Raw genomic sequence first — 56794 nt, 5'->3', positions numbered from 1 at the left:
CGCGATAGGTGTAGGACCACAGCGTGCCACCCGGCAGCAGAACGATGGGCGGCCCCTGACCCGCCTCCAGGAAATGAAAGCGGGCCACCGCGGTCTCGACGAACCGGCCGCCGTCGAGAGCCGGCAAATCCGCCTGGCTGTCCGCACTCGATACCGCCGATGGCGTCGCCACGCCGAGGTGCAACAGTGCGATCATCGCTGACAGCGTGCGCAACCACCGGCGTCGACGGTGCGAGTTCGAGTCGATGTCCACCCGATTCTCTTTCAGCTCAGGGCTTCCGGATTACGGCAACATCGAACTGCAGCGTCACCTTCGGGCCGACCATGCCTCCGGCTGCCTTCCAGTGCACTCCCCAGTCCTTGCGGTTGATCGTGACACTGCCGGTGAAATCGATCCGGAGGGCGCCGCGCGGGTCGGTCTCCGCGCCGATCAGCTCGAATCCCATGGTGATCGGCCGGGTGATGCCACGCATGGTCAAGTCACCGGTGACCTCGAGATTCGCCTCGCCGGACCGTTCCACCTCGGTCAGGACGAAAGTGATCGTCGGGTGGTCGTCGACACCGAGGAATTTCTTGCCCAGCAGATCGTCGCGCTGTCGATTGCCGGTGTCGATGCTTTTCGCCTGGATCGTGAGCCGACCGCTCGACCTCGGTGGTGCGTCGAAGTCGAGGTGCGCGTTGCCGTCGAAGGTTCGGAAGTTCCCACGCACCCTGGTGGCCATCGCGTGCCGGGCGATGAAGCCGATCCGGGTGTGGGCTGGATCGAGGACGTAGTCACCGGTCAGCTCGCTGAATTTGTTGGTTGACATGGTCTTTCACTCCTGAGGACAAATGGTTTGCTGCGACGGCTCGTCTACAGCGGGCGGCGGGCGATCGTGCGCGCGATCGAGAGGGCGGCGAGCTTGTCCGGGTTGCGGATACCGTAACCGTTGACGATCCGGTCGCCGGCCAACGCGAGGAAGAGGACCGCTTCGAGGCGGTCGCCGGTGTAGATGGCCACCGCCGGCTCGCTGTTGCAGGTCACCGGCTCGATCCGGATATCCGGCCTGCGCAGCATCGAGCCGAACAGAGCCATGAGAGTCGTGGCCACCTGCGGTGCACCCGTCATCACCTGACTCACCGCGGTGGCCTTGCCGCCGCTGTCGGTGGTCCAGGTGACATCCGGTGCGAGCATCGACAGCAGGCCCTCCATGTCACCGGTCGTCGCCGCCCTCATGAACAGTTCGGTGAGCTCGGCGGTGCGCGCGGCGTCGACGGGCCCGAACCGGTTGCGCCGCGCCTGCACATACCGGCGGGCCCGGTAGGACATCTGCCGCACCGCGGCGATGGATTTGCCCACCGCCGCGGCGATGTCGTCGTAGTCGAAGCCGAACACCTCGTGCAGGACGAACACCGCACGTTCGTCAGGGCTCAGCGTTTCCAGCAACACCAGCATCCCCATCGACACCGATTCGGCCAGCACGACATCGGTCGCGGCGTCCTGTTCGGTCACCAGCAACGGCTCGGGCAGCCATGGGCCGATGTAGTCCTCGCGACGCCGGATGCCGGCCCGCCGTGTGTTCAGCGCCTGCCGGGTCACCAATTGCGCCAGAAACGATTTGGTGTCCCGCACCGTCGCGAGGTCCACCCGCGCCCACCGTAGATAGCTCTCCTGCAGAACATCATCGGATTCGGTTACCGAGCCGAGGATTTCGTAGGCGATCGTGAACAGCAGCGGCCGCAACAGGGTGAATCGCTCGGCATGCTCGTCGGTGGTACTCACGGGTTCGCCACCACTTCGCCACCGCTCACCGGATGTTCGAGCCGCCTGCCGCCCTTGGCCCAGAACAACACGCCGGGTTTGCGTGCTTCCCATCGGATTCCCGACACCGTCCATTTGGTGGCCGTCTCCTTGATCGGCGCGCCGATACGGCCGCCGAGGTATGCGTTCACAGCGGTGTCGTCCTTGCGGGCGAACTGCACGATGCCGGCCCGGCGGCCGAGGCTGACATTGGAACCCAGGAACGCCAGATCCAGCACTGCCGGCCGAACACCGCTGATGCCGGCGAGTACGGTGTCCGCGGCCGTAGCGCCGAGCGGCCCGGCGGCCTGGCAGCTCATGCGCAGTGGCACGCCGGACGGCGCGGCGGCGTCGCCGGCCGCAACGATCCGGTCGTCGTCGACGCTGGTCAGTGTCTCGTCGGTGAGGAGCCGACCGAGTGCGTCGGTGTGCAGGCCGCTGCGTGTAGCCAGGTCCGGAACACCGAATCCGGCGGTCCAAATGGTGGCCGTACCGGGTACCACCCTGCCGTCGGCCAACACGACCCCATCCGGCAGGACCTGGGCCACCCGCGTCCGCTCAAGCACCTCGACCCCATTCCTGGCCATCCATTTGGCCACCATCCGCCGCCCTGGCTCGGAGAATGTCGGGGCCAATCTATCGCCGCAGACCAGCGTGATCTGATGGCCCTGTTCGGCGAGCTCGGCCGCCGTCTCGACCCCGGTCAGCCCCGCACCGACGACGGTGATCGCCGCCGCCGACAACCCCGCGATGACGGCGCGCAGCCGCTCCGCGTGCTCCAATTCCGCTATGGGGTAGGCGAATTCGACTGCTCCGGGTACGGAGGCGGGCACCGCCGCAGTGCTGCCGACCGCGTAGACGACGTAGTCGTAGTCCAACGCGCGGCCGGATGCCAGCTCCACGGTCCGTGCGGTCGTATCGATTCGAATGGCGTCGTCGACCACCAACCGCACGCCCGCACCGAGCAGCGTGTCGTAGTCGATCGCGACCTCACCGGTTCCGGCCACGAACTGATGCAACCGCAGGCGCTCGACAAACCGCGGACGAGAGTTGACCACGGTGATCTCGATGTCGTCGCGCTGCCGCAGGCGGTTGGCCGCCACGGTTCCGGCGTAGCCGCCACCGATCACCACGACCTTCGTACAGCTGCTGTTGTGCTCACTCATGTCCTCGGGACACCGCCCGCCACCTCGACATAACAACAGGTGACGCAGGTCACCGGGCCAGGTAGGGCCGTGATTCACGATCACGAATGGCGAAACCCCTCCCGACTCGGAGAAGCGCTCTCGATTCGGGTGGGGGCGTCGCCTTTCCGCGGTCAGGTCGACGAATCAGGCTGCGGGGGTGTGACCTTGCGCCTCGATCGCGATCTTGTGCCAGTCGGCCCAGGTCGCGAGCCGGTCGGCGTAGACCTGCGGAACGATCTCGTTGCCCTGCGCCCCGAAGAACACCCGCAGCGGTGGGTTGTCGCTGTCGACGATCTCGAGCAGCGCCCGCCCCGCAGCGGCCGGGTCCCCCTGGTCGAGCGTCTGCGCGTAGGCGGCGAAAGCCGCTCGGAGATCGGCATACTGTGGGTCGATCTCGGCGTGGACGGCGCCGGCGGCCCCCTCGGTCGCGTACGAGCTCGGTTCGACCACGGTCACCTTGATGCCGAAGCCCGCAACCTCCTGCGCGAGAGACTCGCTCAGACCTTCCAGCGCCCATTTCGACGCATGGTAGGCGCCACCGAGCGGCCACGCGGCCACGCCGCCGACCGAGGAGATCTGAACAATGTGCCCGCCACCCTGCTCGCGCAGCTGCGGCAGCACCGCCTGAACAACCCAGACCGCACCGAACAGGTTGGTCTCCAACTGATCTCGCAACTGTTGCTCGCTCAGCTCCTCCACAGCACCCAGGACGCCGTAACCCGCATTGTTCACGATGACGTCCAGACGACCGAAGTGTTCTCCGGCGCGCTCTACAGTCGCGAACACCGCCGACCTATCGGTCACGTCCAGCTGTAGCGGAAGCACCGCGTCGCCGTAGGTGGCGGCCAGTCCGGCAAGGTGTTCGGCGTTCCGGGCGGTCGCGGCGACCTTGTCACCGCGGGACAGGGCGGCCTCGACGAAGTTGCGGCCCAGGCCACGGGAGGAGCCGGTGACAAACCAGACCTTGCTCATGATGATTTCCGTTCTTCTGCAGGAGCGATCACAGCGGTGCGGGCGTTCGCACCGCTGATGTTCCGTGCTGCGCACCGAACGAACACAAGACACCGACGGCCCCGTTCCTGTAACAGAACAGCGATGTGACCCGGGACACCGCGGCGCCTACATTTCACCGAATCCGCACCTGCCAGCGGCGATAGTCGATCTCCCGCCTAGGCCCGCGTTGCGGCCGCCGACACTCGGCGGCGGCGGTCGGCGATGATGAGGTACAGGACGAATCCGAAAGCGGCGCTGGTGAACAGGCTGTTGACGAAGAAGAGCCAGTGTTTGGGCTGCCGGCTACGCCGAGTGGTGCTTCGGCTCAGCCGGCCAGAAAGGACAACCGCACGTGCCGCACCGGGTTGTCGACATTGAGATCCACCATCGCGACCGATTGCCAAGTCCCCAGCGCCATTTCGCCGCGCAACACCGGAATACTGGCATAGGGCGCGATCAGCGCGGGCATGACATGCGAGCGTCCGTGTCCGCGCGAGCCGTGTGCATGCCGCCAGCGATCGTCGGCGGGCAGCAGGTCCCGCAGAGCGTCGAGCAAGTCGTCGTCGCTGCCTGCGCCGAGTTCGATCAGTGCGATGCCCGCGGTCGCGTGCGGCACGAATACGTGAAGTAACCCGTCGGATTCCGTCGCCGTCTCACGCAGAAAACCTGCACACTGCGATGTGAGGTCGTGGACAACCTCGCGACGGCCCGTCTCCACCTCGATCAGTCTGCTCTCCATGGGCATCATCGTCCTCCAGCTGTGCCGTCTCAGGAGATCGGCGTCCCCGACTCCGGGCGAAGACATAGCCCTCTCCACCCGAATCGACTGCACGTCGTCGTCACAGCCGGGCTTTTTCCACTCACCAGCGGATTCTCAGGATTCTTCTATGAGCGCCCGCGATTCATCGCGAACGATGTCATCGATATCAGAATGCGTTGGCTGCCAGCCGATTTCGGTCATCGCCTTGGTTGGGTCGTTGATCAACATCGCAGGTTCCGCCGCCGCCGGACGATGCTCGAGCGCAACAGGTCGGCCGGTTACCCGTTCCACCGCGGCAACCACGTCGAGCAGACTCGTACCCCGTCCACTGCCGATGTTGTAGCGCGTAGCGGTGCCAACAGGCGGGAGGTGCTCGATACATGCCACGAATGCCCGGGCCGCATCCGTGACGTGCAGGTAGTCACGAACGGCAGTGCCATCACCGTTGACGATCAACGCCGAACGCTCGGATGCAGCAGTCAACGCACGCGGTATCAGCCGACTCGAATCCCCGTACGCACCGCCCGCGATATTCGACAGTCGAACAATTACTGCCGCCAGTTCCCCGCCACCAGCGACGGCCTCGATGGCCAGCTCAGCCGCAAGCTTGCTGCTGGCGTATGGATGAGGCGGCGCATCACCGAGGTCCTCGGTCATCGGCTGCACATCCGGCGTGCCATAGATCGCCCCCGTCGAAGCAAAAACGATCCCGCGGACTTCCGCGTCGACCATGGCTTCGAGCACCGACAGCGTTCCGCTGGTATTCACGCGGAAATAGCGCAATGGTTCGCCGACCGATTCGCGGGCTCGCGTCAACCCGGCGAGGTGACAGATCGCGTCTACGCCGTCTACCGCAAGGCGAACCGCCTTGTCGTCGAGCAAATCAGCCACCCGGACATCGACTGCGCCCGGAATCACCCACCCATGAGCGCGAACCATCGCGACGGGCTCGTGCCCGGCAGCGTGAAGGGCTTCGACGACAGCACGACCGAGGTAACCGTTCGCTCCGGTGACAAGTACGCGCACACCGCCATCATGTCATCACGAAAGCAACAGGCCGCGATGTCGCACGGCCACAGCATGACCGGGCGGACTGTTATTCCCGCGGATCACCGATCGGATCGACGACCCGCCCACCAACGATGCCGCCCCGGACTTCGACGCAGGTCACCCGGTCCAGGATGCCCGTTGCGTTCAGAACAGCAGGAACCGCCGGTGACAGTGTGGGCCGATCGTGGTGCAGGTACAGCTGTTGGCAACGGCTACCGACATTGGCAGCCTCGTAGCGGGCTGCGGGAACGCAATGAGCCGCCTTCCCCGGCCCACCCGCTGCGGCCGGTCGCCACCGAACCACCCACCTGCAGGGGACCCAGCGGCCGGCCGTAGCGGGACTATCAGTGAACGTAATCTCCGATCATGGCGCGCGGTCATTGTCGACCTGGTATTCGGCGACGATGAAAGCTGTTCTGTGGCAGTGACTCCGGCTCACCGTGCCGCCCACCGGCGGGCCCCTGCCATTCCGATACCAGCGGCCACCGTCCGGTGCGGCGGGCGTGGCAGTCAGAGCCGATGGTCCGGCGTGGACAGCCGCCGACCGGCGTTCCCGGGTTCGCCCGTGCGCCGGGTGGGCAGCTCTAGCCTGGATACTCGTGCCCGTCGACGCCGGGAATTCCCATCGCAGTATGGGTTTCGGCTGTGGTGCCATGGTTCGCGCCGGGCGTCGGTGGGGTCGCGCGGCACGCCCCGGCCGCCACCGCACCGTTGCGCCGGTCGGGATACATCCCGCCGACGGGCGGCCGGGTCATAGGTGGCGGAAGATCCAGCGGGCGCGTGGCTCGTCGCCGATGGTCCCGAGCAGTGCGACGGGTGTGGTGGAGGTGGTGTCGCCGTACAGGGTTCGGCTGGGGTCGGAGGCGAGGCTGACGCGTCGGTTGCCGTTGGTCTCGGTCACGTACCACAGGCCGGTGTCGGCGACGCCGCACACGTTCTGGCCGACAGAGTAGGTCAGCGAGTCGAGCCGAACGGGTTGCAGGCACAGCCTGGTCGAGGAGTTGAGGAGCTGGAACACCGGCCCGGCGGGCCGGTACCCGATCAGGACCGGCTCCCACCGGTTGGTGTCCGCGTTCTCGTCCGCACTCGTTCGCACATCGGCGATGTCGGCCGCGGTGACGACGGGCCGCAGTGTGTAGGCGGGCCGGGCCTCGAGGAAGATCCGGTACCCGCCCGACCGGAGCGGTGCGGCGCCGGCGGGTGCGGCCGCGGCGGCGAACAGGACGTGGGCCACGATCACGAGGACTGCGCGGGCGGACATGACGCTGGGGTCCTTTCACGGAAGGAAGGGCGGAAGGTCGAATCATGCTGTGCACAGGGCGAATTCACAGAAGGCGGCGTGCCCGGTCGGAAGACACGAGCACGCCACCCCACGTATTCGAGACCGGACCCGCTTCGGAGCGCCCGATATGCGCCGAGCAGGCGGAGCGTCCGGAATTGGCAGCGAGAGCCGGTGGGACGGCACCGTGAGCCGACGATGCCCCGTTTGCCTGCCGGTTATCGGCGTGATGGGAGGAATATCCGGGATTCAGGAGGTGCCGGCGATTAGCCACCCACGTGTTTAAGCTTCCGGCTCACGGGTGCCCGACGGCGCGCACCTCGATGGTGGTGGGGCGCGGAATCGCGCACGGAGCGGGGTGGGAGCTGACTGATGAGCGTGGTGTTCGACACGGCTAGCCTGCCGCCGCGAGATCGCCTCCCCGCCCTTGTGGCGACGCTGGAGCAAACAACACTTCGGGCGGATCGGAAACTCGAACTCACGCCCGGGCAGGATGCGGTGTCAGCGCGGCTGGAGACGTGGCAGGTCGGGCCCGTGACCCTGCTGCGGGCGAATATGCCGGGCATGTCGACCACCCGCAGCGCCGCGCACGTGCGAGCCTCCCCGACTTCGATGCTCACGGTGTCACTGCTGCCGTCGCGCACCGGTCGCCGCGAACACGAGCACCGCCGATACGTGGCGCGGCCGGGGGCGTGCGAGGTGTTCGACTACTCGCGGCCACTCCGATTCGATTGGTCCGGGCAGGATTCCCCGATCGGGATGTGCCTCGACGCCGACGACCTCGACCTACCCGGCGACAGCATCGCCGCCGCGACCGGACACCTGCACACCAGTCCCCTGCACTCACTCCTCACCACGCAACTGGCGTCCATGATCGACCGCGCCGATGGCCTCACCGGCGATCCCGCCGCGGAGCAACTCGGCCATGCGTGCATCGAACTGATTCGCGCAGTATTGATCTCGGCCGCCGAGCACGGCCCCTGCGACGGCACCGCAGTCCCCGCCCACCTGCTGATGCGTCAGATCCTGGACTTCACCCGCCGCCGCGCCACCGACCCCGACTTGCACATGCCGACCATCGCAGCCGCGCACCACATTTCGGTGCGGCGCCTTTACCGCTTGTGCGCCGAAGCCGGGATCAGCCTCGAACAACGCCTCATCGCCGCCCGCCTGGACCACGCCCGCCGCCTGCTCTCCGCCCCCGCCGCACATCAACGCTCCATTGCCGCCATCGCCCACGCCAGCGGATTCCGCGACCCCACCCACTTCACCCGCCGCTTCCGCCAACGCTACGGCCTGACCCCCAACCAATGGCGCGCCGAACACAGAGTCCCCCGGGCTAGCGGGTTGCCGGGACCATCGCGCGGGCCTGAACCTCCCGGCAGACCATCGAGCTCAGGGAGTTCCCGCCCTGGAAGTATGTCCGGTTTCCCTCACTGAGAGCCCCCTGATCTTGATTGCCGGAGTTGGCGGGGGCGACCGCTCTGTCCACCACCGAATACCGCCCGGGCCGGTCAGTGACCGGAATACCCTCTGATCCAAGGTGACTCCGCCGGACACGGGCGATGTGATCGTCGATTCCTGAAGTCGGGTGTCGCCGGCGGGTCTGGCCGGCGGGGCCGCGGTCTCGGTCGGACGACCAGTTATTTCCGGTGAATGTCCCAAAAGTTCCTCACGGTTGGTTTGCTATCCGCTATCCTCACTCCCGAGGCACCGCTGGAATCCGAAAAATAGTGCAGGCCAACGGTATTGAAATCGGCATGCGGGCCGGCGGAACGGCTGGTTGCCGCGTCGTCGGTGCTTCGTGTGGTAGCCGTCCGGACAGCAAGGAAACACTGTGCACGCACGCTCCCTCGTCGCCGCACTCGGCGCGCTCGCCGTCACCACCGCGCTGGCCACCGGCACCGCGGACGCGACCCCCACGCTCACCGTAGATACCGCCCGAGAAACCAATGGCAATGCCGTGATCGGCGTTACCTACCAGTGCACCTCCGGTTTCGGCGCGGAACTGTCGGTGACGGTCCGAGCCACGCCCTACCTCGGCTCGGGAGTCAACGGCAGCTCCCTCGCCCCGGTCAACTGCATCGGCCAGCCCCAGCAGACGATCGTCACGATAAATCCCGTTCAACTGTTCGGCGAGTCGCCCAAATTCCAATCCGGATCCATCACCGACGTGACGGTCACCGTCCTCGACCTGACCCTGAATTCCCCTGTCACCACAACGAAGCGCCGCTTCGACCACCTCGGCTGACGAACCTCGGGCGGGACTTCATCGTTGTCTGAGGTCGTGCCCGTGTTCGGTGGTGGAGGCGGGCACGACCGGTGCCAGGTGGGCGGGTTCTCAGGCGCGGCGGCGGGTTGCGAAGGCGGTGCCGCCGAGTGCTCCTGCGGCCAGGGCGATTCCGATGCCGCCGAGCCAGCGGGCGGTGGTGTCGTGGTCGGCGGTCGCCGGGGTGGTCGGCTTGTGGTCGGAGCCCTTCGGCGCGAGATCCAGTGTGGGGACCGGGCGTTCAGGTTCGGTGCCGTCCGGCCACAGCGTTCGCGGCCAGCATTGTCCATCCGGCGACGCCGGACCCTTCGACGGTGGCGTGGGAATGATCCGCGACGGTCGCCATCATCAGCGCATTGTGCGCGAGGAACTGCCCTGCTCCGAGCGCCGCGACGAGCCGGACCCGCCCGCGCCCGGCGGGAGATCCGACTGCGGCGCCGTCGGCACCGCTGACCATCAGAAGCAGTGTCAGTGCCGCCGAATGCGGCAGGGCGCCCTCGAAGCCATGGGCCGCTAGGCCAATAGGCCACACAGAATTCCGGCCAGGCTGCCACGTATTCGGTCACGCGACGGAGCGCCGGCACACGCGCGCACAACCATCGTCGACAACCTTCACAGACAAGCCAGAGCGGAATGGATTCGCGAAGACTATAACCGCTCCCTCCCCCGGAATTCTCGAAATCCCTTCCGCGCCTTGAAATCAACTCGACCACAAGGCCAATTCCCTTCTGAACGGAAGAGATTCGGCGGCCAGCCCAACTGGTTCGATACCGGGCGGCGGGTTATAGATATCCGCTCTGAAATCAGTGACATAGTCTACGGAGAGCACAAGGTTGTCTCCGATCCCGTTCAGACGAAGGAGTGACCGTTTCGATGAAGAATTCATTGATATATCGAGCCGGGTTCACCGGCGTCGCCGCGGCCGCGGCGGTCGTGATCGCGGCCGCACCCGCGGGTGCCCACGTCAGCGTCTCCGGGCCCGATGCCGCTCGCGGCGGTTCGGCCGTATTGACGTTCCGGGTGCCGAACGAGTCGGCCACCGGCAGTCCGACCACCGCACTGACCGTGCAATTCCCGGCGCTGACGGAGGTGAACACCCAGGCGATGCCGGGCTGGCGTGCCGAGGTCGCGCGCGACGCCGATCACAAGGTCACCGGCGTCACCTGGACCGCGGACGCAGGCGGCGGCATCGGCCCGGGACAGTTCGGGTCCTTCGCCGTGCTGGCCGACGGCCTGCCCGATACCGATTCGATCACCATGCCCGCCACCCAGACCTATGCGGATGGGCAGGTCGTGAAGTGGGACCAGACCTCGTCGGGTGGCTCCGAGCCCGAGAATCCGGCTCCGGTACTGCAATTGGCTCCGAAGCAGTCCGGGACGGCCGGTCACGGAGATATCAAGACCGCGATGCCGCAGTCCCCGTCGGAGAAGGACACGACGGCCCGCTGGCTCGGCAGCATCGGCATCGTGCTGGGTGCACTGGGCCTGCTCGGCGTCCTCGGCCTCGGATTCGCCCGCCGCAAGTCCTGACGCATTACCCGACCCCGCACCGCGGCCGACCGGTACGCCCTACCTGGGCACATACCAGTCGGCCGCGCGTCTCGGTCAGCTGATCATCCGCCGAGACCGCGGAGCTGTTCGAGACCGGATTCGCCCGGACGAGGCCGCGCGCAGACGCCGGCGCGGAAGGGATTAGGTGCACCAGCACCGAGAACGACACCCGTGCCCCACCACGCGACCATGCCCAGCGGCCGACACCGCGACGGCGATCACGGCGAAAATCGCCGCCCGCACGGCACGCGACACCGGGGTCACGAGTGGGTCGGTCATGGCACGATCCATCGTCGCATCACCACGCGAACGCCTGTGCCAGAGGGCTTCTCGACCTCATGTCATCCCATGAATGCGGTGGCGAGATCGGGCACACGTCGATACGACGACGCATGCCCCACCCGGGTTCAGCACCGCGGCGCGCTCATACCGGCCGGCAGGCAGGATTCATTCCGACGGGGCCGAGGTCCAGCGCTGCTCGACCTTGGCCCAGCGCCAGTAGGCGACGGCGATGATCCAGGCCAGCACGAACAGTCCGACAATGCCGAATCCGACATTGTTCAGGTTGATTCCAGCGATCCAGTCGGTGATCGGGTTGACGAAGTCCGCGTCGTCGTGGAGGACGGTGATCAGTTCGATGGAGCCGACGACCAGCGCCACCGCGATCGACAGCGCGGTGATGGTCAGGTTGTAGTAGATCTTGCGGATCGGTTCGGAGAAGGCCCAGTCGTAGGCCACATTCATGAACAAACCGTCGAGGGTGTCCATCAGGCTCATGCCCGCGGCGAACAGCAGCGGCAGCACCACGATCGCGTACCAGGGCAGCCCGGCCGCGGCCCCGGAACCGGCGAGGGCCAGCAGGGCGACCTCGGTGGCGGTGTCGAAGCCCAGCCCGAACAGCACGCCCACCGGATACACCTGGGCCGGCCGGCGCACCGCCCGCATGATCGGGCCCAGCAGCCGGGCCAGCGCACCACGGGCCTGCAGGGCGGCCTCCAGCTCCTCGGCATCGAACTCGCCGTGCCGGCTGCGCTGGAACACCCGCCAGATCCCGATCAGCGCAACCACATTGAGCAGCCCGATCAGATAGAGGAACGATCCGGACGCCACCGTCGAGACGACGCCCAGGGTCTTGCGGGTCGGCGAGTCGTCGTCGACCAGCTCGCCGACCACCCGGGCCCCGGCCACCACCAGCGCGGCCAGCACGAACACGATCGTCGCGTGCCCCATGGCGAACCAGAACCCCACCGACTTGGGCCGCTGCCCATCGGCCATCAGCTTCCGGGTCGTATTGTCGATCGCCGCGATGTGGTCCGCGTCGAACGCGTGCCGGAGGCCGAATGCGTACGCGGTGAAACCCAATCCGACCCCGAACACCTGCGACCCGAGCTGATAGCTGTGCGGCGCCACCGCCCCGAACAGCAGCCCGAACGCCACCACGTGGATCGCCGCGACCACCCCGAGCAGCACCCCCGCCTCGATCCAGTCCCGCCTCGACCAGTCGTGCAGGACATGCCGCAACCGGCGGCGCACGGGGACAGCGGAATTCGAACCGGGATCGACAGACATGCGCGCAGAGACCTTCTCGGGGAACCCGCGTCCCCGCACGTAGGGCTGTGGCGATGTGAGGTCTGACTCCCGTACCACCGCAGCGGCCCGGACACAGTGGCGCGACCGTCCCGGATTCCCACCGGGTTCCCACCATCGTCACAAAATGTTCGCCCGACTATACAGAGCAGCGCCAACGACCCCGCCGGGCAGCAGGCCCGGACGATCCCGCGCCCGAATGACATCGGATTCGTGATGGACCGTCTCCGGACGAGCGGGGACCGTGATGCGGGGAGACCGGTCATGAGTACTTAAGTACGACAGATTCCCAAGTCCGGCATTCTTCATAACGTTGTGCTCATCAAGTTCACACCAGCAAGGAGAACCGACATGAGCGACATCAACGAACTCGTCCAGCGCTACCTCACCGCCTGGAACACCACCGACGCCTCGGCCCGGGCGGCCCTGGTCGCCGAGTTGTTCACCGACGACGCCGAATACACCGACCCGCTGTGCTCGGTCCGCGGGCACGCCGGGTTGGATGCCACCATCGCCGCCGTCCAGGCCCAGTTCGCCGGACTGGAGTTCAGCCTCGGTGCTCCGGTCGACGCGAACCACCACATCGCCCGCTTCACCTGGCACCTCGGCACTCCGGGCGCGGAGCCCCTGGTCGTCGGTTTCGATGTCGCCGCCCTCGCCGAGGACGGGCGCATCGAACGCGTCTACGGCTTCCTCGACAAGGTTCCCGCCGGGGCTTGATCGCTGCGCCGCAAGCAGTTCGGAGGCGCGACGGTCGGCGATTGCCGGAACTCCAGCGAAGCCGGGTGGCCGCTCGATGCGGGGCGGCCATCCGGCCGACGTTGATCAGCGGTAGGAACCGGCGCTCAGGTCGGCTGTTGCGCTGGGGCCCTGGGGGTTCCAGCCGAGATCGGCGCGGGCCGCGTGACCGGTGACGGATTGGCTGAGGGCCAAGGCTTCGGCGAAGGGAACGCCGAGGGCGGCTTCGGCTTCGGCGAGAGGCCAGATCACCGGATCGCCGGAGACACCGGCGGCCTGGGCCGCAGCGGTGGCGAGGTCGAGCACCGAGACGGCGGGCTCGGTGATCGCGTGCCAGATGGTGCCCGCCGGAGCCGATTCGACGACCTTCACGAAGAGCTCGGCCAGGTCGTCCACATGAACCGTGGGCCATACGACAGTGGAGTCGGCGACGACGACCGGAGCATTGTGCTTGCGGGCGAGATCGACCAGGAGAGCGGGGATTCCGCCATTGCGGCCGTGCACGATGCCGGGGCGGATGACCGCGGCGCGGACGCCCGCATCGGCGAGGGCGAGGACCTGGCGTTCGATGACCGGGCGGTAGCCGACGATGGGAATGGCGTTGGTGGCCGCGGATTCGTCGGCGCCATCGGTCGCGCCGAGGACCCAGACGCCGCTGGTGTAGACGAAGGGCTTGCCGGTGCCGCGCAGCGGGTCGGTGAGGGCGGCGATGGCGGCGGCGTCCACGTCCGCGTCTCCACTGGGGGTGGCGAGGTTGACCACGGCGTCGATATCGGGAGTGACGGCGGCGGTAAGGGATGCCGGATCGGCGAGATCGCCGGTGCGCGTCTCGAATCCGGCCTCGCCGTCCTTACCCGGCCGTACCAGCGCCACCACCTCGTGGCCCAGTCCGGTAAAGCGTTCGGCGACCGCGGAACCCAGGTAGCCGCCGGCCCCGATGATCAGTACTCGCATGAATCTTCTCCTCCATCTCGGCCACCCGGCCGTCTTCACGACAGCCTCGTCGGCCGCACTGGTATTCCGCTGTCAGTGGGTACGTTCTCGATTACCAGCGAACAGCACATCAATTACCGGCGAACAGCACGCGATTCGCGTACGCGGTGTCGAAATATTCACGGGCTTCCACGATTCGACCGTCGGCGACGCGGAAGGCGATGACGACATCGTTGACATACTGCGCGCCCGCCACGGTGGTCGCGCGGGTGGTCCACTCTGCCACGGCGCGGTCCCGATCGGCGATCACGCCACGCACCTCCTGGCTCATGGGTTTGGTGGTGTCGAAGCGCGCCAGCATGGCGGGCAGGAAGCCGTGGAAGATCTGATCCGGTCCGACCCAGGTGCCCGAGGTCGGCAGGTCCCCGGCCAGCGTCCAGGTGGCATCGGGCGCGAAGAACTCGCCGTGCCGCTCGACCGCCTCGCCGCCCTGCAGCGCGCGAATGTAGTTCTCGATCACCGTCCGGGTCTCGTCTGTGCTGCTCATGCCATTCAGTTCACTGGAAGTCCCCAGCTCGACCAAGAGGCAGCTCACACACTCAGCGATAAAGAACGCTTATCGATGCAGGGTGCCGGACCACCGACACGGGAAAGCGCCCGTGGCGTCGGGCCACGGGCGCTTTCACGCTCGGAGAGTCAGTCCTTGACCAGTGCGACGCCGGACGCGTCCAGGGCCTCGGGCGAATCCTCGACCGGCTCCGGCGATTCGGCGCGGTTGGGCAGCAGCACCGCCATCACGATGACGACCAGCGCCAGCGCCGCGGAGACCGCGAACGCCAGCCGCATGCCGGACAGGTGGGCGTCGAGCGGGTTGGCGCCGCCATCGGTCAGATGAGTCGCCCGCGACGTCATGACCGTCACCACCAGCGCGGTGCCGAAGGCGGCGGCCACCTGCTGCAGCGTGCCCAGCATCGAGCTGCCGTGCGAGTACAGGTGCATCGGCAGCGCGCCCAGACCCAGCGTGAACACCGGCGTGAAGGCGGCGGCCAGCGACACCATCAGCAGGACGTGCAGCGCCACCAGCGCCGGATACGGCGTGGTCAGCGAGAGCTGCGTGAAGCCGACGAGGGCGGCGGTGATGCCGATCGCGCCCGGAATCACCAGGACGCGACCGCCGAACCGGTCGAACAGCCGACCCACGGTCGGACCGAGCAGACCCATGGCCAGACCGCCGGGCATGACCAGCAGACCGGTCTGCAGCGGGCTCAGGCCGCGCAGGTTCTGCAGGTACAGCGGCAGCAGGATCATCGAGCCCATCATGGCCAGGAAGGCCACGGCCATCAGGACCAGCGCCTTGGCATACGTGCCGGACAACAGGATTCGCAGATCCATCAGCGGGCTGCCGGTGCGCTGCAGGTACACCTGACGGAACACGAAGATGGCGACCAGGGCCACACCGCCGGCGACGATCAGCGCCGGAGTGAGCGCGCTGCCCGCGCCGAACTTGCTCAGGCCGTACACCAGCCCGCCGAAGCCGAGGGCCGCGAACGCCACGCTGAACCAGTCGATCGAACCCGCTTGCGGCTCACCGACGTTCTCCAGTTTGCGCAGCCCGAACCAGGTCACCCCCGCGGCGATGGGCAGCACCAGCGCGAACAGCCAGCGCCACGAACCGATCTGGAGCACCAGGCCGGAGATGACCGGGCCCATGGCCGGGGCGACCGAGATGGCGAGGGTGACATTGCCCATCACGCGGCCGCGGTCGTGCTCGGGGACGACAGTCATCAGGGTGGTCATGAGCAGCGGCATCATGACCGCGGTGCCGCCGGCCTGGACGACCCGGCCGATCAGCAGCACCGCGAACGACGGCGCGATCGCGGCCACCGCGGTGCCGAGGAGGAAGACACCCATCGCGAGGGAGTACGCGCGCCGGGTACTGACGCGCTGCAGGAACCAGCCGGTCACCGGAATGACCGCCGCCATGGTGAGCATGAACGCCGTGGACACCCACTGCGCGGACCGCTCGGTCACGTGAAGATCCGTCATGAGCCGCGGAATCGCATTGATCATGATGGTCTCGTTCAAGATCACCGTGAAGGTCGCGAGCACCAGCAACCGGATGACCGTTGGCGTCCGCTGCTTGGTCGAGCTAGCGGATAGATCGGGCATCGGAAAACCTCCGGGGGTGTTCGTATTCGAGGGGTGACGCGGAATCGGCGACAGTGCCGTCCGGGGGGCCATATCCATGCAGACGGGGACAGATCGCTCAACTCATCGGTCTCCGGTCAGTATTCCGGCGGGGTCCGACAGAATTCATCCGATTATCGGGTGAACCGCGGCCCCATAGCATGCTGAAAGTGTGCTGTTACCAGCACTTATCGAACTCGGCAAAATTGCCGAGTGAGGCAGGTCACGTTTGGCGGGACGGGAGCTCGGATCGGTCCCCAGGTCCGGAACCCGCCATGATGGAGGGGGATGCCCCGCCGCGATGGTGCGGTGCGGGGCGGGAGGGTGTGAGAACGACCGTGGCCGAACACATTCCGCAGCTGCGTGGACGCGAGCGCGAACAGCAGGCGCTCGACACCCTGATCGAGGGTGCGCGCGACGGGCGCAGCGCGGCGCTGGTGCTGCGCGGTGAACCCGGGATCGGCAAGACGGCGCTGCTCGGATACGCCGCCGCGCGGGCGGACGCCGTGCGGGTGCTGCGGGGCACCGGCGTCGAGGTCGAGGCCGAATTGCCCTTCGCCGGACTGCAATTGCTGCTGCGCCCCGCCCTGGACCGGCTGCCCGGCCTGCCCGAACCGCAGCGGGCGGCGCTGGCGGGCGCACTCGGCCTCGGTCCCGGCGGGCGTGAGCCCATGCTCACCGGTCTGGCGGTGTTGTCGCTGCTCACGGATTATGCCGACGGCGCCGGGCTGCTGGTCGTGGTCGACGACGCGCAGTGGCTGGACCGGGCCTCGCAGGACGCGCTGCTGTTCGCGGCCCGGCGGCTGCAGGCCGAGGGTGTGGCCATGCTGTTCGGCGTCCGCGAGGGCGAGGGATCGTTCGAGGCCGCCGGGCTGCCGGAGCAGCGATTGACCGGCCTGTCCCACGAGGCGGCGGCGACCCTGCTGGATGAGCATGCGCTCACCCCGGCCGTGCGCTACCGGCTGCTGGCCGAGGCGCGCGGCAATCCACTGGCCCTGCGCGAGCTGCCGCTGGCGATGGCCGCCGAATCGACGCCGGATCTCGCCGCGGGCGCGCTGCCCCTGACCGATCGGCTGCGGCTGGCCTTCCACGGCCGGATCAGTCGGCTGCCGGAGCCGACCCAGACCCTGCTGACCGTGCTGGCCACCGATGAATCCACTGAGCCCGCCGTCGTGCTGCGTGCGGCGGCGAGCCTGGGAGCGGGCATCGATGATCTCGCGCCCGCCGAGGCTGCCGGACTGTTGCAGCGCGGGACCGGCGCCGACCTGTCGATCACGTTCCGCCATCCGCTGATTCGCGCGGCGGTGTACCAACGTGCCCCGCTGGGACAGCGATTGGCGGTGCACCGCGCCCTGGCCGACGCGCTGGACGCGCCGGAGCAGGCGGATCGGCGGGCCTGGCATCGCGCGGCGGCGGCCCTCGGTACCGATGCGGAGGTGGCGGATGCCTTGGAGCGCAGCGCTGTTCGCGCGCGCGAACGCGGCGGGCACAAGGCGGCGGCCGCCGCCTACGATCGAGCGGCCCGGCTCAGCGATCGGCCGGAGGATCGGACGCGACGTCAGGCGCTGGCCGCCCAGGCGGCGCTGGAGTCGGGTGATCTGGAGCGGGCGGCCGAGCTGGCCCGGCGCACGGCTCGCGAGGTGAGCTCGGAATCGTTGCGCGCCAGTCTTTCCCAGGTGCGGGCGCTGGCCCTCTTCTGGCAGGGCAGGTTTCCGGATGCGCACCGGCTGCTGATCGACGCGGCGACGAGCATCGCGGCCACCGAACCCGCACAGGCGGCGGACATGCTGGTGCAAGCCATGCACACCGGGTGGTATCTGGGCGAGGCCGATTTGCGGGAGGTCCTCGAACACCTTGCGGATCTGCGGTTGCCGGATGCGCTGCCGGTGGTCCCGGTAGTGCGGTTCATCGGCCGGCTGTTCGAACGTGGCCCGGGCCAACCCTTGGCACTGACGGACATTCTCGGCGAAATCCGTTCCCGGGGAGAGGTTTCCGACCAGGTGCTGTCGATCCTCTGCGGCTTCGCGCTCGCGCGCGGCCAGGACGGGCCCGCCTTCGATCTGGCCATGTCCCTGGAAGGCAAGCATCGCGCCGCCGGTGCCGCCGGGCGACTGCCGACCGTCCTCTTCTTCGCCGGCGAGGCCGATATCTTCACCGGCCGCCTGCGCGATGCCCGCACCGCGACGGTCGAGGCCCGCGACCTCGCCCGCGACACCGGACAGCAGCAGTGGGTGCGCCAGCTCAGCAGTGTGCTGGCGCATCTGGACGCACTGCGCGGCGACGAGGACGAGTGCCGGGCGCAGGCCGAGCTCGGCCTCGCCGGGGATACGCCGGGAGCGATCGCGCCGGGCGCACCGTGGGCGCACTGGTCGCTGGGACTGCTCGACCTCGGGGCCGGGCGAGCGGAATCGGCGCTGTCGCGCTTCGAGCGTTTGACGAAATCGCCGTTCGATCATCATATTTGCGCCACCCGGGCGGTGCCGGATCTGGTCGAGGCCGCCGTGCGCATCGGGGCCCCGGAGCGCGCCGCGGCGCCTCTCACGAACTTCGCCGGCTGGGCGGAGTCGGTGGGACAGGGCTGGGCCGATGCCCTGGTGCTGCGCTGCCGCGCGCTGCTGGACGACGAGAATGCCGAAGACCTGTACGCGAAGGCGCTCGAGCTGCACGACCGCGAGGCCCGTCCCATCGAATTCGCCCGTACCGCTCTGCTTTACGGCGAATGGCTGCGCCGCGCCCGCCGCAAGGCCGAGGCGCGCACCCGATTACACGAGGCCCTCGAGGTCTTCGAACGGCTGGAACTGGACCCGTGGGCCAGGCGCGCCCGCCACGAGCTCACCGCGGCCGGCGCACCGGATTCCGATCCGGGTCCGTCGCGCAGTACCGCGACCGGCCTGACCCCGCAGGAATTGCAGATCGTCCGCCTCGCCGCGCAGGGCCTGTCCAACCGCGACATCGCCGCCCAGCTGTTCCTGAGCCACCGCACCGTCGGCTACCACCTCTACAAGGCGTACCCGAAGCTCGGCGTCACCTCGCGGGGCGAGCTGAAGGATATTGCCGCACAACTTCATTGATCATCGTGCCTGCCGGGTCATGCCTTGATGAACTCGAGCAGGTCCTTGTTGAGCTGCTCGGCGTGGGTGACATAGAGCCCGTGCCCGGCGGCCTGGTACTCGCGGTAGGTCGCACCGGGCAGCAGCTCGGCGGTGCGGCGGCCGGTCATGTCGATCGGCGCCGAGAAGTCGGCGTCGCCGTGCACGATCAGCGCCGGAACGGTGATGCCGCGCACCGCTTCCCGGCTGTCGGCGTGGAAGACCGCCTCCTGGATCTTCAGCGTCGCCCACGGCGCGGTCGACAGGCACTGCCGGTAGGTGAGGTCCGACTGCTCGGGCGACACCTCGGTGCCGAACTGCTCGGCGAAGTACAGCTGCGACTGCCGGGCCAGCCACTTGGGCCGGTCGGTGCGGATGCGGTGCAGCGTGTCCTCGAGCACCGCCACCGGAGCACCGCCCGGGTTGTCGTCGGTGAGCTTCAGGAACGGCAGCATCGAGCTGACGAAAGCCACTCGCGCCACCCGGGATTCGCCGTGCCGGGCCAGGTAGCGGGCGATCTCCACGCCGCCGGTGGAATGCCCGACCAGGGTGGCCTCGGTCAGGTCCAGGTGGTCGAGCAACGCCGCCAGGTCGTCGACGGTGGTGTAGAGGTCGTAGCCGCCACGCGGCCGGTCGGAGCGACCGTGGCCACGGCGGTCCAGCGAGATGCAGCGGTAGCCGAGGTCGGCGAAGAAGGGGATCTGGTACTCCCACATATCGGAAGCGAGCATGGCTCCGGCGACGAACACGATGGCCGGTCCGGTGCCGTAGTCCTCGTAGGCGAGCGTGGTGCCGTCGGTGGGGGTGGTGAAGAACATGGGAATCCCTTTGGCTCGGATCGCTGGGTCGAACTTGATGGACACCACGTTATGAAGATCCGCGTGACCGGGAATCTGTCGTACTTAAGTACTCGCAACCGGTCTCCCGGCACCCGTCGACGGGTGCGTTCGAACGCCCAGTCCCACCATCGGCCGGAGCATCGGCATACGATTGGCAAACCAGTCGGAAAAGGCCCGGTCAGCCGGATTCGACCGGGATACAGTCAGGAGTCACCGATGACCAAATTCCTGGTGATCTACAAGTCGGATCAGTCCGCTCGCGAGCGGATGGCCCAGACCACCCCCGAAGCCCAGGCGGCGGGCATGAAGGCCTGGATGGACTGGGCCGGGCGGGCGGGGTCGGCGATCGTCGATCTCGGGTCGCCGCTGGGACCCGGATCCCTGAATGCCGACGGCGGGATCGGCGGCTTCTCCATCCTGCAGGCCGACTCCAGCGAAGCCCTTCAGGAGGTGCTGAAGGGCCATCCGCACACCGAATGGGGTGGCACCATCGACATCTATGAATTCCTGGCCATGCCGGGCATGTGACGACGGGAGTTAGTGCACGCCCTCCATGTGGCGGCTGATCCAGGGCGCGACGGCCCAGACGATCGCGCCGACGGCCATGGCCACCAGGCCGGTGATGCCGAAGTACACCAGTTCGTGGGACGGGTCGTAGAACTTGGACAGCACGCCCGACATCGAGGTGCCGATGCCGACCGAGAAGAAGTACAGGGCCATCATCTGAGCGCGAAAAGCGTTGGGGGCCAGCTTCGTCGTGACCGACAGACCGATCGGTGAGAGCATGAGCTCCGAGACCGCGAATGCGCCCAGGATGAAGAACACGATCACGAACGACACCGACTTGCCGTGGCTGCCCGCGAACAGGGTGAACAGCAGGAAGGCCGCGCCCATCCCGATCACGCCCAGCGAGAACTTGCGCGGGGTGCTCGGGGAGCGCATGCCCAGTCGGGTCCACATGATCGCGAACAGCGGCGACAGCGCGATGATCCACACCGGCTCCATGGAACCGATCCAGTTCGACGGGGCGGTCCAGCCGAAGATGGACCAGTTGATGCGCTCGTCGGAGTACACCGCCAGCACGGTGAAGATCTGCTGGAACAGCGACCAGAACACCGCGTTCGCGACGAACAGCGGCATGTAGGCGCGCACCCGGGTGCGCTCGATCGGGGTCACCTTTTCGCTGGTGAGCATGATGGCGAAGTAGGCGATCGAGGCCACGACGATCACGAAGGTGGTGGCGTCGGGCAGGTTGGACAGGGTCACCAGCTTGGCGGTCCAGGCGAAGGCGACCACCACGAGGATCGCGGCGAAGGCCGTTACAACCTTGGGGATCGCGGTGCGCGGCAACGGGTTCGGCACATCGCGGCCGTGCTCGCCCAGGTTCTTGCGGAAGATGACGTACTGGGTGAGGCCGATCGCCATACCGATGGCGGCCGCGCCGAAGCCGTAGTGGAAGCCGACGTGATCCTGCAGCAGGCCGGTGATCAGCGGACCAGCGAAGGCGCCCAGGTTGATACCCAGATAGAACAGCGTGAAGCCGCCGTCCGCGCGCGGATCGTCCTTCTCGTAGAGGGTGCCCAGCAACGAGGAGGCATTCGCTTTCAAGCCACCCGATCCCAGCGCGACCAGCACCAGACCGACGCCGACACCGGTCAGGCCGGGCAGGATGGCCAGCGCGATGTGCCCGGCCATGACGACGACGCCGCCGTAGAAGACGGTGCGCTCCGAGCCGAGCAGCCGGTCCGCGATCCACGCGCCGAGCACGGTCGACAGATAGACCAGACCGCCGTAGGCGCCGACGATGCCGGTGGCGGTGGACTTGGCCATATCGAGGCCGCCGTCGGTGGCCGTGTAGTACAGGTAGTAGCCGAGAATCGTGAGCATTCCGTAGAACGAGAACCGTTCCCACAATTCGACGCCGAACAGATTCGCGATACCGATGGGGTGGCCGAACAGGGTCCGTTCAGTGGCCGGTTTCGCGTCGTGAGCTACTCCTGACATACCGGCGACCCTCCCATAAAAGGCAATCCGACAGCAACCTCAGATGTTAACCTGCGTCACAATTGCCAAGGGAATGTTCAGTACGCGCGGGGCCGAGGGGCAAATGTCCCGCAGCCGCTTGATAAGTGACCTGATCAGGCAATGGACAGTGCGATACCATCCAGGATGTCGTGTTCGCTGACAATCAGCTCGCGGATCCCGGCACGCCGCGCCAGCTCATCGGCAAGCACTTCGGCTATTACCGCGCCACCACCGATCACATCCACCCGGCCCGGATGCATGGGCCCGAGCGCGGCCCGCTCGTCGTGGTTCATGCCGATCAGCCGATCGCACACCTTACGCAGGTCGGCCAGCGGCAGGCGGGTGAGATGCACGCGCTCCGAATCGTATTCGGGCAGATCCAGCGACACCGCGGCGATCGTGGTCATGGTCCCGGCCACGCCCACCCAGGTGTGCGCCCGCTCCACCGGCACCACGCCGAACGCCTGCGCCAGCCGCTCCGAGGCGAAGAAGCGCGCCGAGGCGACCTCCTCGCGGGTGGGCGGATTGCCGTGCAGGCAGCGCTCGGTGATGCGCACGCAACCGATATCGGCCGAGTACGCAGCGTGCACGCCGGACGCGTCACCCAGCACCACCTCGGTCGACCCGCCGCCGAGATCCACCACCACGAAAGGTCCTGCGGCGCTGGACAGTTCGCCGACGGCACCGGCGAAGGACAGTCGCGCCTCCTCGTCGCCGCTGATGACCTCGGCCTGTGCCCCCGGCACCACCCGCCCCAGCTCGACGCCGGTCATGGTGAAGAAGTCCTCGCGGTTGGCGGCATCGCGCGTCGCGGAGGTGGCCACCATCCGCACCCGCGTGACACCGTGCTTCAGCATGAGGTCGACATAGTCGCCCAGCGCCACCCGGGTGCGTTCGATCGCTTCGGGATTCAGCGCACCCGTGGCGTCCACGCCCTGGCCCAGTCGCACGATCCGCATCTCCCGATGCACATCGGTCAGATGCGGCTTACCGTCGGCGTCGCGCGCGACATCGGCGATCAAGAGCCGGATCGAGTTGGTGCCACAGTCGACGCCCGCGATCCGCTCATGTGCTTCCGCACCGGGGGCCGCACTCCGCGCGAACTCTGCGTTGCTCATCCCTGACCTCTGAATTCGACTGGTTCTGAACACATCTCGCCGAGCGGACCACCCGGCCCGCGCGGCGGCGCGGCCGACTCCGGCCCGGCGCCCGGCGGCCGACTCCACGCCCTCGGCAGCCTACCCATCCTGCTGCCCGATGCGGTCGATCGAACCTCACGAGAGCGGCTGAGTCCACGCCCGGCTGCGCATCGGCGCGCGCCCGCCGGACCGGTGCAAGCCAGTGGCTCACCCGGGCGCGGCCGGCTCATTCGCCGGCGGACTCCGAATCGGTGCGGTACTCCTCGTATTTCGGCCAGTCCGCCGGAATGGCGGTGCCGCGCAGGCCGTGGTCGGCGGCCAGGGCGACGGCCTCGTCGCCGAGCGGGTTGAGGCCCGGGCCCTTGGCCAAGGAGTGGGCGATGAGGACGTGCAGGCACTTGACCCGGTCGGGCATGCCCCCGCCGGCGAAGTCGGTGCCGAGGTCCTCGATGGCATTGCGCTCAGACAGGTAGCTGTCGTACGCGGCGCGGTAGGCGGCGGCGAGTTCCGGGTCGCGGGTGAGGCGTTCGGACATGTCGCGCATCAGCCCGGTGGTCTCCAGACGGCTCGCCTCGGCGGTCAGGCGCGGGTCCGTCAGGTAGTACAGGGTCGGGAAGGGGGTGCCGTCCGGAAGCTTGGGCGCGGTCTTGACCACCGCGGGCAGGCCGTCCGGAGTGCGGTAGGCGATGGCGAGCACGCCGCGCGGAGCCCGGCCCAGTTGCTCGGCGACGATCGCGAGATCGCGCTCGCCGGGTACGTTCTCGGCTGCGGTCACCTGGGTTGTCCTTCCTCGGTGGGGGCGGGCGGCGGGGGCGCCGGTGCGGGTGGCGGGGTGGGAGCCGGGGCGGCGACGGGCTGCGGCGAGGAAACGCTGTGCCACAGCTGCGTGTACCAGGGATCGGGCTCCCGGGGTTTGGCGGGCCGGGTCGGGATGGCCGGCTGCTCGATCTCGGGGATCTGCACGATATAGGGGGTGTCCCCCGGCATCACCAGCCGCAGGCGGTCCCGGGCCTCGGCCTTGATGTAGTTCGGATCCTGTTGCTGCGCACGGCGATCGCGCAGGCTCACGACCTCCTCCTCCAGCTGGCGATGCTGAGCGGCCAGCTCGGCGGCGTCCGAGCGCTGCGTGAAATAAGTGCGCAGCGGCACCGCCAGGGTAAGCGCGAGCCCCGCCAGCACGGCGGCCAGCAGCACCGCACGACCGGTGGACAGGCCGAGGATCTTGCGTTCGTGCCGTTCGGATTTCGCGGCCGCCCTGGGGGCGGTGCGACGCTTGGGAGTCGGCTTCCCGGAGGTCGTGCGGCTGCTGCCCGAGCGCGAAGATTTCGCGGCGGCACCGGATTTCGGGACGGCGGCGGATTCGTTCCGCTTCCCGGCCGAGCCGCTCTTGGCGCGAGCGGAGCGCGACGGGCGCCGGTCACTTCGTCCTGCCGGACTAGTTCCGCGCGCCCGTCGCTCCGTCATCTCACACCTCGAAATTCAGTAGTAGTCCCAACTCTCGGGGTCCGGGTCGGGGCTCGAGCTACCGATTATTCAGCCTTCGAACGCGAATCGCGGGAAGGCGGCGTCACCGGCGTAGCGCGCCGAGTCGCCCAGGGCGTCCTCGATACGCAGCAGCTGGTTGTACTTGGCGACGCGCTCCGAGCGGGCCGGGGCGCCGGTCTTGATCTGGCCGGAGCCGACCGCCACCGCCAAATCGGCGATGGTGGTGTCCTCGGTCTCGCCGGACCGGTGGCTCATCATGGTCTTGTAGCCGTTGCGGTGGGCCAGCTCGACCGCGTCCAGGGTCTCGGTCAGGGTGCCGATCTGGTTGACCTTCACCAGGAGTGCGTTGGCCGCGCCCTTGGCGATGCCCTCCTCCAGGCGGTCCGGGTTGGTGACGAACAGGTCGTCGCCGACGAGCTGCACCTTGTCGCCGATCTGGTCGGTCAGGGAGACCCAGCCGTCCCAGTCGTCCTCGGACAGCGGGTCCTCGATCGAGACGATCGGGTAGTTGCCCAGCAGGCCGGCGTAGAACTGGGCCATTTCGGCAGCGGTGTGCAGCTTGCCCTCGAACTTGTAACCCTCACCGGTGGTGTAGAACTCGGTGGCGGCCACGTCGAGCGCGAGCGCGATCTCGCTACCCAGCTTGAAACCGGCCTTCTCGATCGCCGAGGCGATCAGGTCCAGGGCGGCACGGGTATTCGCGACCGACGGCGCGAAACCGCCCTCGTCGCCCAGACCGGTGGACAGGCCCTGGGACTTGAGCACCGACTTCAGCGTGTGGTAGACCTCCGCGCCCCAGCGCAGCGATTCCTTGAAGGTGGCCGCGCCGATCGGGGCGATCATGAACTCCTGGACGTCGACGCCGGAGTCGGCGTGCGCGCCACCGTTGAGGATGTTCATCATCGGCACCGGCAGGACGTGGGCGTTCGGGCCGCCGACGTAGCGGAACAGCTCCAGGCCCGAGGACTCGGCGGCCGCGCGGGCCACCGCGAGCGAAACACCCAGCAGGGCGTTGGCGCCCAGACGCGACTTGTCCGGGGTGCCGTCCAGATCCAGCAGGGTCTGGTCGACGGTGCGCTGCTCGACGGCGTCGAGACCGATCACGGCCGGGGCGATCTCGTCGAGGACGCCCTCGACGGCCTTCTGCACGCCCTTGCCCTGGTAGCGGTCGCCACCGTCACGCAGCTCGACGGCCTCGTGCTCACCGGTGGACGCGCCGGAGGGCACGGCCGCGCGGGTGAGGGTGCCGTCGTCGAGAGCGATCTCGACCTCGACAGTGGGGTTGCCACGCGAATCCAGGATCTCGCGAGCTCCGACCTGTTCGATGATGGCCACGAAACGACACTCCTTCGGCTGCTGACTCGGCAGGTCGCACGGCGAACCCGTGCGCTGACGAGCCTACTGTGCCGGGATCGCGCCGCCGCATCCCCCCATCGGCGCGCCCGCAAGATATACCGGCCCGGCAATGCGACACGCTCTTTCGATCCTGGCATGTCGGGCCGGAAGCGGGTTCAGACCCGGCGGCCCACGCTGTAGGCGGCGGCGCGGTAGCGGACGGTGTTCATATAACTGGTGGATTGGTTGTAGGTGAGCAGCGCCTGCTGCCAGCCGGGTGCGCCGGTGAGGTCGCCGCCCATGGCGCAGAGGTAGCGCGCGGCGGTGAGGGCCGCATCGTCGATATTGTCCGGATCGATCTTGCCGTCGCCATTGGCGTCCACACCCCAGCGCTGCCAGGTCTCCGGAATGAACTGGAACGGGCCCATCGCCCGGACGTACACGGGATTCGCCTCGGTGGAGCTCACGTCCAGAATCCGCGCGCGCCCGGGCGAACCATCCAGTGGCAGCCCGCGAATGGGTGGCGACACCGTCCCGTCATCGGCGATGTGCGATCCGCCGTGCGTGCCGTGCTGGCTCTCCACGCTCGCGATGCCCGCCAGCGTGGTCCAGCCGATCCCGCACTCCGGCTTGGACCGCGCCATCACCGCCGCCGCGTATCCGTAGGCCTCCAGGGCCAGCACCGGAATGCCGGTCGGCCCGTGCTGTTCCTCCGCCCAGTCCTGCAGCTGAATCGCGGTGCGCCCCGGCGCATCCAGGTCGATCGGCGGCAGTGGTGCGCCCGCGCCCGGTGGCATGTCGTCCGGGACGGGCGTGAGATTGCTTGTCCCGCAACCGGTCAGCAATACCAGCGCGGCGGCCGTGCCCAGCAGGCCGGCGCGGGTCAGCGGGGCCCGGAGGCCGGCCATTCGGATACGCACCCCATTCATCATCCAGATGGATCGGCGTGGAGGCGAACACCGTGAACACGGTTCGCCCGGGTCGCCGGGAACGATCGTGTTCGACCGGCCGCCGCACGGGAATCCCATACCCATTCGCTATTTCTGCGACACACCCTTAGGTAAGGCTTGCCAAAATTCCGCGGGGGTAATACCGTCTTTCGCCGAGCCAAGATCACCATGCCACCGCCCAGCCAGGAAGGCCCTCCCGTTGGTGAAAAGCGTTCTCTCCGAACGTAGTCAGCTCCACCCAGCCCAGCTCGAACGACGCGACCTGTCCGAATCCGCAGCCCGGGCAGTGCGCCACGTCGCCGCTGAGATCGCCGTCACAGTCGGGCGCTGCCCGGAGATCGCAACCACCCTCTCGCACCCGGTCCTGCTGCGACACATCGACGCCAAGTACGGACGGCTGCCCGACGCCGTGCACGAGGCCATGCGTCCGCCCGCCACCGCGGCGGGCGTGGCGATAATCAGCCGGCTTCCCGTCGACGACGAGGAATTCGGCCCGACGCCGTACAACTGGCGGGAGGCGACCGACCTGGCCGGAACCCGGACACCGCGGTCCGGCTCCTTCCAGCTCGATATCGCCATGTTGCTGCTCGCGCGGTGCGCCGGTGAACCCTTCGGCTGGGAGGGCCAGCAGGCGGGGCGGCTGGTGAACAACATCGTGCCCACGCCCGGCCACGAACACGAGCAGTCGGGCGCCAGCAGCACCGCGCTGCTCAGCCCGCACACCGAGGACGCCTTCCACCCGGACCGGGCCAACCTGCTCATGCTCGGCTGCCTGCGCAATCCCGATCGGATCGCGACCACCGTGTCCTCGATCCGGAACGCGGAACTCGATGCGGCGCAGCGGAAGATCCTGAGCACGGCGCGACTGCCGATCCTGCCGGACATCTCCTACGGCAGCGCCTTCGGCGACGCCCCGGCGCCGCCGATCGCCACCCTCGGCGACGACGCGGGCGGGACCACACTGCGTTTCGACCCGGCGTACACCCCGCTCGACCGTGCCGACGACGAATTCCGCAGCGCCTACCGGCATTTGAGCAGCGAACTCGAAAGAGTGTGCCTCGCCGCGGCTTTGGCGCCCGGAGAACTGCTCCTGGTGGACAATGACGTGGTGGTGCACGGGCGGGTGCCGTTCACCCCCCGTTACGACGGCACCGACCGCTGGCTCAAACGGGTCAATATTCGCCTGCCCCGACGCCGCCGCGACGCCGAGGCCGGGGAGGACGGCTACGGTCAGCGCGTGGTGGCACCGTTCCGCACGACCCGAGGACAGAACACGTGAACTGCCGCCCCACCCCGCTCCGCGTACTCAGCCGCAGCGACCTGGCCGACGTCCCGATCTCCCCGGCCGAGGTGGTGCGGGCCGTCGAAGACGCGTATCTCGCACTGGCGGGCGGCGATTCGGACAACCCCCGCAAACTCAGCGTCGCCCATCCCGACGGATGGTCGGTGGCCTACGCCATGCTGGGACGCGACGGGCGGCGCCGGGTGGTGGCCATGAAGACCAGCTACAAATTCGACCCGCACCACGACCGGTCGAACAAGCGGTACTTTACGACGATCTCGCTGTACGACGACGCGACCGGGAACCCGATCGCGCTGATGGACTGCGCCCGCGTCGGCGCCCTGCGCACACCCGCGGTCTCGGCACTGCTGGTGCGCGAATGCGCCCGGCCGGGAGCACGGAGCGTCCTGCTGATCGGCACCGGCACTCAGGGCCGCAATGCGCTACCCCATCTACTGGCGGCGAATCCGCAGCTGAACCGACTCATGCTCTACGGCACCCACCCGGAAGGATTGGAAGCGGTGAATCAGCAACTGCTGCACCATCATCCGCACGCCGAACTCGACATCGTGAGCGACCCGTACGCGGCGGCGCGCGAAGCGGACATCATTCTCGCCACCGCCGGGCCCGGCACCCAGGTGGCGATCGAGGCCAAGGATCTGGCACCCGGGGCGACGGTGGTACTGGTCGGCTATGGCCTGGCGCCCTCCACCCTCGTCGAGGCCGATCGCGTAATCGCCACCAGCGCAGAACAAATGGCTTTGACCGGAACCGACATGGCGGGTCCCGACGGTCGACTACGCAGGGTCGACGCCGAGCTGCCCCAGATTCTCGATCGTCGGGCGGCGGGCCGGACAACCGACGACGAACGAGTTTTCGTTTACAACAGCGGACTGGTGCTCACCGATATCGCCGTCGCACACGCGCTGGCCAACCGCGCCATCGCCGAGGGACGGGGCACCGAAGTGTCGCTCTGGGACTGAATCGCACGTTTCGCACGAACTCTCATGCAGGTTGGCTATCGCTGCCGCCCGCCGGGGACCGGGGTCGGGGGTCCACTACGGGGATGGCCGATGGCCACCCATCGCGCCCGAAAGGAAAAATGTCCGCCTCTCTAGAGACCGTGATCGTTCCCCCCGGCATAGCCGACATCACGGCCGCTCCGATGCCGGCCCACCGCCCCGACTGGGAGGAGCAGCTACTCGCCGACAAGAAGCTGTTGCGGGAAATGGCCGAAACGATCGGTGGACCATTCCACGTCATGTATCCGGACCGGATCGTCACGAATATTCAAGCCTTCCAACGGGTCTTCACCCGTGCCGATGTCGCGGGTGCGATCTACTACGGGAAGAAGGCCAACAAGGCAGCGTGTGTCGTCCGCGCCTGTGCCGAAGCCGGCTCCGGCATCGATGTCGCCAGCGTCGGCGAACTGAAGGCGGCCATGACCGGAGGCATCCGGGGATGCGACCTGATGGTGACCGGCCCCGCGAAGTCGAACCAGCTCCTGGAGCTGGCTACCCGGGCCGGGGCCCTGATCGCCGTCGACGATCTCGATGAGCTCGCACGTCTGTGCGCAATCGGCATCACCAGCCGGGTACTCCTGCGGGTCCTGCCACCGGGTTCGGACAGCCGCCTCGGAATGACGTCCGACGAAGTCGACCTCGCGCTGACTTTCGTCGACACGAGCTCGATTCGACTGGAAGGCTTCAGCTTTCACCTCAGCGGCTATGAAGTCGCACCGCGCGCCGAACTGGCCCGGGCGCTGATCGAGCGCTGCTGCAATGCGCGCGCTCTCGGCCATCCCATCACCACGATCTCCATCGGCGGCGGGTTCGGCGTCGATTACGTCCCCGCGCGGGCGTGGGAAGCCTTCCTCGGCGGCGTCAACCCGCGGTGGTTCCACCGCGACCGCGCCCCGGGCTCCTATTATCCGTACCACTGCCCGGTCCCCGGCCCAGCGATGCTGGCGGCCATTCTGGAGCATCAGGATCTGGCAAAGCTTCTGCGCCGATACGGAATTCGGCTGGCAATCGAACCCGGACGAGCCCTGCTCGACAGCGCAGGTAGCACCGTATTCGGAATCCAGGGCGTGAAAGTCAGGACCGCACATGAAGTCCCGTACCTCATCGTCACCGCGAACGGCACCAGCCTCAGCCTCTCCGAACAATGGTTCGACAGTGAATATCTGCCTGATCCCGTCCTGTGGCCGCGAAGTGCGGGAAACCTCACCCCGACCTGCGTCGGCGGCTCCTCCTGCCTCGAAGAAGACATGCTGAGCTGGCGTCGTATCCCGCTCCCCCGCCCGGCGACCACGGACGATCTGCTCGTCTACCCGAATACGGCCGGTTATCAGATGGACAGCAATGAGTCGTCATTCCACGACTTGCCCATACCGCCGAAGATAGTGCTGCGGAGCTCGCCAGATGGACGACAATTCGATTGGACCCTCGACACCGACGGTTTCCCGATCTGAACAGTTTTCGCGCTCACCGCCCGCTACACGCTCCATCGACTTTCCCGAGGAGAAGTACTCGATGCCGGTTATTGTCAGGCGAGTGTCCGAGCTCATCGGAGGTACGCCACTATTCGAGCTGGCCGTCAGCCGCCGGACCGGGACCCGGTTGCTGCTGAAACTCGAAACCACGAACCCAACCGGAACCGCCAAAATTCGGATGGCCCGGGCCATGGTGCTCGACGCGGAACAGCGCGGGCTGCTGCGCCCGGGCGGCCATATCATCGAATCGACCTCCGGGAATACGGGTTTGGGATTGGCCGTGGTGGCGCGGGAACGCGGGTATCGGTTCACGGCCGTGGTCGATCACCACGCGTGCCCGGCGAAGTTGAATGCCATGCGCGCGATGGGAACCGAGCTCGAATTCGTCTCCGACGACGGCGACGACGGCCTCTCGACCTCGGCGCGGGAAGAACGCGCGGCGCAGATGGCGCAGGAGGAGGGGCCCGGGGCCTACTTTCCCGCTCAGCACGACAACCTCGCCAATGGCGTCGGGTACCACGCACTGGCCGAGGAACTGCTCGAGGACCTCGAGCGGATCGACATTCTGGTCGGCGCGGTGGGCACCGGGGGTTCGCTGTTCGGTACGGCTCGCGGGCTGCGCGACCACGGATGCGCGCCACGGTTGGTCGGCGTGGAGCCCGAGGGGTCGATCGCCTTCGGCGGTCCGGCCCACGACTACTGGCAGTCGGGCACCGGAACGCCGCTCGGCGCCACCCCCGGCATCCATGTGGACCAGGATCTCCACCTGATCGAGGAACGCGATCGGGTGAAGGTCTCCGACGTCGACGCGTTCGCCACCGCCCGGGCGCTGGCCGCCACCGCGGGGTTGCTGATCGGCGGTTCCTCCGGTAGTTCGGTGTACGCGGCCCTGACCCGGATCGAGCAGTACCCGGATTTCTCCACCGTGGTCGTCATCATCAATGACGACGGGGAGAAGTACCTGGACACCGTTTTCGACGCCACCTGGATGAGCGACCGAGACCTGATCGATCCGGAACGCGAGACCGAGGTCGTGGAGCTGCTGAAGACCTACACACCGCCCAGCCGTCCGGACCCCGGCGAACTCACCGTGCGTCGTCACCTCCACCGTGCGTTGCCGGACAATTTCGCCGTCGAGAAGGGACTCGCCGGCGCGAGTCTGGAGGACTACGCCGACGCGAAGGTGCCGCAGGCCAACCTGATTCACCTGCTGCGCCAGGTCGACATGCCGCCGCACGAAATCGGCGAGCTGCTGGCGAGCGGCAGTGACAACAACGTCCACCTGGCCCTCGAGAAGCACCGGCAACGGCTGGTCGACCAGCGCGCGATGGTCGACCAGCTGCTCGCGACCATGCGAGGCTCGGCGTCCGGGCGGCCGGCCACCCACACCATTCTGGTGCCCGATCCGGCGCCCACCGACGCGGACGGGGCTGCCACGAAATGATCGGGGCGCTCCGGCAATCCGATGGGCGGGCGCTGACTTCGCTTGCCACGCCCATCGCTTTGACCCAGCTGGCTCAGGTTGCGGTGTCCACCACGAATATTGCGTTGATGGGGACGCTCGGGGTGCGGGAGGTGGCCGCGGGTGGGTTGGCGCTGGTGTTGTTCAACCAGATTCGGACCATGTGTGTGGGGTTGATTACCGGGACGGGTAATCAGGTGGCGACAGTGGTGAGCCGGGCCGAGAAACAGGGGCGGGGAGCCGAGGCGGAGGTTCGGGATGTGGTGCGGTCGAGCTTCCTGATCGCGACCGTCGCCGGATTGCTCGGCGGCACACTGCTCATCGGGCTCGGGTGGGTGCTGCGATGGCTGGGGCAGGATGCACAGGTACTCGCGGAGGCGCGGCCGATGATGGTCGCGCTCGCGCCTGGGTTGGTGCCGTGCCTGTGGTTCCAGGTGTTGCGGCAGTACACCGTCGGGATGCAGCGGCCGCAGGCCCTGCTACTGGTGACACTGGGGTCGGTCGTGCTGAACTTGGCGCTGGCGTTGACGTTCATGCACGGCTGGGCCGGCCTGCCCGCGCTGGGGCTGACCGGGGTCGGCGTGGCGACCTCGCTGGTTTTCCTGATCACCTTCGGGGTGTTCTGGACGATGGTGCGGCGGGATCCGAAACTCGGTGCGACACTGCCGGTTCGGATATGGCCGGTGCATGCGGCGACGGTGTGGGAGGAGTTGCGGCTGGGGACGCCGATCGCGCTGACCTACGGGTCGGAGGCGGGCATGTTCTCGGTGCTGGCGCTGGTGATGGGGAGTCTGGGGGCGGCGGCGCTGGCGGCGCACAATGTCGTCTATCAGATCGTGTACATCGTGTTCCAGGTGGCGATCGGGCTCTCGCACGGGGCGTCGATCCTGGTGAGCAAGGCGGTGGCGCGGGACGAGTTCGCGCATGCGCGGTCGGTGGCGTGGCTGGCGCTGCGGTGCGTGGCAGTGGTCGCCGGGGTCACAGGGGTCGCGTATGTGCTGGCGCCGGACCTGGTGCTGCGGCCGTTCCTCGCCGACAGTGATTCGGCCACGGTGGCACTGGCGCACACGCTGCTGCTGATCGCCATCGTCCTGCAGTTCTTCGACGCCGCCCAGAACATCGGGGTCGGGCTACTGCGCGGGCTCAAGGACACCAAGGCCGGGTTCCGGCTCTCCCTGGTCGGGTACTGGGGTGTGGGATTGCCCACGGCGCTGCTGCTCGCGTTCCCCGCGCACCTGGGCGCGGCGGGCGTGTGGTGGGGTCTGACCGCCGGTCTGGCCACCACCGCTGCCCTGATGCTGCGTCGCTTCTTCACCCTGGTGCATGCGCAGGAGCAGGCGAATCCGCGAGTGCTGGCCGGTAGCCTCGGGCATTAGCCCGACACTCAAATCTCACCTTCCCGCAAGCATGTCGTCACTGGGCGCGGGCAACCTGAAAGAAACGGGCTTCGCTATTCTGGCGACGAATTCGGCAAGCGCAGTCGACAGGGCCGGCAAGCCCAGGGCGCACACCACCAATGCCGGGGAGGATGTCCGTGCACATCTCGCGAGTCGCCGAGTACCCGAGGGCAGACCATGTCCTGTTCCATTTCAGCGACACCCATCTGATCGCCGCCGACACCGAGCTCTACGGTGCGGTCGATGCCGAGGCGCGGCTGACCACGCTGCTCGGGCAGGCCGAGGCCAGCCGCATCGCGCCGACCGCCATCGTCTTCACTGGCGACCTCGCCGACCAGGGCGAGCCGGGCGCGTACCGCAAGCTGCGGGATCTGGTGGAGCCGTGGGCCGAACGGATCGGCGCACCCGTGGTGTGGGTCGCCGGCAACCACGACGACCGGGCGGCCCTGCGCGAGGAGCTCCTCGACGCGGTGCCTTCGAACGGCGCGGCTTCCGGCGCACCGTTCGACGCGGTTCACATGTTCGACGGGTTGCGCGTCATCGCCCTCGACACCACTGTCCCCGGCCACCACTGGGGCGAGATCACCGACGACCAATTGGCCTGGCTGCGTGAGGTTCTCGCCGAACCCGCCCCCTTCGGCACCGTCCTCGCCATGCACCACCCGCCCATCCCCTGCGTCCAGGACCTGGCCGTCCTGGTCGAACTACGGGACCAGCGCCGCCTCGCCGACGTCCTCGACGGCACCGACGTCCGCGCCATTCTGGCTGGGCACCTGCACCTTTCGAGCGCCGCCACCTTCGCCGGCATCCCGGTCTCGGTAGCTTCGGCCACCTGCTACAGCCAGGACATGGCCACCGCCGAGGGCGGCCAACGCGGCCGCGACGGCGCCCAAGCCTTCAACTACGTCCACATCTACCCCGACACCATCGTCCACTCGGTAGTCCCCATCGGACACGGCCCCACCGTCGGCAACCCCGCCGACCCCGAACAAGCATCGACCAGGCTCGCCGACGCCGGCATCGTCATCCCACCAGCGGCCCGCATCCCACATGTCCTCCGCGGTCGGACCGAGGCCCCCGAATCCGACGGCGAAACGGTCCTCTGACCGTTCAGGGAGATTTCGGTGCTGCCCGTCGCCGGAATCGCTTCGGCCGCTGACTATCCGCGGCCGCTGGGCTCGACCTCACGCGGTGGTCGCGCGCCGACTCGCGATCTGATAGACGTTGCCGAACGGGTCGCGCACCATGGCTCGGCGGTCACCATATGGCGTGTCGAGCGGTGCCTCCACAGTGACTGCACCCGAGGTCAGCGCCCGCTGATATGTGGCGGCGACGTCATCGACATAGACGTACAGAAAGGCTGGAAACACCTCGCGTTCGCCGGATGCCGACACCATGACCAGCGAGTCGCCGATACGGACCTCGGTCGGTCGATTCGGCTCGACGTCGCCGACCGCTTCGAATACCGTCCGGAGGAACTCGACCGCGGCAAGTTGGTCATCGACCACCATGCGTGGTGTCACTGAATGAAACCCTGGCGGAGGAGCAGAAGCCTTGGCCATACAGAGAGTCTCGCATGCGACCGTGGGCCAGGGCGCAAGGTCAGCAGAACACTTTCACGGCCTGGCGGAGCGAGCGAGCGATCCCTGAAGCGCGAGCCGATCGATAAGCGTCGCTCATCCAATGACCGCTGATTGCCCGTCGACAGGGCGAGCCCGTGACATCAGACTTGCAGGGCACATTGAAACCGGTTGGCCTGCAAATGTTCTGCGCCAGCCCGTCCCGGTGCGGTCCGGTCGAGACCTCCTCGGCCAGGCAGAATCTCGTCATGGGGCGGGCCACAGCGACCTCAACTGGTTGTTCGAGGCTGAAGTACTCGGCGACGTTCCGATCGCCTGCAGGTACCAATGCGGCTCGCTCGGGTGCACACGCCGCTTTTGGCGATCAGCCAGTCCGGCCATTGCGAGACGGCGGAAGAACCACGGGCAGAGCGCCATACAGCCGCCGGCGATGCGCGCTCATGCCGAGTTTCGGACAACCGGTGCAATCCCGCACAATCCGCTGTAGAACAGCAGTTCGGCGCCAATTCCTCAGCTGTGCACGACGGAGACGGCCCGCCGGTCGCGCACAGTAGCGCGAAATCCTAGCGCGTCGGCTTATTCGCAACCATCCCGTATCGCCTGCCGACTACGACGTTGCTTGACGCTGACCACCGGATCGACGACGAACACCCGCACCGCTGACCGTGCTGACCGAACCGGCCAGGGCGGCATCTCGGAAGATCAATGGGCAGGGGCCATCTCGGGCAATTGACCGACCGCTGGCAGTGCGCGGGATTGCCGATTTCGGGGCTTCCGCAGTGGTTTACACGATTTCGGCTGCATCGATGACTTTCGGGTGAATGCGTCGTCGATACCTCTGGATATACCGACAGCACATGGAGGTACTGGCATGACGAGACCGTTTCGAGATGGCATGACGTCAGTGCGGGCGAACGGTGTGGATCTGGGCATCGAGAGCTTCGGCCGCGAGGACGATCCGCTGATCCTGCTGGTCGGCGGCACAACGATGTTGTCCTGGCCCGACGCGCTGTGCGAGCGGCTCGCGTCGGGCGGGCGGCGCGTGGTCCGCTACGACCTGCGCGACTCCGGCGCGTCGACGACCCTCGACCCGGAGAATCCGGACTACGACCTGCGGGATCTCGTCGCCGACGCAGCCGCGCTGGTCGGGGTGCTCGATGCCGGGACCGCCCATCTCGGTGGAGTCGGCGTCGGCGGGATGATCGCTCAGGTCGCCGCGCTGGACCACCCGGATGTGTTCTCCGCACTGACCCTCGTCGGCACCCGGCCGGTGGCGCCGGGCCCTGCCGACGAGGACCTGCCGGAACACGACCTCGCGGTCATGGGCGCGCTGTTCTCCCGCCCGCTGCCGGACTGGACCGACCGGGACGCTGTCGCGGTGTTCGCCGCCTCGGGGGCCGAGCCGCTGGGCAACGATCCGGAGGAAGCGCAGGCGACGGCGGCCCGAATCTGGGACCGGACGGCGTCGAGCGATCCCGCGGTGCATCAGGCGAACCAGCTCGGAATGGTGTTCTCCCGGATCGACTGCGCCCCACGCTGGCGGGAGCGGCTCGGCGAGCTCGACGTGCCCACGCTCGTGGTGCACGGTCGCGCCGATCCGTTCTTCCCGGTCGGCAACGGTGAGGTGCTCGCCGCCGAAATCCCTGGGGCCCGACTGCTCGTCCTCGACGACATGGGCACCGCCCTGCGCTACGCCGCGGCCGACCAGGTCGCTGCCGCCATGCTCGCCCTGTAACCGCCCGGCTGGGAGGCATCCCGAGCCGGCGGAATCGCTCTATGCCGCGTCCCGCGCTGTTGGAATCGGCCGGCGAGAACAGAGCCGGCAGCGAAACCGGCTGCGGCCCAGGACCTCCCCTTCTGCCGAGTTCGGAGCGTTCACACGGGCGTGTACACGATTTTGGCTGCACCGATGAATATCGGGTGGAACCGTCGTCGATACCCCTGCCCTGGATATCCCGACAGCACATGGAGGCACTGGCATGCGGAAGTTGATTCTGGGTTTTTACGTCTCGCTCGACGGTAAAAGCGCTGACGCGGACAACGGAATCCGGGACGTCATGATGAGCATCGACGACCCCGAGCAGGAGCAGTACTTTGTCAACCAGCTGTGGGAGGCCGGGGCCTTCCTCATGGGCCGCAACAGCTACGAGATCATGGCCGGATTCTGGCCCACCTCCGACCACCCGTCCGCCGAGGCCATGAACGAGATCCCCAAAGTGGTGTTCTCCCGCACTCTGAAATCCGCCGACGACTGGCCCGAGACCCGGATCGCCGGCGGTGACACGACCGAGGAGATCGCCAAGCTCAAGGCCGAGCCCGGCAAGGACCTCGTCGCGGTCGGCGGCACCGAGTTCATACACTCCCTGATCAAGCTCGGCGTGGTCGACGAGTACCGGCTGTGGGTGCTGCCCGCCGCCACGGGCAAGGGCGCGCCACTGTTCCCCGAGCTGGATCAGCCCGTGAACCTGCGCTTGGTGAAAAGCACGGCCTTCCCGTCCGGAATCCTCGAACTGGTGTACGCGCCTGCCGACAAGTAGGACCCAGCAATTGAGGCACAGTCGCGGTCGCACCGGGAGCAGGCACCTGCCCGCCCCGGTCCCGTCCGGTTCTCGGGCGAAGTCACGCCGGCCTGGACAAGGCGATGACGGCCACGGGCGAGGTCAGGACGACTTCTCGGCGGCCCACGCGGTCCAGCCCGCACAGCAGCCGGCTTGCGTCCTCATTTTCGATGACACGGTGTTACGTTCGCGGGCGCATCATCCGATAGCCATGTACAGCAACGTCATTCGCGATGCTGACGGTACATGCGATCCGAATCACGTTGTGGTGGTCGTGATCAGATGTGGAGGGACCGATGACAGCCCTGAAGACCACCACCGCAGCGCTGCTCGCGGTCGGCACACTGGCGCTGGCGGGATGTGGGCCCGAGAACACCGGTGCCTCCCCGTCGACTGTCACCGTGTCCGAAACCGCGACTGCGACAGCCACCGCGTCCGACGGCGGCACACCTGCCCCGGGCACCACCACTTCCGCAGCCACCGGCGGTACGCCGACCGGCCCCGCGCTGTGCCGCACCGCCGATCTGAAGCTGTCCAAGGGCCGGTCCGATGGAGCAGCGGGTAGCGCGTACACCCCGCTCATCTTCACGAACGCCGCAACGCATCCCTGCACCCTGACCGGATTCCCCGGCGTCTCGTTCGCCAACAGCCGCACCGGCGACCCGATAGGAGCCCCTGCCGATCGAGACAAGCCGAAGCCGACTGTCACCCTGGGGATCAACGAGAAGGCCTCCGCCGTACTCCGCATCACCGCTGCCGGGAATTACGGCAACAATTGCCAGCAGGTCACTGCCGCCGGCCTGCGGATCTACCCGCCGGACAACACGGAGTCGTTCTTCCTGACCTGGGAGATAAGCGCCTGTACCAACACCGATGTCCACCTGCTGGAGATCTCGTCGCTCGTACCGGGCGAGACCGGAAAGTGACCTCCAGTTGTAGACGCGACCCCAGCCCGCCGGTCCGGCCGATCACTCGTTCAGTGGCTGCCGGACCGCGGGACACACCCACGATTGAAAATTTCGCCCCCATAGCCGCATACCGCGCTGACCGAATCGGCCGCCGCTGGCGTCGGAAGATCACATGGTCGGCTAGGGACAGAGGGCGTCATTGAGCACGTCGATGAAGTTCGGCTCGTCGGCCGGGGAGTCGTTGATGGCAATCGTTACCGCGCGGCCCTGCGTGATGGCGCCGGAGATGGTGGTGAAGCCTGCGATGTTGCCGGTGTGGCCGAAATATCTGACACCGCAGGAAAGCTGAATGGCGCCGATGCCGAGGCCGTATTCGGAGGTGCTGTCGGGCGACCGGGGCAGCATCGTCAGCATGTCACGCAGTTGCGCGTCGCCGATGATCTTTCCGGCGAGCAGGGCTGTGAAGAAGCGGTTCAGGTCTGCGCCGGTGGAGATCAGTGCGCCGGCCGACCAGGCCACTGACGGCTCGATGGAAGATACGTCGGTGGGCGCGCCACTTACCAGCGTGTAGCCCTGTGGATGTGGGCCGCGGAAGCCGACCTCGCCCGGTCCGGGTAGATAGGTGTCGGAGAGTTGGTTCGGGGTGGTGACGCGATCGGCGAGCACCTCGGAATACGGCCTGCTTGTCACCTTTTCGACCAGCATGCCCGCCACGATGAAATTGGTATTGGTGTATTTGAACCGCTCCCCCGGCGCGAACTGCGCCGGATGCCGGAGGGCCACGGCGATTTCCTGCGCCGGGGTGAAAGTCCGGCCGTCGGCGGCGGCCCGGACCACATCGAGTTCCGGGTCTTTCGACATTTCGGGAAGTCCGCTGCGGTGTTGCAGGATCTGGCGGACGGTGATGTTTCGCCCGTCCACGCCCTCGCCGTTCAGCAATCCGGGCAGATAGGAGTCGACGGGTTCGTCGAGCCGCAGCCGCCCCTCGGACACCAATTGCATGATGAGGGCGGCCGCAAAGGTTTTGGAGATGCTCCCGACCCGCACCTGCTGCGGGGGTGCGGCCGGAATCGCTGTTCGGCCGGTCCGGTCACCGACTCCGGCAGTAAGAGTGATGGTCTGCCCGCCCGCGGTGAGGGTCGCGATCACCCCGGTGGTCCCCGCGCGGACCAGCCGGTCGATATCGTCCTGTATCCGCTCGACTCGCTTGGGCGACAACGCCATCGGGGTAATAGACACGGGCTGCGGCTCCGACGTGGTCACACTCGCGCACCCTGTCGCTCCGGCCAGCGCCATCACTGTCACCATCCACCCGATCCGCATATTCAGACCGTAGAGACGGCTGCGGCACCGAACATCCGGACAAACCCTGAGGCCCTCCCTGAAAGATCTACTCGGATATGCGTGCGGGCCTTCGGCATTCGTACTGACTTACAGCTCTTTTGCGATCACGATCGATGGTCTGAGCTGGCTCATTCCCCTGGGATACCGGTGGTGGTTCGTTGTTCGAGGTAGATCAGGATTGCCCGGACACGTTGGCTGTGGGCGGGATCTTTGGCGAGGTGCAGCTTGGCGAAGACGGAGTTGATGTGTTTCTCGACCGCACTGGTGGACAGGGACAGTCGGGCGGCGATACCGGTGTTGGTGAGGCCTTGGGCCAAGAGTTGGAGTACGTCCGATTCGCGAGGGGACAGGGCCGCCAGCGGGTCGGCTCGGCGTTGTTGCGCGAACAGTTGCCGAACGACCTCGGGGTCGAATGCGGTGCCGCCGGCAGCGATTCGTTCGATGTCGGCGAGGAATGCGTCGACGTTGGCGACGCGGTCCTTGAGTAGGTATCCGACTCCGCCGATACCGGAGGTGAGCAGTTCGATCGCGTTGCGTTGTTCGACGTATTGCGACAGTACGAGCACGCCGAGGCCGGGGTACCGCGCTTTCAGCGCTCGTGCCGCGTCGATTCCCTCGGTGGAATGCGTCGGCGGCATGCGGACGTCGGCGATGACGAGATCGGGTGTGGCGCGGTCGGTTTCGTGAAGGAGTTCGACCGCCGTGCCGACCGCGGTGACGTCGTGACCTTCGTCGGTGAGCAAGCGCAGCAGACCCTCGCGCAAAAGTGCCGAATCCTCGGCGATCACGATGCGCACGGTAGCTCCGCAGTGACAGTCGTGGGGCCGCCGGCGGGGCTGTGCACTTCGAATACGCCGTCGAGTGCGGCCACCCGGCGCCGCAGCCCGGTCAGGCCGCCGCCCTCGGGGTCGGCCCCGCCGATACCTTCGTCTCGGACCACGGTCACAACCCGGTCCGGCAGCTGGGTGACCGACACCGAGATCTCCTCCGCGCCCGAGTGTTTCGTTGCGTTGGTGACTGCCTCGGCGACCACGAAATACGCTGCCGCCGCGATCGCGGTCGGCGGTTCGCGATCGATGCGCAGTTCCAGCCACAATCGCATGGTGGTGTGTGCGGGCAAGTCCCGCAGTGCCGCCTCGAGACCGCGCTCGTCGAGGACCGACGGATAGATCCGCCACGCCACTTCGCGCAGGTCGGCGATCAACCGGGTCGCCTCGTCGACGGCGTGGTCGAGTTCGCCGGCCAGCGCGGTTGCGTTCTGCCGCTGCAGGACTCGGCGCACGCGGCCCAGCTGCAGTGCGAGCGTGACGGTACGCTGCTGCACCCCGTCGTGGAGGGTGCGTTCGATGCGGCGGCGCTCGTCGTCGACGGCGCCTATTACGCCGGCGCGCGTGCGTTCGAGTTCCCGCAACCGCCTTTGAGTGCCATCGTCGCCCAGATACCGCATCGCCGTGGCCGCGTCACCGTGGCCGACAGCGAGAGCGAACTGGCGGCACAGGTATATGCCGACGGCTCCCACGGCCAGCGACACCACACTGGTCATCGGTGGAATGCGGTGCACCAGTGTGAGTTCCAGCGCCCACCCGAAATATCCCAGCGCGGCCGCGCCGGCCGCGATCAGCACGACACCGCCCGCGACAGCGTGCAGCGCGCGCAGTAGCACGTAACCGGCGGGGTCGCGGTCGGGTAGCTCCGCCACAGCGGCGGCGTGGAACCAGCGCACGAGTCGATGCCTTTCCTGACGGGCGTGGCGGCGCAGGCCGAGGACATCCCCGCGCGCGAGCGCCGCGAGGCCGCACAGCGCCGTGAAGGTCCCGAGGACCGCGCCGACCACGGGATAGCATGCTCGGCGCGGTAGCGAGAGGTCACCGATCACGATCACGAACTCAGGCTAGACCCAGCGCGTACACGGCGAACCAACCAGAAGATCACTGCCACGCCCGCTGCGACTCCGATGGCCAGTTGGTACCGCGCGGCATATTCGCGGACCAGTTCCCAATTTTCGCCCAGGTGATACCCGGCCAGCACGAACAAGGTGTTCCAGATCGCGCTGCCCGCGGCCGTGAGCGCGATGAACCAGCCGACCGGCATCCGCTCGACACCAGCAGGCAGCGAGACCAAACATCGCACCACCGGCACCATCCGGCCGATCAGCACCGCCTTGCGGCCGTGCCGGGCGAACCATTGTTCGCTGCGCTCGAGGTCTTCGGTCCGAATGAGCGGTAGCCGCGCCACGACGGCATACAGGCGCTCCCTTCCGACCAGCAGGCCGAGCAGATACAGCACCATCGCGCCGGCCACCGAACCGATGGTGGTCCACACCAGCGCGCCGGCCAACGACATTTCTCCTCGCGCGGCCGCGAAACCGGCCAGCGGAAGAATGACTTCGCTTGGGATGGCCGGAAACACGCTGTCGACGGCATTGGCCACCGCCGCGCCCGGTCCTCCGAGAGTGTGCATGATCGTCGTAGCCCACCCCGCGACACCGCCGGACTCGGCGGCGTAAACGGCTGTCACATTGTTCATGATCGCCACGTTAGAAACCGAATGTCCGCAGAACAGTGGGGGTTTCCGGACGGTGCGCTGTGGATTTCCGCACCCTACCGCAGGCAGAACACCGCCGCCGCGGCCGCGGCGAACTCCACGAAACTGTCACCCGGCGCCGATGCCACCAGCATGGTCATGACCCGGTCGTCCGGCCCGACGAACACATAGGTGAGATAACCCAGCAACTCACCACCATGTCCCCACAGCCGCACCCCGCACGGCAGGTCGAATCGTTGAATTCCCAAGCCGTAGTGAAAGCCAAGTCCCATCGGAACCGTCTGCTTCATTCGCTCGAGCATCGCCGCCGACAGTAGGCGACCGCTCATGAGAGCGGCGAAATACGTGCTCAAATCCGTTGTCGTGGAGATCATCTCGCCTGCGGACCAATCGAGCGAAGGATTCTGTTCGGCGACGTCGATGGTGGCTCCCGAACCGGATGTGGATCGTGCTGCTACGGCAGGGGCGCCGATCGTCGGGTCGTCACCGGGTAGTGACGTGTCGCGCAGGCCCAGTGGATCGAGTATGCGATGACGGACGGCATCCGCATACGGCATACCCGTGACTTTCTCGATCAGTGCGCCGAGCACGATGTAGTTCGTGTTCGAGTACCGGAAGCCGGTGCCGGGCGCGAAATACGGAGGATGTGAGAACGCGGCGGCCAGCAATTCCGCCGGGGCGTGATGCCGGAAGCGATCCTCGCCGCGCCACCGATTGGTCGACATGCCAGGCTCTTTCATGTAGTCGTACAGACCACTGGTGTGGTTGAGCAACTGACTCACGGTGATGGATCGGCCACCGGGGACGACGTCCGGCAGGGCCCGATCGATAGGAGCATCCACGTCAAGGATTCCCTGGTCGGCCAGTTGCAGCACAACCGTCGCGACGAATGTCTTCGTCACGCTCCCGATCCGGAAATGTGTTCGCGGGGTTACCATCTCGCCCGCATGCCAGATCTGTGTCCCGTGCCGGTCCGATACCTGCAGCGCCGCGGCCGTCACCGGCCCACCGGCACTTCGATCCACGATGAAACCGATCGCCGCGCCCCGGTCGGCCACCAGTAGCAGGGCCGCTCCCACCGGCAGCCCCACCATCACCGACAACACAATCGTCAATACCCGTCGAAGCATTCGCACCGGCCGAAACTACGGCCGGGCCGAACCCGCTGACCATGTGGAAAACCCCCGAAATCCCGTGCAGGAAACCATGTTCGGCAGAGCCGCACCGGGTGCTCGCGCGGCACCTGACCGACCGGCTGGATGGCTCGAACCATCGGCCGGCGCGAACCACGTCAACCTACTCGTTGTCGTTGCTGTATCGGTCGCTGGGTGCGAACCCCAGCGACCGAGAGCACTTGGCGGGCCGGAGTTTTGGGTTGGTCAGCCGGTGCTCTGGTCCTTGACGACCGGTTCCTGGAACTCGGTAACCCAGTCATCGAGGTTCGCGGGGCATTCCAGGTTGGTTTCCCTGGGGTAGCCGGTCGAACGGTAGCCGTTGACATCGATCCAGCGGCCCAGGGTTTGGAACGTGGGCAGGCTGGTATCCATCGATCCGCGATGCACGATGGTCGCTGCCTGCTCGATGGGCGGTAGGTCCACGATCCGCAATCCGTCATCCTCCGCAAGCGGCGCGCAGACCTCGACGCCCGCGTGGATGAGGATCCCGCCGTCGGGGGCGTCCTCGTAGTGGGCGATACCGGGACCTGAAGGAGTGATGCCCGCGACCTCCAGGCGCCGGAACAACTCGTCGTACAGCGGCTGGATGACCGGACCAATACTGTCGAAGTCTTTTGCCACACCGGTCAATTCGGCAACCCGCACGCTCGGCAGACTCTTCACTACCACATCTTTCTCGGGCATCTGCCCCTCGCTTTCGATCGAGCGGAGCCTCGCCTCGACCTGAACCAACCTGGCCGATGTGGCTTGCATGGCCGCTTCCAGTTCCGCTCGCCGCAGCCGCAGCATGGCACGCAGTTCGGCGGTCGTAACCTTCTCGTCCAGAATCTCCCCGACCTGCTGGAGGGTGAATCCCAGATCTTTGAGCGCGATAATGCGGTTGAGGCGGGCCAGCTGGTCGGCGGTGTAGTAGCGGTAGCCGGTGGCCGGGTCGACTCGAGCCGGGTGCAAGAGGCCGGTCGCGTCGTAGTGACGCAGCATCCGGACCGATACGCGGCCGTGCCGGGCGAAGTCTCCGATAATGAACATGACGCCTCCCAGCTGACCGCCTGACACTGTGTGAGAGTCAAGAACCTACTTGCAGTCGCTTACGGGTGGCGTGGAAGGGACACGCGGAGTGGCTCGAAGGTCAACTGGCAAGGTCGTTTTCGTGTATTCCCGCCCTCCTGGCGTGCGGACCAGATAGCCAGCCTCAGCGCATGACGGTGATATCCGGGATTGTCGCCGGATGCTCCAGGGCGGTGGATCCGTTGCCACGTAGGAATTTGTCGAAGAAGCTCGTCACCGTGGTGCGCAGGGCGGCGTCGGCACGCGCGGGAGCGATCGGTCCGACCATCGCGCCACCGCCCATGAACATCGGACTGGGGATCAGCTGGCTCAGGTCGGTGAGGTCTTCGTGGGCGGGGTTCGCCAGTTCCAGCTCTGTGTTCCAGTTCTGGGCATGATCCAGCATCGCTGTGAAGGCCTCGTGTCCGGAGCCGTTGTCGACGGTGCCGTCATCGGCGAGCATGTCCGGCTACTTGGGCGTGTTCAGCAAATGCCCTGCAGTTCCACATACCCCGCTGATCGAACCGACCGGCGCGGGGCAGGCGACCTTCAGGTGGCTGTATCGATTCGAGGCCGCCCGAACACCGTTGCATAACAATGACCGTGCATCGCTCCTTGCCGGGAGACCACTTGGCTACTCTTCGTCCTTTCGGTGCTCGATTGTGTAATGAGCTATCGCCCAGGCATTTCGAGCTCGTTGGCAGTCATCTCGTCAAGAGAACCATGTCCGGGACCCCGGTCGTCGGCTGGCCTGCGACCTGCGGGTTCGAGCCGAAAGTTGGGATCGGTAGGGGGCGCGCGCGGCGTCTACTTACCCCATGACATCTTCTCAACCTCCCGCGAACCAACCGCAGTCCGCGGGCTTGGACAAAAAGACCAGCGCGATCCTGTCGTACGCGCTGGGGTGGCTCACCGGAATCATCTTCCTATTCGTGGGAAAGAACGATCCCGATGTGAAATTCCATGCCTCACAATCGATCGTCTTCTTCGGGGCGGTCTCGGTGGTCAATGTTGTTCTGAGCATCGTCGGCTCGCTCCTCGGAGTCCTGGGGATCATCTTCAGCCGCGCCGGACTCGCAGTCGCGGTCTTCGCGGTCGTCGTCTGGATCATGGCCATGGTCCAGGCGAACAACACCGGCGGTGTCCGCGCGGAGCTTCCCATCGTCGGAAAATTCACTGCCCCGTATGCCGATCAGTTGGCCAGCTCGGTCAAGTAGCGGCGTATTCGAAGTCCCCAGCTCGATTTCGTAATCGATAATGCTGTCGGCACCCTGCACGGCGGCCAGACGCGACAGTCCGAAGATCAACGGCCCGAGGCTATCTCGGGCCGTTAGCGTCCGTGCGGAACGTCCGGAACTGCCGAGTTCCGTGCGACCCGGTGCAATCCCGCACAATCCGCTGTAGGACAGTAATTTCGCGCTAATTCCTCAGCTGTAGTGCACGTTTAGAACAGTTGGGTTGGCCGCTTCGCTTTGCGCCATGCGCATTTCGCGCGCGGCGAGTCGGTGCTGGTCCGTGGCGCGGCCGGCGGCATCGGAGTCATGGCGGTCCAGCTCGCGGCTCGTGGCGGCGCTGGTGCGGTCGCGGTCACGACCTCATCGGCCGAGCGCGGCGAGCGCCTGCGCAAGCTCGGCGCGACCCACGTACTCGACCGCGCCGGCCAGGGTGCGGCGAACGCTCCCGCCGGCTACGACGTCATCATCGACATCGTCGCCGGCGCGGATCTGCCTTCGTTCTTCGCCAGGCTCGAGCCGAACGGTCGCATGGTGGCCGTCGGCGTGATGGCGGGCATGCCACCGGCGGACTTCGGCGCGGAGATGGTCGCGGCCTTCAGGAAGTCGATGTCGTTCGCGACCTTCAGCGCCGACACCGTGCCCGCACCCGACCGACGCGCCGCGACCGCCGAACTGTTCGCCGCCGCGGCCTGCGGCGAGCTGGAAGCGGTTGTGCATGAGACGCTTTCCCTGGAACAAGCTGTGCTGGCGCACCAGAAAATGGAAGCTGGCGAGGTGTTCGGGAGAATCGTGCTCACACCATCGCCGAGATAGGCGACACCGCCTCTCACCGGGGATACGAACGGCTGGGCCGGGGCTTGCCTGTTCTTCCCGGACGACGTGGTCCTCAAGATGCGAAAACTCAGAAATCTCTTTCGCTGAGGGCATTTGGTCGGACAACAAGCGAGCCCGCACCGGACAGCGGCACATTGGCTCGGCTCACGCTGGCGTAGCACCCCGGGCTAGGTCGGGTCGTTGGGCGGCGACTGCCAGGTCGCCATCTGCGCCCGGAACGTCGAGCATGTCACGATGTCGGGCTTGCTGCATTGGACGGCGTGGGCCAGGAGTTCGTGGGCATGCTGTAGGTCGATGATGCGGCACTCGATCTCGGCGAGCTTGGCGGTCAGCATCGCCTTGCGCCGCAGCCGGTCCTGCTGCAACTCGCGAATCTCGTCCAGGCTGAGACCGGCTGTTTGGCACTTGCGCAACAGCACGATCCGGTCCGCGGCCTCGGCCGGGTAGCGGCGCTGCCCACTGCGCCGCTCGGGTTCCGGCAAGAGCCCGTGCCGCTCCCAATACCGGATCGCCGAGGCCGGGACTCCGGTGCTCGCGGCGAGCTGGCCGATGGTCATCACGGCTGTTCCTCCTCGTCCGACTCGACGCTTGACTTAAACCCAAGTTTAAGGCGCACGGTGGTCTTCACCGGCGGCAACCGGCCGCCGACAACCGAATCCGAAAGGTCGGACCATGACGGGAACACCGGCAGTGACACCCCAGGCCCAACAGATCGCCGAGACCGCCGCGCAGCTGTTCGTGGCCGGCGTGATGTCGCACTCCGGGCACGCCAACCTCAGCGCGCGGGTGGATAGCGAACGCTTCGCCATGACCCCGGGCTTCGTCCGCGATCTGCGCCCCGAACAGGTGGCGATCGTCCATCAGGACGGTCGGGTCCTCGAGGGGAAGCTGCGGTCCGCCAGCGCCGAGATCATCACCATGCACGGCATCGTCTATCGCAAGCGCCCCGAGGTGGGGGCGGTCATCCATACGCACTCACCCGCCTCGACCGCGTTCGCCGTGGCCAATCGGCCGCTGCCGTGCCGCACCGAGCCGATGCTGCGTTTCGGCCAGGCCGAGGATGTGCCGATCGTCGCATGGGGGCCGCGCGGGTCGGACGTGTCGGTCCGCAGCATCGCGCAGATCCTCGACGAACGCCCGACCACGCGGGCCGTCCTACTGGCCAACCACGGCCTGATGGTCTTCGGCCAGGACCCCGCGTCGGCCGCCGAGCTCGTGTACGCGATCGAGGAAAGCGCCGAAGCGGAAATCGCCGCGCAAGCGATCGGCGGGGCCGTGGACTTCCCCGCGGGCGCCCTCGAAGCCGTCCGCGCGTCGATGGCCCGGGTGTCATGAGCGACAACGCATCCCGCGCCGAAGCGATCCGCGACCGCTACCGCTCGACCCTCGGCACCATCCCCCGCGGCGCCGAGGACCGCCTGCGCCTGGCGGAACAACACGATCGGCTCGACACCGAAGAAGCGATCATGGCGCTGCGGCACATCGTGCTGACCGATAATGCGCTGGGACCACGCGTGCAGCAGCTCGTCCACTTCGGTCAACTGCTGGCCCTGGGCCGATCCGACCCTGCCCGGATCCACGCCCGCGGCGCACTCCACGCCGGCGCGACCACCGGCGACCTCATCGGCGTGGCCGAAACCGCTGTCCTCACCGCCGGCGTGCCCGCCTACGCACTCGGCATCGAAATCATCGCCGAACTCATCGGACCACCCGACTGAAATCCTAGCCTTCAGCCACCCGGTCGCTACGGAGGGTCCGGTCTCGCCCCGGACCCTCCGGGGTTTCGCCCTCATCAGCTGCTCGAACTAGGTGAGGGCGCCGCCCCGCGAACGAAAGGTGAAGCTTGGCAACAGCGGCTCAGCCGACTCCCGCAAGTCGCCGGGCGCAAACCGCTCGAAAGCCTCTAGACAAGACGAAACAGCATGCAGCACAACTCATCCCGATACATCCACCGGGCCTGCCCGAGGTTGGCGGGCTCCCGCCCCGGCCGTCGCGCCGCACGCGCGCATCAACCACCGTGGCATCCGGCCAGGACATCGGCCCACCTTTGACGCTCAACGAACCGGCAACCGCCAACGGCGTTCCGCCGATAGCCGGACCTGGCCGCAACGGCCGACCGAACGCGTCCCGGAGCGTACCGTCCCGCCTCAGTCGGTGCCGTCCTGCACCGGATAGTCGATGACGACCACACCGCCGGTGGCGTAGTTGACGACATCGGCGGACACCCGCTGGCCTTGCGGCGACGACCGCGCCGCAGCCATGGCGGCGGCGTCAGCGAAGTCGGCTTCGAAGACCGCGAAATACGGCGCTTCTCCCTTGCTCGCCGCCACGTCGAAGCTGTAGCGGCACGCAAGCAGGCCGGGCCAATTCATGACCAGTGGAAGGTGGTTGTTCACGTAGTAGTCGCGGAAGTGATCAGGGTCGGCGGGCTTGGGATACAGGACCAACAACTTATGCATGACTGCCTCCTGCATCTACCGCGGTCGGTTGAATCGTCATATGCGCAGGTTAGGGCTTGATGTGTGGTCGAGGGAAAGACCGGGTCGCGATAGGCTCAGAACGGATCGTTATCAATCGACGGGGAGGGCATGTGGCGCCGGATACGGTGAGCCTGCGGTACTTTCTGGTGCTGGCGCAGGAGTTGAACTTCACCCGCGCGGCCGCACGGATCGGTATCGCGCAGCCCGCACTCAGCGCCCGGATGCGCCGATTGGAGTCGGAACTCGGTACGGCCCTGCTGGTTCGTGACACGCGTAGCGTCGTATTGACCACGGCCGGTGCGGCTTTGGCGGAGTCCGCGCCGCCCGCGCTGGCGGCGCTGGACCGGGCATGGGACACCGCCCGGAATGCGGGGGCCGGTGAACTGGGCACGCTGCGCATCGGATACAGCCTCAGCACCGGGGCCGAGACGGCACCGGCCCTGGTGGACACGCTCATTCGCAGCAGCCCGGGACTCGAGGTCGGCGCGGTCCCGATGGCGACACCGGAGATCTCTCCCGCGGTCGCCGACGGCCGCATCGATGCGGGGATCACCCGCGGTGAACAGCCGGGTCGTGGCGTGCGCCGGTTCCTGCTGCGGCGTGAGCGCGTCGGAGTCCAATTGGCACAGCATCATCCGCTGGCCGAACACCCGGAGATCGAGATCGCCGACGCGGCCGCGTATCCGCTGCGACTGCCCGACCGTACGGCCAACCCCGTGATCCACGACCAGCTGTCCGCACTGTTCCGAGACACCCGACCACACCCCCGATTCCACACGCCCGCAGTCTCTTTCGACATGTCTCAGCGCGACCTACGCGACGGGCTCACCCTCGCTCCGGCCGGTGAAGTCGCGGTCACGACACAACCGGCCGGTCTCACGTGGCGACCGCTGCAGGGCGCACCCAGCCTGACGATCCACCTGGTCCTCCCACGCGAGCAGTCACCAATACACCGCCGCATCCGTACCGTCGCCAAAACCCTGGCACACGAGCTGCACTGGCTGCCGGACTGACGCGCAGCAGGTCACGCAGATTGCCGACGACGATGACGATCCCCTGCGCCGCCAAAACCTTCAACAGCGGAAATCGGTACGAGCACGAGCAATTGCCCAACCGGCACCACGATCCCGAGTACTACAGCGACCACCGGAGCAGCCAGCCCACCCGTGCGACCCATCCCCGCGCCGGCGCACCAGGCTGACCTCCTCCGGTCCCCGAGGTCTGTCGCCGAAACCGGCCTCGCTAACCAGGACGCCCACCACCGCCCGTCTCGTGGGCGTCATGTTCGCCGCTTTCCGGCGTACCGGAACTGGCGCACACCGCATTCCTGGAGTGACTCTTCGGGCAGTCGGACCCCACAGGCCCACTCCCCCTCAACCGATGACCTGACCGCTCGACACTTCGACGCCGCCGTGCTAGCGGATTGCTCGACACTCGGGCTGATCGTTTTCCGAACGCGCACACGGGGTTGCGAATCAAGGATGGGGGAGGCCTTGTTAGGTATGGCGCCTCCCCCATCATCGTCTTCCGAACACCTCGGCTGGGGTCGCGGCGTCCGCACCTCCGGCAAAGAACCCATGTCGAGCGCTGTTGATCTTCAACGTTTCGAGGGCATCGCCGAGGGATTGCTTCTCACGGCGGCAGCCTGCTACGCAGCGGACCGCGTCGGATCACCAGCCGGGCGCGGTCTCGACCTGGCCGTCAGCTATGGCGACGACCAGGTCGGCGTGGTCGGCGTGGGTTTGTCTCGCGTATGCACGTGCGAATTCCTCGATTCCGCGGGTAAAGGCACGGCCCTTACCGATGTAGGCGGTGATGGCCACCGGATCTCCGGTGCGTGCGTGAGCCTTTGCCAACGCATGCGCGCAAGACCCCGCGAATTCGGTCAGGTAGGGCGCGATCTGGCGACCCTCCGGGATGATCTTCATGTCGCGGAACTGTCGTACGTAGTAGTCATGCCCTTCCAATCGGGTCCATCCGGTGAACAGGTCGGTCGCCGACTGCATCAAGTGCTGGCCGAGCACTACACGGTGCCCGTGGTTGTCCTGCACGCTCGGTCCCAGGTGCGGCTCGTAAACCGAGGTTCCGGCCTGCTTGACCTGAAGGAACAACGGCGCTTCACCGCTGCGGCCTTCTGCCAGTAGCAGATACACGCGCATGCCGACACTGCCGACACCGACGACCTGTCGCACCACATCCGACAGTGTGAAGCGGCTGAGCAGCCGGGTGAGCTGTTCGGGAACTGAAGCGGTGTAGGTTTCGAACACCTGCCGGGCGATCTCGGCTTCCTCGCTGTTCTCGGGCCGGTCCAGATGTGTTCGAAAGGGCGGGTTCTCGGTGATCTGCCGCCGGCCGTCGCGGACTTCGGTCATCTTCCGAAATGCGCCCAGGCTGGTGCGTTTTCTGGCCTGCTTCGCGATCAGGGCGCGCACCTCCTTTCGGTCACGGGAATCCAGTGAGGCCAGCGGCGTGGACGCGTCGATGCGGTCGTACCAGATGTCGAGTTCCGACATCTTTGCGTAGTCGCGCATATGTGTTCGGTATGAAGTGATCGCGGAGGTGACGGCGGCATCGGCGGTTTCATCGGGCAGCCCGTTCTCCCAGGCGCACACCACCAAGCTCGCGGCCAGTCGTTTGACATCCCACTCGAACGGACCCGGCAGCGTCTCATCGAAATCACGCAGGTCGAAAGTCAGATTCCGTTCGGGCGAAGCCCACAGCCCGTAGTTGAGCACATGTGCATCACCACACAACTGCACGGTCAATCCGGTATTGGGCGACAGCGCGAGATCGGCCGCCATCACCGCTGCCGCGCCCCGCAAATACGTCCACGGCGAGGCACTCATCCGACCGTAACGGATAGGCAGCAGGTCGGGGTCTCGCTCAGCATGCTGGGAAAACAGGATCCCTAGCGCGCTGCACGAACGGTGAGGCCGATCCCATTCAGCCAGCGTGCGCCGCGGCACGATCTCACGTGCTGCACGGCCGACCGCGACACTCTCCTCGATTGCCACGCTGCCCGCCATGGGTCCTCCTTCACACGGTTGGAGACGCCTGCGCGCCAGCGGGCGCGGATCACCAATCCTAGTTGGTTCGTCCTTCGCTGACGGGCGTCTCGCAGCGCCCGCGCGCCAGCGTGAATGTGGACCATCACTTTCCGCGCGAACTGGCGGGCGGCGGGCCTCGGCGATCGGCGTTTTAGAGACAGGACATCAGCGAACCGCGACGGCACCGAGCATGGATGTCATATGCGGGCCCGACCGTGACGTGTGCGAGCAACCCCGGCAGGTCGATGCCCAGATCCCGGGTGACCTCACACAGCGCGTTGTCCAGTGCCGCCCGTGCGTGGACCCCGGCCGGGGGTGCAGCCGCACGACGGTGTCCGCGCGGCGGATTTCGACGTGGCAGACCTCCTCACCGCGGGCGCACCCGCCGACCGGACGCGGTGCACCGATGACGACATGGGCTTCACCGCCGCAGCGGCCGACCCGGCCACTGATGAACATCTGCACTCGGGCACTCCCCCTCGACCGATGACAGGACCGCTCGATAGTTCGACACCGGCCGTGCCAGCGAATTGCTCGACCCGACGCAGCAGTTCGACCACACCAGCGAGGGCGGGCTACATCGTCGGGCGGCTGGACGCCGGATCGCGCAGGGCTCGGCCCACGTCGACGAACGCCTTGCAGGCCGCAGCGATCGCGGCGCACTGATAGCGCAGATAGGCGGCCGGGAGCAGGTCGTCGGGGGTGGCGCGCCGGCGGATCCGGTCGGGGATGGTGGTGAAATCGGCAGTGCGACTGTAGATGTCGGCGTCGAGGAGTTGGCGGCGGATCCGGATGTCGGCCTGGATGAGATCGGCGGCACCGTCCAGACCGGTCAGCACCGGCGACAGTTCCGGGTAGCGGTCGTGTAGCTCATCACCGATGGCGATCATCGACTGCCATTGGTGGATCTGGGCGCACAGCACGTGCAGGTCTGCCAGGCGGCCCATTCCCCCACCGCCACCTGAGCCCGGCGCCCTCGACCGGCGGCGGCGCGCATCCGTACTGCTCATGGCACACGACCATTTCCACCGTGACGGTGCGATTGCTGCTCGGGCCGGGTGGATCAGAAGAGTCTGCGGGCCGATCCACCCGGCTGCCGAGCCCGATGCACCGCTCGAGTTGGCGAAGCGGGGCACCGGTTCCGGAGTCGTCCACTTGTGACCCCGGCCGGGGTGATCCGACGTAAGAATGCGGCGCAATAACTGCACCCTGATCCCGCCGCGCTCCGCGATCGGCTCACCCGCACCGCACGGTACCGAGATCCTGTGTCGGAGCGGCCCGAATACCGTGCTGGTGGCACGAATCGAGAGTGCCCAGGCACGGAAGGTCGCAGATATCTCCGAATTAACTAAGTGATCGTGATTGTCGTGCCAGAATGCCGGACAGAACCGGGCCCGACCGGTCGGTGAACCTTAACGGGGTGAAATGACCGATCTGATGGGATCGGCCGTGCACGAACTGCTCGCGCAGGTCCTCGCGCGCTACGGCAGCATCGACGTCTTCATCGCACTCATCACCGCGGAGATCAGAGACACCGAGCAGCGGCGCATCGAGGCCGTGACCCGCGCCCGCGCCGCCGGCGCCTCCGGGGAAGCAATCGCCCAGGCCGCGAACATCACTCGCCAGTCCGCCCACGAACGCTGGTCAAAGATCACCCGCTGATCGTTTTCCGAACAGCTGTCGGCATGGCGGTGTTCTCGCACCGCCAGGTGGCGCCAATGGGGTCGAATGTGGGTCTGTGGCCCGGAATCGCAGGTGTCGAACGTCCCATAATGCCGAGAAGCGCGAATTCACTTGAACGCGTGCTTCTCTGACCTGTGGGGCCGTTCCGTCGCAAGCCTCTGATCCGTCACTTCGTGATCGAGCGGGCCGCGAGAACATTCAGCATCGTGGTCACGAACGGCTCGGCAGAGCCGAGGTAGCCAGCGTGGTCGCCGGGAAACTCGACGAGTTCGGCGTTGATCGTCGGCGCGAACTCCAGGGCAGGCAGCGCGGGCCGGAAGGCACGCGAGTCCGCACCGATGCCGAAGATCAATCGGTCGGCCGACTTGGCGAGCGCGGGCACGTCCGGCTGGTAGCCGACGACGTCGAGCATTTCGTTGCCAAGAAAGAACGGCAGGTTGGCGTGCATGCGTGCGCGCATCTCGCGGATGGCGGGCGGCAGTTGCGTGGGCTCGGCCGGCTGGTTCTGCGTTGGTATGCCGATACCCGCGGCGAACTTCTGGAACGCGGCGTCGGTGCCCTCGCGCAGAAAGGTGGCGTGGACGTCGGCGAAGTAGGCCGCGTGGTCGGCGGCGTCGGGCAGGACGGTGAACATCGGCGGCTCGTGCGCGATGACCAGGCGCACCCGGTCCGGGTACCGGCTGAGCAGGTCGAGCGCGGTGATAGCGCCGCCGCTGTTGGCGAACACGAACGGTGGCTCGTCGGTGAGCGCGTCGATGATCGCGAGCGCGTCATCCGCGCGTTCGCGCACCGGTTGCGGGCCGGGGTCGTCGGTGGTCAGTGTGCTGCGCGAGTTGCCTCGCGCGTCGTAGGTGATGACCGTGTAGCGCTGCGCGAGCGGCGCGGCGACGAACTGGAACACGTCGCCGTCGCCCGTGTTGCCGTGCAACAGGACCAGCGGCGGGCCGTCGCCGCGAACCTCATAGCGCAGACGGGCACCAGGCACATCGAGAAAACCGGTCGTACCAACCAAGATTCGCTCCCCCAAGGTTGTTGATATTGCTAGAGCCACACTAGCCTCGGGGCCGCCCTCTGCCCCAGCCATTCCCCGGCTGCAGCGTTTCGCACAGGGAGTGCCCACCCCAAGTGCTGACTATGGTTAACGAAAGTATCCGGTCATGCCGCCTACCGCGCTGACCGAACAGGCCAGCGAGGGTGCCCGCGGTGAGATCGACGGCGGCCCAGAGACATCCGCTCATGCCGAATTGAGGGCGGTCGCTCAACCTTTGATGGTCGGGGTGACGCGTCGACACGGCGAGGGGGTGTCTGGCCAAGTCCTCTCGGTCCAGTCGATGACCGCTCGCTCGATACAGTGCTCGGATGCTCATTTCCGCTGACGTGATCGATGTCCTGGATCCGATGTCGGGTCTCGCTCTTGCCGGCGAGGTGGGCGGGCGGGCGACTTTCGCGTTATGGCGTGACGGTGCAGCACGTCTGCTCGACGACAGACTCGGCGAGAACTCGAAGCGCGAGCTCCCGGTGGAGGATGAAGCCCGCGTCCTGGCGGCATCGGGCCTCGATCTGCTCGTACTCGCCTCTGCCGACGGGCTCGTCATCGCCGGAGCCGAGGTGGTCACGATGCCGGGAATGCCCGCCGATGCGGTTGCGCTCCTCGGTGGTTCACTCGGCATCGCTGTTCCGGACGGTGAGAGACACCGGCTGCTCATGCTCGATTCCGCGACCGGGACGGTCCTCGACGATCAGGCGATCGACGCCGCTGATGCTCGCGCGTTCCTGCATCCTCATCCTGATGAGGACACGGCGATTCTCGAGCTCGCCATGGGGCAGGACGGAGTGCTCGCCTTCCGCGTCGATGCCGAGGGATCGCGCTTACACCTGACCGAAATCCTCGCAGGAGAAGATCCCGTGATCGCGGGCTTCAGTCCCTCGGGCAACAGGCTGCTCGTGACCGCGTATCCCAGCGATCCGCGAACCGTACGGGTGCTGTCGTGGCCGGATCTGACAGAGATTTCACGGCTCGACGCGAGTGAGGTCGATGCCGAATACGGATTCGGTCTCGCTGGATGCTGGATCAACGATGACCGAGTCGCCGTGTACACGACCGAGGACGCATTGATCGTCGCCGACGAGAACCTCGACTCGCCCGAACGCATCGCACTGCCGATCGACTTCCGCGACGAGGGAGAGATCGAGAGCCTCACGCCTTTGGGTTCGGGGACCGTCGCCGTCGGCGCGTGGACGCCAGCCGGTCGACTCACCCTCGTCGTGCGCCTCATCGAAGGATAGGACTATGACTGGCGCACCTATGTGGCTATGCTGACGAATCCCGCCAGCGACCGTCGGTGAACTTTGCCGTCAGCGGGCTGGGGCTGAGATCCGTTGGTATGTACGAAATCTGACGTCATCTACGAGCGCGGCTGGCAGGTTGAGCGATTCCAGTGAACGCACCATAATGCCGAATGTCGTGCGGTTCGCAACCGCGATATGCCTTTGCTCGCCGAACCGATCCGCGTCTACCCTCCTCCTGGTGCGGCGCACTGGCGTGCCG

55 protein-coding genes and 1 riboswitch (1 of these 56 cut by a window edge) are annotated in these 56794 nt (G+C 67.1%); of the genes, 22 read left to right on the top strand and 33 right to left on the bottom strand.

Annotation, left to right across the window (positions count from 1 at the left end):
- The 8 genes from AB0L60_RS39635 to AB0L60_RS39600 all read right to left on the bottom strand — a co-directional run.
- Window positions 1-196, bottom strand: partial view of an alpha/beta hydrolase gene (locus AB0L60_RS39635; RefSeq protein ID WP_364625134.1) — the start only. 692 nt of this gene lie to the left of the window's left edge; the window shows 196 of its 888 coding nt (coding positions 1-196); the start codon lies at window positions 194-196; its stop codon lies off the left edge, out of view.
- Window positions 197-269: 73 nt separating this feature from the next.
- Window positions 270-809, bottom strand: a complete 540-nt coding sequence (locus AB0L60_RS39630; RefSeq protein WP_364625132.1) for a YceI family protein — start codon at window positions 807-809, stop codon at window positions 270-272.
- Between the two features lie 44 nt (window positions 810-853).
- On the bottom strand, window positions 854-1762 hold the full coding sequence (sigJ, locus tag AB0L60_RS39625; protein ID WP_364625130.1) for an RNA polymerase sigma factor SigJ: 909 nt from the start codon (window positions 1760-1762) through the stop codon (window positions 854-856).
- Window positions 1759-2946: an FAD-dependent oxidoreductase gene (locus tag AB0L60_RS39620; RefSeq protein ID WP_364625128.1), complete on the bottom strand. Its 1188-nt coding sequence runs from the start codon at window positions 2944-2946 to the stop codon at window positions 1759-1761. The genes sigJ and AB0L60_RS39620 overlap by 4 nt, the downstream gene beginning before the upstream one ends.
- A gap of 165 nt (window positions 2947-3111) precedes the next feature.
- Window positions 3112-3942, bottom strand: a complete 831-nt coding sequence (locus tag AB0L60_RS39615; protein ID WP_354834050.1) for an SDR family NAD(P)-dependent oxidoreductase — start codon at window positions 3940-3942, stop codon at window positions 3112-3114.
- 343 nt (window positions 3943-4285) lie between these two features.
- Window positions 4286-4699 (bottom strand): secondary thiamine-phosphate synthase enzyme YjbQ, encoded by a 414-nt coding sequence (locus AB0L60_RS39610; RefSeq protein WP_364625140.1) that lies wholly within the window; start codon window positions 4697-4699, stop codon window positions 4286-4288.
- 135 nt (window positions 4700-4834) lie between these two features.
- Window positions 4835-5746, bottom strand: a complete 912-nt coding sequence (locus AB0L60_RS39605) for an NAD-dependent epimerase/dehydratase family protein (protein ID WP_364625126.1) — start codon at window positions 5744-5746, stop codon at window positions 4835-4837.
- Between the two features lie 775 nt (window positions 5747-6521).
- Window positions 6522-7031: a hypothetical protein gene (locus AB0L60_RS39600; RefSeq protein WP_364625124.1), complete on the bottom strand. Its 510-nt coding sequence runs from the start codon at window positions 7029-7031 to the stop codon at window positions 6522-6524.
- Between the two features lie 390 nt (window positions 7032-7421).
- Between AB0L60_RS39600 and AB0L60_RS39595 the strand changes: the two genes are divergently transcribed.
- A complete protein-coding gene (locus AB0L60_RS39595) occupies window positions 7422-8489 on the top strand; it encodes an AraC family transcriptional regulator (RefSeq protein ID WP_364625122.1) in 1068 nt (355 codons plus the stop codon).
- A 397-nt stretch (window positions 8490-8886) separates the two neighbouring features.
- Window positions 8887-9300 (top strand): hypothetical protein, encoded by a 414-nt coding sequence (locus AB0L60_RS39590; protein WP_364625120.1) that lies wholly within the window; start codon window positions 8887-8889, stop codon window positions 9298-9300.
- A 259-nt stretch (window positions 9301-9559) separates the two neighbouring features.
- Here the strand turns inward: AB0L60_RS39590 and AB0L60_RS39585 are convergent, their stop codons facing one another.
- A complete protein-coding gene (locus tag AB0L60_RS39585) occupies window positions 9560-9775 on the bottom strand; it encodes a hypothetical protein (protein WP_364625118.1) in 216 nt (71 codons plus the stop codon).
- Between the two features lie 416 nt (window positions 9776-10191).
- Between AB0L60_RS39585 and AB0L60_RS39580 the strand changes: the two genes are divergently transcribed.
- The gene (locus AB0L60_RS39580) at window positions 10192-10848 is read left to right on the top strand and encodes a YcnI family protein (RefSeq protein ID WP_364625116.1); all 657 of its coding nucleotides are present in this window, start codon (window positions 10192-10194) and stop codon (window positions 10846-10848) included.
- Window positions 10849-11316: 468 nt separating this feature from the next.
- Here the strand turns inward: AB0L60_RS39580 and AB0L60_RS39575 are convergent, their stop codons facing one another.
- The gene (locus AB0L60_RS39575) at window positions 11317-12438 is read right to left on the bottom strand and encodes a HoxN/HupN/NixA family nickel/cobalt transporter (RefSeq protein ID WP_364625114.1); all 1122 of its coding nucleotides are present in this window, start codon (window positions 12436-12438) and stop codon (window positions 11317-11319) included.
- Between the two features lie 59 nt (window positions 12439-12497).
- Window positions 12498-12569: riboswitch (cobalamin riboswitch) on the bottom strand.
- A 238-nt stretch (window positions 12570-12807) separates the two neighbouring features.
- On the opposite strand from AB0L60_RS39575, the gene AB0L60_RS39570 reads away from it, so the two are divergent.
- Window positions 12808-13176: a nuclear transport factor 2 family protein gene (locus AB0L60_RS39570; protein WP_364625112.1), complete on the top strand. Its 369-nt coding sequence runs from the start codon at window positions 12808-12810 to the stop codon at window positions 13174-13176.
- Window positions 13177-13281: 105 nt separating this feature from the next.
- On the opposite strand, the gene AB0L60_RS39565 is transcribed toward AB0L60_RS39570, so the two are convergent.
- From AB0L60_RS39565 to AB0L60_RS39555, 3 genes are all read right to left on the bottom strand, one after another.
- Window positions 13282-14148, bottom strand: coding sequence for an NAD-dependent epimerase/dehydratase family protein (locus AB0L60_RS39565; RefSeq protein WP_364625110.1), 867 nt, complete (start codon window positions 14146-14148; stop codon window positions 13282-13284).
- 109 nt (window positions 14149-14257) lie between these two features.
- Window positions 14258-14674, bottom strand: coding sequence for a nuclear transport factor 2 family protein (locus AB0L60_RS39560; protein WP_364625108.1), 417 nt, complete (start codon window positions 14672-14674; stop codon window positions 14258-14260).
- Between the two features lie 149 nt (window positions 14675-14823).
- Window positions 14824-16296: an MDR family MFS transporter gene (locus tag AB0L60_RS39555; RefSeq protein WP_364625106.1), complete on the bottom strand. Its 1473-nt coding sequence runs from the start codon at window positions 16294-16296 to the stop codon at window positions 14824-14826.
- 344 nt (window positions 16297-16640) lie between these two features.
- On the opposite strand from AB0L60_RS39555, the gene AB0L60_RS39550 reads away from it, so the two are divergent.
- Window positions 16641-19385, top strand: coding sequence for an AAA family ATPase (locus AB0L60_RS39550; protein WP_364625104.1), 2745 nt, complete (start codon window positions 16641-16643; stop codon window positions 19383-19385).
- Between the two features lie 17 nt (window positions 19386-19402).
- Here the strand turns inward: AB0L60_RS39550 and AB0L60_RS39545 are convergent, their stop codons facing one another.
- Window positions 19403-20269: an alpha/beta hydrolase gene (locus AB0L60_RS39545; protein WP_364625102.1), complete on the bottom strand. Its 867-nt coding sequence runs from the start codon at window positions 20267-20269 to the stop codon at window positions 19403-19405.
- 189 nt (window positions 20270-20458) lie between these two features.
- On the opposite strand from AB0L60_RS39545, the gene AB0L60_RS39540 reads away from it, so the two are divergent.
- Window positions 20459-20770 (top strand): hypothetical protein, encoded by a 312-nt coding sequence (locus AB0L60_RS39540; RefSeq protein ID WP_364625100.1) that lies wholly within the window; start codon window positions 20459-20461, stop codon window positions 20768-20770.
- Between the two features lie 9 nt (window positions 20771-20779).
- Here AB0L60_RS39540 and AB0L60_RS39535 read toward each other — a convergent pair whose 3' ends face one another.
- From AB0L60_RS39535 to AB0L60_RS39510, 6 genes are all read right to left on the bottom strand, one after another.
- Window positions 20780-22246, bottom strand: a complete 1467-nt coding sequence (locus tag AB0L60_RS39535) for a peptide MFS transporter (protein WP_364625099.1) — start codon at window positions 22244-22246, stop codon at window positions 20780-20782.
- Between the two features lie 134 nt (window positions 22247-22380).
- Window positions 22381-23385 carry a Ppx/GppA phosphatase family protein gene (locus AB0L60_RS39530; RefSeq protein ID WP_364625096.1) on the bottom strand — a complete coding sequence of 335 codons (1005 nt, stop codon included), beginning with the start codon at window positions 23383-23385 and terminating at the stop codon, window positions 22381-22383.
- Between the two features lie 247 nt (window positions 23386-23632).
- The gene (locus AB0L60_RS39525; RefSeq protein ID WP_364625094.1) at window positions 23633-24181 is read right to left on the bottom strand and encodes a DUF501 domain-containing protein; all 549 of its coding nucleotides are present in this window, start codon (window positions 24179-24181) and stop codon (window positions 23633-23635) included.
- Window positions 24178-24870, bottom strand: coding sequence for a septum formation initiator family protein (locus tag AB0L60_RS39520; protein ID WP_364625092.1), 693 nt, complete (start codon window positions 24868-24870; stop codon window positions 24178-24180). The genes AB0L60_RS39525 and AB0L60_RS39520 overlap by 4 nt, the downstream gene beginning before the upstream one ends.
- 69 nt (window positions 24871-24939) lie before the next feature.
- Window positions 24940-26226, bottom strand: coding sequence for a phosphopyruvate hydratase (gene eno / locus AB0L60_RS39515; protein ID WP_354833209.1), 1287 nt, complete (start codon window positions 26224-26226; stop codon window positions 24940-24942).
- Between the two features lie 176 nt (window positions 26227-26402).
- Entirely contained in the window at window positions 26403-27155 is a 753-nt protein-coding gene (locus AB0L60_RS39510; RefSeq protein ID WP_364625089.1) for a lytic murein transglycosylase, read from the bottom strand.
- 223 nt (window positions 27156-27378) lie between these two features.
- Between AB0L60_RS39510 and AB0L60_RS39505 the strand changes: the two genes are divergently transcribed.
- The 6 genes from AB0L60_RS39505 (at window position 27379) to AB0L60_RS39480 (ending at window position 34917) form a co-directional block, all read left to right on the top strand.
- Window positions 27379-28455 (top strand): TauD/TfdA family dioxygenase, encoded by a 1077-nt coding sequence (locus tag AB0L60_RS39505; RefSeq protein ID WP_364625138.1) that lies wholly within the window; start codon window positions 27379-27381, stop codon window positions 28453-28455.
- The gene (locus AB0L60_RS39500; protein WP_364625087.1) at window positions 28452-29441 is read left to right on the top strand and encodes an ornithine cyclodeaminase family protein; all 990 of its coding nucleotides are present in this window, start codon (window positions 28452-28454) and stop codon (window positions 29439-29441) included. Before AB0L60_RS39505 ends, AB0L60_RS39500 begins: the two co-directional genes overlap by 4 nt.
- 83 nt (window positions 29442-29524) lie before the next feature.
- A complete protein-coding gene (locus AB0L60_RS39495; protein WP_364625085.1) occupies window positions 29525-30931 on the top strand; it encodes an alanine racemase in 1407 nt (468 codons plus the stop codon).
- An 82-nt stretch (window positions 30932-31013) separates the two neighbouring features.
- Window positions 31014-32396 carry a pyridoxal-phosphate dependent enzyme gene (locus AB0L60_RS39490; RefSeq protein WP_364625083.1) on the top strand — a complete coding sequence of 461 codons (1383 nt, stop codon included), beginning with the start codon at window positions 31014-31016 and terminating at the stop codon, window positions 32394-32396.
- Window positions 32393-33790 (top strand): MATE family efflux transporter, encoded by a 1398-nt coding sequence (locus AB0L60_RS39485; protein ID WP_364625081.1) that lies wholly within the window; start codon window positions 32393-32395, stop codon window positions 33788-33790. Before AB0L60_RS39490 ends, AB0L60_RS39485 begins: the two co-directional genes overlap by 4 nt.
- Before the next feature lie 158 nt (window positions 33791-33948).
- The gene (locus AB0L60_RS39480; RefSeq protein WP_364625079.1) at window positions 33949-34917 is read left to right on the top strand and encodes a phosphodiesterase; all 969 of its coding nucleotides are present in this window, start codon (window positions 33949-33951) and stop codon (window positions 34915-34917) included.
- A gap of 78 nt (window positions 34918-34995) precedes the next feature.
- On the opposite strand, the gene AB0L60_RS39475 is transcribed toward AB0L60_RS39480, so the two are convergent.
- On the bottom strand, window positions 34996-35322 hold the full coding sequence (locus tag AB0L60_RS39475) for a VOC family protein (protein ID WP_364625077.1): 327 nt from the start codon (window positions 35320-35322) through the stop codon (window positions 34996-34998).
- A 964-nt stretch (window positions 35323-36286) separates the two neighbouring features.
- Between AB0L60_RS39475 and AB0L60_RS39470 the strand changes: the two genes are divergently transcribed.
- The 3 genes from AB0L60_RS39470 to AB0L60_RS39460 all read left to right on the top strand — a co-directional run bounded on the left by AB0L60_RS39470 (window position 36287) and on the right by AB0L60_RS39460 (window position 38875).
- Entirely contained in the window at window positions 36287-37126 is an 840-nt protein-coding gene (locus AB0L60_RS39470) for an alpha/beta hydrolase (protein ID WP_364625136.1), read from the top strand.
- Between the two features lie 244 nt (window positions 37127-37370).
- Window positions 37371-37928: a dihydrofolate reductase family protein gene (locus tag AB0L60_RS39465; RefSeq protein ID WP_364625075.1), complete on the top strand. Its 558-nt coding sequence runs from the start codon at window positions 37371-37373 to the stop codon at window positions 37926-37928.
- Between the two features lie 317 nt (window positions 37929-38245).
- Window positions 38246-38875, top strand: coding sequence for a DUF4232 domain-containing protein (locus AB0L60_RS39460; protein WP_364625073.1), 630 nt, complete (start codon window positions 38246-38248; stop codon window positions 38873-38875).
- A 162-nt stretch (window positions 38876-39037) separates the two neighbouring features.
- On the opposite strand, the gene AB0L60_RS39455 is transcribed toward AB0L60_RS39460, so the two are convergent.
- The 7 genes from AB0L60_RS39455 to AB0L60_RS39425 all read right to left on the bottom strand — a co-directional run bounded on the left by AB0L60_RS39455 (window position 39038) and on the right by AB0L60_RS39425 (window position 45430).
- Complete coding sequence (locus tag AB0L60_RS39455) at window positions 39038-40120, bottom strand: serine hydrolase domain-containing protein (RefSeq protein WP_364625071.1); 1083 nt, start codon at window positions 40118-40120, stop codon at window positions 39038-39040.
- Between the two features lie 209 nt (window positions 40121-40329).
- The gene (locus tag AB0L60_RS39450; RefSeq protein WP_364625069.1) at window positions 40330-40998 is read right to left on the bottom strand and encodes a response regulator transcription factor; all 669 of its coding nucleotides are present in this window, start codon (window positions 40996-40998) and stop codon (window positions 40330-40332) included.
- A complete protein-coding gene (locus AB0L60_RS39445; RefSeq protein ID WP_364625067.1) occupies window positions 40986-42083 on the bottom strand; it encodes a histidine kinase in 1098 nt (365 codons plus the stop codon). The genes AB0L60_RS39450 and AB0L60_RS39445 overlap by 13 nt, the downstream gene beginning before the upstream one ends.
- Complete coding sequence (locus AB0L60_RS39440) at window positions 42080-42727, bottom strand: DedA family protein (protein WP_364625065.1); 648 nt, start codon at window positions 42725-42727, stop codon at window positions 42080-42082. Before AB0L60_RS39440 ends, AB0L60_RS39445 begins: the two co-directional genes overlap by 4 nt.
- Window positions 42728-42801: 74 nt before the next feature.
- Window positions 42802-43746, bottom strand: coding sequence for a serine hydrolase domain-containing protein (locus tag AB0L60_RS39435; RefSeq protein WP_364625063.1), 945 nt, complete (start codon window positions 43744-43746; stop codon window positions 42802-42804).
- A 378-nt stretch (window positions 43747-44124) separates the two neighbouring features.
- Window positions 44125-44949 carry a MerR family transcriptional regulator gene (locus AB0L60_RS39430; RefSeq protein WP_364625061.1) on the bottom strand — a complete coding sequence of 275 codons (825 nt, stop codon included), beginning with the start codon at window positions 44947-44949 and terminating at the stop codon, window positions 44125-44127.
- A 163-nt stretch (window positions 44950-45112) separates the two neighbouring features.
- Window positions 45113-45430, bottom strand: a complete 318-nt coding sequence (locus tag AB0L60_RS39425) for a hypothetical protein (RefSeq protein ID WP_364625059.1) — start codon at window positions 45428-45430, stop codon at window positions 45113-45115.
- A 355-nt stretch (window positions 45431-45785) separates the two neighbouring features.
- Here AB0L60_RS39425 and AB0L60_RS39420 point away from each other — a divergent pair, with 355 nt between their 5' ends.
- Together AB0L60_RS39420 and AB0L60_RS39415 are read left to right on the top strand one after the other, a co-directional pair.
- Window positions 45786-46184, top strand: a complete 399-nt coding sequence (locus AB0L60_RS39420) for a DUF4870 domain-containing protein (RefSeq protein WP_364625057.1) — start codon at window positions 45786-45788, stop codon at window positions 46182-46184.
- A 255-nt stretch (window positions 46185-46439) separates the two neighbouring features.
- Window positions 46440-47015 (top strand): zinc-binding dehydrogenase, encoded by a 576-nt coding sequence (locus AB0L60_RS39415; protein ID WP_364625055.1) that lies wholly within the window; start codon window positions 46440-46442, stop codon window positions 47013-47015.
- A 188-nt stretch (window positions 47016-47203) separates the two neighbouring features.
- On the opposite strand, the gene AB0L60_RS39410 is transcribed toward AB0L60_RS39415, so the two are convergent.
- A complete protein-coding gene (locus AB0L60_RS39410; RefSeq protein ID WP_364625053.1) occupies window positions 47204-47593 on the bottom strand; it encodes a MerR family transcriptional regulator in 390 nt (129 codons plus the stop codon).
- A gap of 115 nt (window positions 47594-47708) precedes the next feature.
- Between AB0L60_RS39410 and AB0L60_RS39405 the strand changes: the two genes are divergently transcribed.
- Both AB0L60_RS39405 and AB0L60_RS39400 read left to right on the top strand, forming a co-directional pair.
- Window positions 47709-48371, top strand: coding sequence for a class II aldolase/adducin family protein (locus AB0L60_RS39405; protein WP_364625051.1), 663 nt, complete (start codon window positions 47709-47711; stop codon window positions 48369-48371).
- Complete coding sequence (locus AB0L60_RS39400) at window positions 48368-48754, top strand: carboxymuconolactone decarboxylase family protein (protein WP_364625049.1); 387 nt, start codon at window positions 48368-48370, stop codon at window positions 48752-48754. The genes AB0L60_RS39405 and AB0L60_RS39400 overlap by 4 nt, the downstream gene beginning before the upstream one ends.
- 429 nt (window positions 48755-49183) lie before the next feature.
- Here the strand turns inward: AB0L60_RS39400 and AB0L60_RS39395 are convergent, their stop codons facing one another.
- Window positions 49184-49495 carry an EthD family reductase gene (locus AB0L60_RS39395; protein WP_364625047.1) on the bottom strand — a complete coding sequence of 104 codons (312 nt, stop codon included), beginning with the start codon at window positions 49493-49495 and terminating at the stop codon, window positions 49184-49186.
- 131 nt (window positions 49496-49626) lie between these two features.
- Between AB0L60_RS39395 and AB0L60_RS39390 the strand changes: the two genes are divergently transcribed.
- Window positions 49627-50529 (top strand): LysR family transcriptional regulator, encoded by a 903-nt coding sequence (locus AB0L60_RS39390; RefSeq protein ID WP_364625045.1) that lies wholly within the window; start codon window positions 49627-49629, stop codon window positions 50527-50529.
- A gap of 657 nt (window positions 50530-51186) precedes the next feature.
- Here the strand turns inward: AB0L60_RS39390 and AB0L60_RS39385 are convergent.
- Together AB0L60_RS39385 and AB0L60_RS39380 are read right to left on the bottom strand one after the other, a co-directional pair.
- A complete protein-coding gene (locus AB0L60_RS39385) occupies window positions 51187-52542 on the bottom strand; it encodes a DUF2252 domain-containing protein (RefSeq protein ID WP_364625043.1) in 1356 nt (451 codons plus the stop codon).
- Between the two features lie 596 nt (window positions 52543-53138).
- The gene (locus AB0L60_RS39380; RefSeq protein ID WP_364625041.1) at window positions 53139-53510 is read right to left on the bottom strand and encodes a hypothetical protein; all 372 of its coding nucleotides are present in this window, start codon (window positions 53508-53510) and stop codon (window positions 53139-53141) included.
- Window positions 53511-53988: 478 nt separating this feature from the next.
- Between AB0L60_RS39380 and AB0L60_RS39375 the strand changes: the two genes are divergently transcribed.
- Window positions 53989-54225: a hypothetical protein gene (locus tag AB0L60_RS39375; RefSeq protein ID WP_364625039.1), complete on the top strand. Its 237-nt coding sequence runs from the start codon at window positions 53989-53991 to the stop codon at window positions 54223-54225.
- A 187-nt stretch (window positions 54226-54412) separates the two neighbouring features.
- Here AB0L60_RS39375 and AB0L60_RS39370 read toward each other — a convergent pair whose 3' ends face one another.
- Window positions 54413-55273: an alpha/beta hydrolase gene (locus AB0L60_RS39370; RefSeq protein ID WP_364625037.1), complete on the bottom strand. Its 861-nt coding sequence runs from the start codon at window positions 55271-55273 to the stop codon at window positions 54413-54415.
- Window positions 55274-55605: 332 nt separating this feature from the next.
- Between AB0L60_RS39370 and AB0L60_RS39365 the strand changes: the two genes are divergently transcribed.
- Window positions 55606-56532, top strand: coding sequence for a hypothetical protein (locus AB0L60_RS39365; protein WP_364625035.1), 927 nt, complete (start codon window positions 55606-55608; stop codon window positions 56530-56532).
- The last annotated feature ends 262 nt before the right edge of the window (window positions 56533-56794 follow it).

Source organism: Nocardia sp. NPDC051981 (assembly GCF_040680715.1).
Taxonomy (GTDB): domain Bacteria; phylum Actinomycetota; class Actinomycetes; order Mycobacteriales; family Mycobacteriaceae; genus Nocardia.
The sequence above is the reverse complement of the archived record's forward strand: the minus strand, read 5'-3'. Positions and strand labels throughout refer to the sequence as shown.

Excerpts from the sequence above, each read along its gene's own strand:
- AB0L60_RS39410 (WP_364625053.1), bottom strand. The coding sequence starts at position 47,593 with ATGACCATCGGCCAGCTCGCCGCGAGCACCGGAGTCCCGGCCTCGGCG.
- AB0L60_RS39460 (WP_364625073.1), top strand. The coding sequence starts at position 38,246 with ATGACAGCCCTGAAGACCACCACCGCAGCGCTGCTCGCGGTCGGCACA.
- AB0L60_RS39610 (WP_364625140.1), bottom strand. The coding sequence starts at position 4,699 with ATGGAGAGCAGACTGATCGAGGTGGAGACGGGCCGTCGCGAGGTTGTC.
- AB0L60_RS39395 (WP_364625047.1), bottom strand. The coding sequence starts at position 49,495 with ATGCATAAGTTGTTGGTCCTGTATCCCAAGCCCGCCGACCCTGATCAC.
- AB0L60_RS39580 (WP_364625116.1), top strand. The coding sequence starts at position 10,192 with ATGAAGAATTCATTGATATATCGAGCCGGGTTCACCGGCGTCGCCGCG.
- AB0L60_RS39380 (WP_364625041.1), bottom strand. The coding sequence starts at position 53,510 with ATGGGCCGCCTGGCAGACCTGCACGTGCTGTGCGCCCAGATCCACCAA.
- AB0L60_RS39565 (WP_364625110.1), bottom strand. The coding sequence starts at position 14,148 with ATGCGAGTACTGATCATCGGGGCCGGCGGCTACCTGGGTTCCGCGGTC.
- AB0L60_RS39575 (WP_364625114.1), bottom strand. The coding sequence starts at position 12,438 with ATGTCTGTCGATCCCGGTTCGAATTCCGCTGTCCCCGTGCGCCGCCGG.
- AB0L60_RS39385 (WP_364625043.1), bottom strand. The coding sequence starts at position 52,542 with ATGGCGGGCAGCGTGGCAATCGAGGAGAGTGTCGCGGTCGGCCGTGCA.
- AB0L60_RS39555 (WP_364625106.1), bottom strand. The coding sequence starts at position 16,296 with ATGCCCGATCTATCCGCTAGCTCGACCAAGCAGCGGACGCCAACGGTC.
- AB0L60_RS39440 (WP_364625065.1), bottom strand. The coding sequence starts at position 42,727 with ATGAACAATGTGACAGCCGTTTACGCCGCCGAGTCCGGCGGTGTCGCG.
- AB0L60_RS39600 (WP_364625124.1), bottom strand. The coding sequence starts at position 7,031 with ATGTCCGCCCGCGCAGTCCTCGTGATCGTGGCCCACGTCCTGTTCGCC.
- AB0L60_RS39425 (WP_364625059.1), bottom strand. The coding sequence starts at position 45,430 with ATGCTCGCCGATGACGGCACCGTCGACAACGGCTCCGGACACGAGGCC.
- AB0L60_RS39630 (WP_364625132.1), bottom strand. The coding sequence starts at position 809 with ATGTCAACCAACAAATTCAGCGAGCTGACCGGTGACTACGTCCTCGAT.
- AB0L60_RS39485 (WP_364625081.1), top strand. The coding sequence starts at position 32,393 with ATGATCGGGGCGCTCCGGCAATCCGATGGGCGGGCGCTGACTTCGCTT.
- AB0L60_RS39595 (WP_364625122.1), top strand. The coding sequence starts at position 7,422 with ATGAGCGTGGTGTTCGACACGGCTAGCCTGCCGCCGCGAGATCGCCTC.
- AB0L60_RS39475 (WP_364625077.1), bottom strand. The coding sequence starts at position 35,322 with ATGGTGGTCGATGACCAACTTGCCGCGGTCGAGTTCCTCCGGACGGTA.
- AB0L60_RS39465 (WP_364625075.1), top strand. The coding sequence starts at position 37,371 with ATGCGGAAGTTGATTCTGGGTTTTTACGTCTCGCTCGACGGTAAAAGC.
- AB0L60_RS39620 (WP_364625128.1), bottom strand. The coding sequence starts at position 2,946 with ATGAGTGAGCACAACAGCAGCTGTACGAAGGTCGTGGTGATCGGTGGC.
- AB0L60_RS39560 (WP_364625108.1), bottom strand. The coding sequence starts at position 14,674 with ATGAGCAGCACAGACGAGACCCGGACGGTGATCGAGAACTACATTCGC.
- AB0L60_RS39585 (WP_364625118.1), bottom strand. The coding sequence starts at position 9,775 with ATGGTCAGCGGTGCCGACGGCGCCGCAGTCGGATCTCCCGCCGGGCGC.
- AB0L60_RS39430 (WP_364625061.1), bottom strand. The coding sequence starts at position 44,949 with ATGTTCATTATCGGAGACTTCGCCCGGCACGGCCGCGTATCGGTCCGG.
- AB0L60_RS39405 (WP_364625051.1), top strand. The coding sequence starts at position 47,709 with ATGACGGGAACACCGGCAGTGACACCCCAGGCCCAACAGATCGCCGAG.
- AB0L60_RS39375 (WP_364625039.1), top strand. The coding sequence starts at position 53,989 with ATGACCGATCTGATGGGATCGGCCGTGCACGAACTGCTCGCGCAGGTC.
- AB0L60_RS39365 (WP_364625035.1), top strand. The coding sequence starts at position 55,606 with ATGCTCATTTCCGCTGACGTGATCGATGTCCTGGATCCGATGTCGGGT.
- AB0L60_RS39520 (WP_364625092.1), bottom strand. The coding sequence starts at position 24,870 with ATGACGGAGCGACGGGCGCGCGGAACTAGTCCGGCAGGACGAAGTGAC.
- AB0L60_RS39420 (WP_364625057.1), top strand. The coding sequence starts at position 45,786 with ATGACATCTTCTCAACCTCCCGCGAACCAACCGCAGTCCGCGGGCTTG.
- AB0L60_RS39510 (WP_364625089.1), bottom strand. The coding sequence starts at position 27,155 with ATGAATGGGGTGCGTATCCGAATGGCCGGCCTCCGGGCCCCGCTGACC.
- AB0L60_RS39535 (WP_364625099.1), bottom strand. The coding sequence starts at position 22,246 with ATGTCAGGAGTAGCTCACGACGCGAAACCGGCCACTGAACGGACCCTG.
- AB0L60_RS39400 (WP_364625049.1), top strand. The coding sequence starts at position 48,368 with ATGAGCGACAACGCATCCCGCGCCGAAGCGATCCGCGACCGCTACCGC.
- AB0L60_RS39495 (WP_364625085.1), top strand. The coding sequence starts at position 29,525 with ATGGCCGATGGCCACCCATCGCGCCCGAAAGGAAAAATGTCCGCCTCT.
- AB0L60_RS39470 (WP_364625136.1), top strand. The coding sequence starts at position 36,287 with ATGACGTCAGTGCGGGCGAACGGTGTGGATCTGGGCATCGAGAGCTTC.
- AB0L60_RS39540 (WP_364625100.1), top strand. The coding sequence starts at position 20,459 with ATGACCAAATTCCTGGTGATCTACAAGTCGGATCAGTCCGCTCGCGAG.
- AB0L60_RS39530 (WP_364625096.1), bottom strand. The coding sequence starts at position 23,385 with ATGAGCAACGCAGAGTTCGCGCGGAGTGCGGCCCCCGGTGCGGAAGCA.
- AB0L60_RS39570 (WP_364625112.1), top strand. The coding sequence starts at position 12,808 with ATGAGCGACATCAACGAACTCGTCCAGCGCTACCTCACCGCCTGGAAC.